The sequence below is a fragment of the Pseudomonas sp. R1-7 genome (genome assembly GCF_051132105.1).
GTDB lineage: Bacteria > Pseudomonadota > Gammaproteobacteria > Pseudomonadales > Pseudomonadaceae > Aquipseudomonas.
The window spans coordinates 2,867,857-2,924,913 of the sequence record NZ_CP071661.1; the positions used below are offsets into that span (position 1 = coordinate 2,867,857).

General features: G+C 63.4%; 50 protein-coding genes (2 of these 50 cut by a window edge). 35 read left to right on the forward strand and 15 right to left on the reverse strand.

Annotated elements, in window-relative coordinates:
* Positions 1-652: the 3' end of a L,D-transpeptidase family protein gene (locus tag J3P79_RS12900; protein WP_434611111.1), read on the forward strand. It extends 911 nt beyond the left edge of the window; the window shows 652 of its 1,563 coding nt (coding positions 912-1,563); its start codon lies beyond the left edge, outside the window; its stop codon occupies positions 650-652.
* 5 nt (positions 653-657) lie between these two features.
* On the opposite strand, the gene J3P79_RS12905 is transcribed toward J3P79_RS12900, so the two are convergent.
* Complete coding sequence (locus tag J3P79_RS12905) at positions 658-1,290, reverse strand: NAD(P)H-dependent oxidoreductase (protein WP_434611114.1); 633 nt, start codon at positions 1,288-1,290, stop codon at positions 658-660.
* Positions 1,291-1,374: 84 nt separating this feature from the next.
* On the opposite strand from J3P79_RS12905, the gene J3P79_RS12910 reads away from it, so the two are divergent.
* The 3 genes from J3P79_RS12910 to J3P79_RS12920 all read left to right on the forward strand — a co-directional run bounded on the left by J3P79_RS12910 (position 1,375) and on the right by J3P79_RS12920 (position 5,283).
* Positions 1,375-2,004, forward strand: a complete 630-nt coding sequence (locus tag J3P79_RS12910; RefSeq protein WP_434611115.1) for a TetR/AcrR family transcriptional regulator — start codon at positions 1,375-1,377, stop codon at positions 2,002-2,004.
* A 134-nt stretch (positions 2,005-2,138) separates the two neighbouring features.
* Positions 2,139-3,665: an alpha-amylase family glycosyl hydrolase gene (locus J3P79_RS12915; protein WP_434611117.1), complete on the forward strand. Its 1,527-nt coding sequence runs from the start codon at positions 2,139-2,141 to the stop codon at positions 3,663-3,665.
* A gap of 10 nt (positions 3,666-3,675) precedes the next feature.
* Positions 3,676-5,283, forward strand: coding sequence for an alpha-amylase family protein (locus tag J3P79_RS12920; RefSeq protein ID WP_434611119.1), 1,608 nt, complete (start codon positions 3,676-3,678; stop codon positions 5,281-5,283).
* Here the strand turns inward: J3P79_RS12920 and J3P79_RS12925 are convergent.
* Together J3P79_RS12925 and J3P79_RS12930 are read right to left on the reverse strand one after the other, a co-directional pair.
* Positions 5,272-6,255: an SDR family oxidoreductase gene (locus J3P79_RS12925; RefSeq protein ID WP_434611120.1), complete on the reverse strand. Its 984-nt coding sequence runs from the start codon at positions 6,253-6,255 to the stop codon at positions 5,272-5,274. The two genes, J3P79_RS12920 and J3P79_RS12925, sit on opposite strands and share 12 nt — an antisense overlap.
* A gap of 29 nt (positions 6,256-6,284) precedes the next feature.
* The gene (locus tag J3P79_RS12930; RefSeq protein WP_249874660.1) at positions 6,285-6,698 is read right to left on the reverse strand and encodes a CBS domain-containing protein; all 414 of its coding nucleotides are present in this window, start codon (positions 6,696-6,698) and stop codon (positions 6,285-6,287) included.
* 560 nt (positions 6,699-7,258) lie between these two features.
* Here J3P79_RS12930 and nirB point away from each other — a divergent pair.
* The 3 genes from nirB to J3P79_RS12945 all read left to right on the forward strand — a co-directional run bounded on the left by nirB (position 7,259) and on the right by J3P79_RS12945 (position 10,807).
* Positions 7,259-9,820 (forward strand): nitrite reductase large subunit NirB, encoded by a 2,562-nt coding sequence (gene nirB, locus J3P79_RS12935; RefSeq protein WP_434611123.1) that lies wholly within the window; start codon positions 7,259-7,261, stop codon positions 9,818-9,820.
* Positions 9,820-10,191, forward strand: coding sequence for a nitrite reductase small subunit NirD (gene nirD / locus J3P79_RS12940; protein WP_434611126.1), 372 nt, complete (start codon positions 9,820-9,822; stop codon positions 10,189-10,191). The genes nirB and nirD overlap by 1 nt, the downstream gene beginning before the upstream one ends.
* A gap of 175 nt (positions 10,192-10,366) precedes the next feature.
* Complete coding sequence (locus J3P79_RS12945; RefSeq protein WP_434611128.1) at positions 10,367-10,807, forward strand: CBS domain-containing protein; 441 nt, start codon at positions 10,367-10,369, stop codon at positions 10,805-10,807.
* Positions 10,808-10,819: 12 nt separating this feature from the next.
* On the opposite strand, the gene J3P79_RS12950 is transcribed toward J3P79_RS12945, so the two are convergent.
* Both J3P79_RS12950 and J3P79_RS12955 read right to left on the reverse strand, forming a co-directional pair.
* Positions 10,820-11,857 carry an AraC family transcriptional regulator ligand-binding domain-containing protein gene (locus tag J3P79_RS12950; protein WP_434611131.1) on the reverse strand — a complete coding sequence of 346 codons (1,038 nt, stop codon included), beginning with the start codon at positions 11,855-11,857 and terminating at the stop codon, positions 10,820-10,822.
* A gap of 9 nt (positions 11,858-11,866) precedes the next feature.
* On the reverse strand, positions 11,867-12,781 hold the full coding sequence (locus J3P79_RS12955) for a GGDEF domain-containing protein (protein ID WP_434611133.1): 915 nt from the start codon (positions 12,779-12,781) through the stop codon (positions 11,867-11,869).
* A 358-nt stretch (positions 12,782-13,139) separates the two neighbouring features.
* On the opposite strand from J3P79_RS12955, the gene J3P79_RS12960 reads away from it, so the two are divergent.
* The 5 genes from J3P79_RS12960 (at position 13,140) to J3P79_RS12980 (ending at position 19,687) form a co-directional block, all read left to right on the forward strand.
* Positions 13,140-15,662, forward strand: coding sequence for a TonB-dependent receptor (locus tag J3P79_RS12960; protein ID WP_434611135.1), 2,523 nt, complete (start codon positions 13,140-13,142; stop codon positions 15,660-15,662).
* A gap of 103 nt (positions 15,663-15,765) precedes the next feature.
* Positions 15,766-17,634 (forward strand): phytase, encoded by a 1,869-nt coding sequence (locus tag J3P79_RS12965; RefSeq protein WP_434611452.1) that lies wholly within the window; start codon positions 15,766-15,768, stop codon positions 17,632-17,634.
* 64 nt (positions 17,635-17,698) lie between these two features.
* Positions 17,699-18,406 carry a protein TolQ gene (gene tolQ, locus J3P79_RS12970; RefSeq protein WP_434611137.1) on the forward strand — a complete coding sequence of 236 codons (708 nt, stop codon included), beginning with the start codon at positions 17,699-17,701 and terminating at the stop codon, positions 18,404-18,406.
* Positions 18,407-18,419: 13 nt separating this feature from the next.
* Positions 18,420-18,866 carry a protein TolR gene (gene tolR / locus J3P79_RS12975; protein WP_434611140.1) on the forward strand — a complete coding sequence of 149 codons (447 nt, stop codon included), beginning with the start codon at positions 18,420-18,422 and terminating at the stop codon, positions 18,864-18,866.
* Positions 18,863-19,687, forward strand: coding sequence for a TonB family protein (locus J3P79_RS12980; protein WP_434611142.1), 825 nt, complete (start codon positions 18,863-18,865; stop codon positions 19,685-19,687). The genes tolR and J3P79_RS12980 overlap by 4 nt, the downstream gene beginning before the upstream one ends.
* Here the strand turns inward: J3P79_RS12980 and J3P79_RS12985 are convergent.
* From J3P79_RS12985 to J3P79_RS13000, 4 genes are read right to left on the reverse strand one after another with little or no spacing between them, the layout of a single operon-like run.
* Entirely contained in the window at positions 19,680-20,156 is a 477-nt protein-coding gene (locus tag J3P79_RS12985; RefSeq protein WP_434611144.1) for a response regulator, read from the reverse strand. The genes J3P79_RS12980 and J3P79_RS12985 overlap by 8 nt on opposite strands.
* Positions 20,153-22,465, reverse strand: a complete 2,313-nt coding sequence (locus J3P79_RS12990; protein ID WP_434611146.1) for an ATP-binding protein — start codon at positions 22,463-22,465, stop codon at positions 20,153-20,155. The genes J3P79_RS12985 and J3P79_RS12990 overlap by 4 nt, the downstream gene beginning before the upstream one ends.
* Complete coding sequence (locus J3P79_RS12995) at positions 22,462-23,130, reverse strand: response regulator (RefSeq protein ID WP_434611149.1); 669 nt, start codon at positions 23,128-23,130, stop codon at positions 22,462-22,464. The genes J3P79_RS12990 and J3P79_RS12995 overlap by 4 nt, the downstream gene beginning before the upstream one ends.
* Entirely contained in the window at positions 23,127-24,311 is a 1,185-nt protein-coding gene (locus J3P79_RS13000; RefSeq protein WP_434611152.1) for a sensor histidine kinase, read from the reverse strand. The genes J3P79_RS12995 and J3P79_RS13000 overlap by 4 nt, the downstream gene beginning before the upstream one ends.
* A 174-nt stretch (positions 24,312-24,485) precedes the next feature.
* Between J3P79_RS13000 and J3P79_RS13005 the strand changes: the two genes are divergently transcribed.
* From J3P79_RS13005 to J3P79_RS13045, 9 genes are all read left to right on the forward strand, one after another.
* Positions 24,486-25,007 (forward strand): SgcJ/EcaC family oxidoreductase, encoded by a 522-nt coding sequence (locus J3P79_RS13005; RefSeq protein ID WP_434611155.1) that lies wholly within the window; start codon positions 24,486-24,488, stop codon positions 25,005-25,007.
* A 127-nt stretch (positions 25,008-25,134) separates the two neighbouring features.
* On the forward strand, positions 25,135-25,644 hold the full coding sequence (locus J3P79_RS13010) for a sigma-70 family RNA polymerase sigma factor (protein ID WP_434611158.1): 510 nt from the start codon (positions 25,135-25,137) through the stop codon (positions 25,642-25,644).
* Positions 25,641-26,588 (forward strand): FecR domain-containing protein, encoded by a 948-nt coding sequence (locus J3P79_RS13015; protein WP_434611161.1) that lies wholly within the window; start codon positions 25,641-25,643, stop codon positions 26,586-26,588. The genes J3P79_RS13010 and J3P79_RS13015 overlap by 4 nt, the downstream gene beginning before the upstream one ends.
* A gap of 68 nt (positions 26,589-26,656) precedes the next feature.
* Entirely contained in the window at positions 26,657-29,095 is a 2,439-nt protein-coding gene (locus J3P79_RS13020) for a TonB-dependent receptor (protein WP_434611163.1), read from the forward strand.
* Between the two features lie 172 nt (positions 29,096-29,267).
* Positions 29,268-29,528, forward strand: coding sequence for a DUF2790 domain-containing protein (locus J3P79_RS13025; RefSeq protein ID WP_434611165.1), 261 nt, complete (start codon positions 29,268-29,270; stop codon positions 29,526-29,528).
* 42 nt (positions 29,529-29,570) lie between these two features.
* Positions 29,571-30,626, forward strand: a complete 1,056-nt coding sequence (locus J3P79_RS13030; RefSeq protein ID WP_434611167.1) for an oxidoreductase — start codon at positions 29,571-29,573, stop codon at positions 30,624-30,626.
* Between the two features lie 68 nt (positions 30,627-30,694).
* A complete protein-coding gene (locus J3P79_RS13035; RefSeq protein WP_434611169.1) occupies positions 30,695-32,017 on the forward strand; it encodes an NTP/NDP exchange transporter in 1,323 nt (440 codons plus the stop codon).
* Positions 32,018-32,137: 120 nt separating this feature from the next.
* Entirely contained in the window at positions 32,138-32,830 is a 693-nt protein-coding gene (locus J3P79_RS13040) for a type 1 glutamine amidotransferase domain-containing protein (protein ID WP_434611172.1), read from the forward strand.
* A 54-nt stretch (positions 32,831-32,884) separates the two neighbouring features.
* Entirely contained in the window at positions 32,885-33,316 is a 432-nt protein-coding gene (locus J3P79_RS13045; RefSeq protein ID WP_434611175.1) for a DUF1810 domain-containing protein, read from the forward strand.
* 33 nt (positions 33,317-33,349) lie between these two features.
* On the opposite strand, the gene J3P79_RS13050 is transcribed toward J3P79_RS13045, so the two are convergent.
* Positions 33,350-33,955: a TetR/AcrR family transcriptional regulator gene (locus J3P79_RS13050; RefSeq protein ID WP_434611178.1), complete on the reverse strand. Its 606-nt coding sequence runs from the start codon at positions 33,953-33,955 to the stop codon at positions 33,350-33,352.
* A 111-nt stretch (positions 33,956-34,066) separates the two neighbouring features.
* Between J3P79_RS13050 and J3P79_RS13055 the strand changes: the two genes are divergently transcribed.
* Positions 34,067-35,074 carry an NAD(P)-dependent oxidoreductase gene (locus tag J3P79_RS13055; RefSeq protein ID WP_434611180.1) on the forward strand — a complete coding sequence of 336 codons (1,008 nt, stop codon included), beginning with the start codon at positions 34,067-34,069 and terminating at the stop codon, positions 35,072-35,074.
* 9 nt (positions 35,075-35,083) lie between these two features.
* On the opposite strand, the gene J3P79_RS13060 is transcribed toward J3P79_RS13055, so the two are convergent.
* Together J3P79_RS13060 and J3P79_RS13065 are read right to left on the reverse strand one after the other, a co-directional pair.
* On the reverse strand, positions 35,084-35,608 hold the full coding sequence (locus J3P79_RS13060) for a hypothetical protein (protein ID WP_434611182.1): 525 nt from the start codon (positions 35,606-35,608) through the stop codon (positions 35,084-35,086).
* Positions 35,609-35,894: 286 nt separating this feature from the next.
* Complete coding sequence (locus tag J3P79_RS13065) at positions 35,895-36,236, reverse strand: hypothetical protein (protein ID WP_434611185.1); 342 nt, start codon at positions 36,234-36,236, stop codon at positions 35,895-35,897.
* 204 nt (positions 36,237-36,440) lie between these two features.
* Here J3P79_RS13065 and J3P79_RS13070 point away from each other — a divergent pair, with 204 nt between their 5' ends.
* Genes J3P79_RS13070 through J3P79_RS13080 form a run of 3 tightly spaced genes read left to right on the forward strand, consistent with a single transcriptional unit; the run spans position 36,441 to position 38,594 of the window.
* On the forward strand, positions 36,441-37,073 hold the full coding sequence (locus J3P79_RS13070) for a TonB-dependent outer membrane receptor (RefSeq protein WP_434611455.1): 633 nt from the start codon (positions 36,441-36,443) through the stop codon (positions 37,071-37,073).
* A complete protein-coding gene (locus tag J3P79_RS13075; protein WP_039588430.1) occupies positions 37,070-37,615 on the forward strand; it encodes a sigma-70 family RNA polymerase sigma factor in 546 nt (181 codons plus the stop codon). The genes J3P79_RS13070 and J3P79_RS13075 overlap by 4 nt, the downstream gene beginning before the upstream one ends.
* A 37-nt stretch (positions 37,616-37,652) precedes the next feature.
* Positions 37,653-38,594, forward strand: a complete 942-nt coding sequence (locus J3P79_RS13080; RefSeq protein WP_434611187.1) for a FecR family protein — start codon at positions 37,653-37,655, stop codon at positions 38,592-38,594.
* Between the two features lie 127 nt (positions 38,595-38,721).
* Here J3P79_RS13080 and J3P79_RS13085 read toward each other — a convergent pair whose 3' ends face one another.
* Positions 38,722-39,330 carry a type II secretion system protein GspJ gene (locus J3P79_RS13085; RefSeq protein ID WP_434611190.1) on the reverse strand — a complete coding sequence of 203 codons (609 nt, stop codon included), beginning with the start codon at positions 39,328-39,330 and terminating at the stop codon, positions 38,722-38,724.
* Entirely contained in the window at positions 39,327-39,776 is a 450-nt protein-coding gene (gspH, locus tag J3P79_RS13090; protein ID WP_434611192.1) for a type II secretion system minor pseudopilin GspH, read from the reverse strand. Before gspH ends, J3P79_RS13085 begins: the two co-directional genes overlap by 4 nt.
* A 122-nt stretch (positions 39,777-39,898) precedes the next feature.
* Here gspH and J3P79_RS13095 point away from each other — a divergent pair, with 122 nt between their 5' ends.
* Positions 39,899-40,327 (forward strand): type II secretion system protein N, encoded by a 429-nt coding sequence (locus J3P79_RS13095; RefSeq protein ID WP_434611194.1) that lies wholly within the window; start codon positions 39,899-39,901, stop codon positions 40,325-40,327.
* A gap of 132 nt (positions 40,328-40,459) precedes the next feature.
* Here J3P79_RS13095 and gspI read toward each other — a convergent pair whose 3' ends face one another.
* Positions 40,460-40,834 carry a type II secretion system minor pseudopilin GspI gene (gspI, locus tag J3P79_RS13100; protein WP_434611197.1) on the reverse strand — a complete coding sequence of 125 codons (375 nt, stop codon included), beginning with the start codon at positions 40,832-40,834 and terminating at the stop codon, positions 40,460-40,462.
* Between the two features lie 147 nt (positions 40,835-40,981).
* Between gspI and gspG the strand changes: the two genes are divergently transcribed.
* The 9 genes from gspG to J3P79_RS13145 all read left to right on the forward strand — a co-directional run.
* Positions 40,982-41,431, forward strand: coding sequence for a type II secretion system major pseudopilin GspG (gene gspG / locus J3P79_RS13105; protein WP_434611199.1), 450 nt, complete (start codon positions 40,982-40,984; stop codon positions 41,429-41,431).
* A gap of 8 nt (positions 41,432-41,439) precedes the next feature.
* The gene (gene gspK, locus J3P79_RS13110; RefSeq protein ID WP_434611201.1) at positions 41,440-42,426 is read left to right on the forward strand and encodes a type II secretion system minor pseudopilin GspK; all 987 of its coding nucleotides are present in this window, start codon (positions 41,440-41,442) and stop codon (positions 42,424-42,426) included.
* A complete protein-coding gene (gspL, locus tag J3P79_RS13115) occupies positions 42,423-43,601 on the forward strand; it encodes a type II secretion system protein GspL (RefSeq protein ID WP_434611202.1) in 1,179 nt (392 codons plus the stop codon). The genes gspK and gspL overlap by 4 nt, the downstream gene beginning before the upstream one ends.
* Complete coding sequence (gene gspM, locus J3P79_RS13120) at positions 43,594-44,151, forward strand: type II secretion system protein GspM (protein ID WP_434611203.1); 558 nt, start codon at positions 43,594-43,596, stop codon at positions 44,149-44,151. The genes gspL and gspM overlap by 8 nt, the downstream gene beginning before the upstream one ends.
* Entirely contained in the window at positions 44,148-46,502 is a 2,355-nt protein-coding gene (gene gspD / locus J3P79_RS13125) for a type II secretion system secretin GspD (RefSeq protein ID WP_434611206.1), read from the forward strand. The genes gspM and gspD overlap by 4 nt, the downstream gene beginning before the upstream one ends.
* 25 nt (positions 46,503-46,527) lie before the next feature.
* On the forward strand, positions 46,528-47,946 hold the full coding sequence (gene gspE / locus J3P79_RS13130; protein WP_434611208.1) for a type II secretion system ATPase GspE: 1,419 nt from the start codon (positions 46,528-46,530) through the stop codon (positions 47,944-47,946).
* On the forward strand, positions 47,946-49,157 hold the full coding sequence (gene gspF, locus J3P79_RS13135; RefSeq protein ID WP_434611210.1) for a type II secretion system inner membrane protein GspF: 1,212 nt from the start codon (positions 47,946-47,948) through the stop codon (positions 49,155-49,157). Before gspE ends, gspF begins: the two co-directional genes overlap by 1 nt.
* Positions 49,158-49,549: 392 nt before the next feature.
* Positions 49,550-50,737: a substrate-binding domain-containing protein gene (locus tag J3P79_RS13140; protein WP_434611211.1), complete on the forward strand. Its 1,188-nt coding sequence runs from the start codon at positions 49,550-49,552 to the stop codon at positions 50,735-50,737.
* 214 nt (positions 50,738-50,951) lie between these two features.
* A protein-coding gene (locus J3P79_RS13145; protein WP_434611213.1) for a filamentous haemagglutinin family protein crosses the window boundary here: on the forward strand, positions 50,952-57,057 show its beginning. The gene runs 6,467 nt beyond the window's last position; 6,106 of the gene's 12,573 nt are visible here — the first part of the coding sequence; its start codon is at positions 50,952-50,954; its stop codon lies off the right edge, out of view.

The window sequence follows — 57,057 nt, forward strand, 5'->3', positions numbered from 1 at the left end:
GCAACTGACGGTTTACCAGGGCGGCGCTCCCGTGTGGCAAACCCGCACCCAGGTAGGGCGTGCCGAACGCCAGACGCCGTTGATCAAATCGCGCATCACCCGGCTGACGCTGAACCCCACCTGGACGATCCCGCCGACCATCATGCGCGAGGACAAACTGCCCGAAATCCGTCGCGATCCGGAATTTCTCAGCCGGCATAACCTCAGGGTCATCGATCGGGATGGCTTGCCGCTGGCAGTGGAGAATATCGACTGGGAACACCCCGGCGATCTCATGCTGCGCCAGGACCCCGGTTCGAAGAATCCCTTGGGCAAAATGGCGATCCGCTTTCCCAATCCGTTTTCTGTCTACTTGCATGACACCCCCAGCCAGGCGCTGTTCAGCAAGGGGCCGCGGGCGTTCAGTTCGGGCTGCGTGCGCATCGAACAAGTCATGCATTTGCGCGATTTGCTGGTGACGCCGGCCGAACGCACGCGGACCGACACGTTGCTAGCCAGCGAATTGACCCATGAGTTCAGGCTGTCCAGGTCCGTGCCGATCCTGCTCGGTTACTGGACGGTGCAAGCCGACAGCCAGGGGCGGGCAGTGTACATCCCGGATATTTATCAACGCGATGGCGCCCTGTCTGCCGCTGATCGCCGTGCGCTTTGACGGGGTCAGGCGCACTCGACTTCGGCTTTCCCACGGGCAGTCTCGCCGGTGGTCGAGAACAACCGCTTACCAAGGGCATTTGCCGTTTGCAAATGTAGGTTTGGATCGAGGCTTTCCGATTCGAGCAATCTGTCGGAGCTCACCACGCGGGCACCGCAATACTCGAAAATGCCATGTTCGATTTGCGTGACCATCGCCTGGTCGTAGCCATGGCGTTCGAAACTGCCAGCATCGGCGCCGCCGACGGCTACCAGATGAACCCGCAGGTGCTGGAGCTTCTGGACAAATGGTTGATCGGGGATGAAATCGAACGCCCAGCCGTTGGAAAATACCCGGTCGATCCAGCCTTTGAGGAGCGCGGGCATCGACCACCAGTAGATCGGGTACACCACCACCAGCGCGTCGGCGCGGTCAATCCGGGCCTGCTCGGCCAGGACATCGGCGGCCGGCGCTGCTTCGCGGTGATGAACTGCCGCGTCGGCGAAGTCAAAGCGCGGGTCGAACCCCTCGGCAGCGATGTCGGCTATCTCGAAGGTATGCGCCGGATTGGCTTGAATGACCCCGTTGCCAATGGCTTGGGCCAGGGAATGGGTCAGAGAACCGGGGTTATGGTGAGCAACGACGATAAGGGCATGCATGTTGATTTCCTCTGGTATCGCACAAGGGTAAGCGCGTATGATCGGTTAAGTTACTGAACGTAAGTTACCGTTGGTAAAGTTAATATGTCAACCCATCAAGAACAGATGCCGCTCGACGCTGCGCCTCGTCGACGTCTATCGCGCGTCGACCGGCATCGGCAACTGCTGGAAGTCGCCTGGCGCATGGTGCGCGAAGAAGGCAGCGAAGCGCTGACCCTGGCTCGCCTGGCGGATCAGGCTGGCGTGACCAAACCCATCGTCTACAACCATTTCATTACCCGGTCAGGGCTCTTGGCCGCGCTTTATCAAGATTTTGATGTTCGCCAGACTGCCTTGATAGAGGCCGCAATCGACGCCAGTGAACCGGATCTGCAAAGCCGCGCGCAGGTGATTGCCTCCTCCTTCGTGGAGTGCGTCCTGCTCCAGGGAAGGGAGATCCCAGGTGTCATCGCGGCCTTGAGCGGTTCACCTGAACTTGATTGCATAAAAAGGGAATGCGAGCGAAGTTTCCTGGACAAATGCCGATCGGTGCTTGAACCCTTCGCCGGGACCGGGCGCCTTTCACAAGCGAGCCTGCGGGCGATGCTGGGGGCGGCAGAGGCCTTGTCCGATGCGGCGGCCAATGGGGAAATCAGCGCCCAGGAGGCCAAGCGGGAGTTGTTCGTGACCATCGTTTCGATGGTTGAGCGGGCTGCTGAGATCTCTTCAAGCTGAACCAACGCCATCGCGAGCAAGAAAAAACGAACCCCAGGCACCTTTTCCGGTTCTTAACTGATGTCCCTCGATAACAGGGACATCAGGCGGGGCCGCGGTCTTGCCCACCAAACATTGCGATCAGAGGAGGCGACATGCCCAACTCCTTCCATTCGCCCTGGTGGAAGAACGCTGTGATCTACCAGGTTTATCCTCGCTCCTTTGCCGATGCCAATGGCGATGGCATCGGCGATCTTCCCGGTTTGACCGCACGCCTGGACCATCTGCAACACCTGGGCGTCGACGCGTTATGGCTGTCGCCGGTGTACCGCTCGCCGATGTGCGACGCCGGCTATGACATTTGTGACTACACCGATGTCGATCCGCTGTTCGGCAACCTGTCTGACCTCGACACGTTGATTGCCAAGGCCCATGAACGCGGCTTGAAGGTGCTGCTCGATTTCGTGCCGAACCACACGTCCGACCAGCATCCCTGGTTCATCGAGTCGCGTTCCAGCCGCGACAACCCCAAGCGAAACTGGTACATCTGGCGCGACCAGCCCAACAATTGGCGGGCGTCGATTGATGGCGGTAGCGCCTGGACCTGGGACGAAGACAGCCAGCAGTACTACCTGCACTTTTTCCTGCCGCAACAACCGGATCTCAATTGGCACAACCCCGAAGTGGTGGCGGCCATGCATGAGGTCCTGCATTTCTGGCTGGAGCGTGGCGTGGACGGGTTTCGCGTCGACGTGGTGCATTGCGTCGGCAAGGACCAGAGCTTCGCCGACGACCCGCGCTGCATGGCCGGCGAAACCATGGTGAAGATCAATGACCAGCCCTACAGCCACGAAGTGCTGCGCGGATTACGCCGCCTCGTTGACAGTTATCCCGGCGAGCGGGTGCTGATCGGTGAAGTGAACATTCGCTCCACGGCGCAGGTCGCGGCTTACTATGGCGCCAGCGACGAGTTGCACATGTCGTTCAATTTCCCTCCGCTGGATGCCCCTTGGGACCCGGTGGTGTTTCGCATGTGCATCCGCGAAGTGGAAAACGACCTCGGCCCCTTGCAGGCCTGGCCGACCTGGGTGCTGTCCAACCACGACAACAGCCGCCACCGCAGTCGCTACGGCGGCTCGCTGCGCCGGGCCCGGGCGGCGGCGGTGATGTTGCTGACGCTGCGCGGCACGCCTTTTATCTATCAAGGCGAAGAACTGGGGTTGGAAGATACCCAAGTGACCGCCCAGACTCGCGTCGATCCTGGCGGGCGGGATGGCAGCCGGGCGCCGTTGCCGTGGACTGCCCAAGCGCCGCACGGTTGGTCGGGACAGGCGCCTTGGTTGCCGTTCGCCGTGGACGCCGACGTACTGTCGGTGGAGGCGCAAGAGGGGGCCGACGATTCGGTATTGGCGCTCTACCGACGTTTGCTGGCCTGCCGTCGCAACAGCCTGGCGCTGCGCCTGGGCGGCTGGGAAGAACTGCCGTCGCATCCGCAAGTGCTGGCTTATCGTCGCCATTGCGAGGGTGACGAGCGCTTGGTCTGCATCAACTTTGCCGACAGCGAACACACTTTTCCCCTGGCCGACCCTTGGCGCGTGGAAGTCGCCAGCGACGGGGCGGATGAAGGCCGGTCGTTCAGCGGTCGACTGGCCGCCGAGCAGGCCGTGATCCTGTGTCGATAAGGAGTCACTGATGAACGCCAACTGGCACCGAAATACCTTGATCTATCAGATCGATCCTTCCTTGTTCTACGACAGCAACGGCGATGGCCGTGGCGATCTCAAGGGCGTCATTCGCCAACTCGATTACCTCCAGGCATTGGGCGTCGGTGCGCTCTGGCTGATGCCGCTGTATCGGTCACCGTTCAAGGACGCCGGTTATGACGTCAGCGATTTCATGGCGCTGGACCCGCGCTTTGGCAGCGAAGAAGACTTGCGCCAGTTGATCGTGCAGGCCGGTCAGCGCGGCATTCGCGTCATCCTTGAACTGGTCGTGCAGCACACCAGTGACCAGCATCCCTGGTTCCTCCGGGCGCGGCGGGACAAGGACAGCGTCTATCGCGATTACTACCTGTGGTCCGACACGCCGGTGGACGACGGCAACCAGCCGATTTTTCCCTCAGTGGAAGACAGCATCTGGCGCTGGGATGAACAGGCCGGCCAGTACTATCGTCATCTGTTCTACCGGCATGAGCCGGACCTCAACCTGGCGAACCCACGCGTGGTCGAGGAGATCGAGCGCATCATGGTCCATTGGCTCGAACTGGGCATCGCCGGCTTTCGCCTCGATGCGGCCTCGCATTTGGTGGAGCAGGCGGGCGGCGGCGATGAAGAGCAGGGCGTCTGGGTGCTCGACCGTTTCTACCAATGCATGACCCGCATCAACCCCGAAGGCGTCTTGATGGGCGAAGTTGATGTCGAGCCCGAGCGCTACAGCCATTACTTCGGTACGGGCGAGCGCTTGGGCCTGGTGCTGGATTTCTGGGTCAACAATCATCTGTTCCTGGCGTTGGCCCGTGGCGAAGCCGAGCCGTTGCAGCGGGCCATCACCCGCCGGCCCGCGCCACCGGACGGCGCGAACTATGCCGTGTGGCTGCGCAACCACGATGAGCTCGACCTGGAGCGCTTGACTGAGCAGGAGCGCGAGGAAGTCATGCAGGCGTTCGCCCCGGAGCCGGACATGCGCCTGTACGGCCGAGGCATCCGTCGGCGCCTGGCGCCGATGCTCAATGGCGACGTGCGGCGCCAGGCACTTGCCCAGGCATTGTTGTTGTCGCTGCCTGGGACGCCGATCGTGCGCTACGGCGAAGAAATCGGCATGGGCGACGACCTGTCCCGCCCAGAGCGCCTGTCGGTGCGCACGCCCATGCAGTGGAGCGACGAAGCCAATGCCGGGTTTTCTTCGGCCCAACGCCTGGCCGCCCCGGTGATCGATGAAGGGCCTTTTGCCTACACGCGATTGAATGTGGAAGGGCAGCAGGATGACCCCGATTCGCTGTTGGCTCGCACCCGTCGCTTGTTGTTGGCACGGACCCGGTTGAACGAAGTCGGCGATGGCAAGGCGCGGCTGTTGACGGTCGATCATCCGGCGGTGTTCGCCATCGCGCATGAGTGCGAAGCTACCTCGGTGATGCTGGCGAACCTTGGCACCGACGAGGTCAGCGTGCAGTTGCGCGAACTGGATCTGCAGGGTTACGACGAAGTGCTGTCGGACAGCCCGTACCCAGCCACGGCCCGATCGAGGCTGACGTTGAATGGATACGGTTATCGCTGGTTTCGGCGCACAGGCTCAAAACAATAGCAGCACGACCGCCAGCAACCCGCCGGTGGCCAACAGCAAGGCCGACACCTGTGTCGAGCTGAGCGCCAGGGCAGAGTCCCGCGAGCGGCCGTTGAACCGCCCACGGGTGCGGTGCGCAGATTCCTGCGGCTCGAACAGATTGTCCGGGCACTGACTGTTGTCATCCTCATTGGTCATCTGCCCCGGCCAGGCGTTACGGGCCAATAGCCGGTCGAGCAGACCAGGCATCAGGCATGTGCCGACAATGGCCTTCAGCGTGGCCGCACCCAGCCATAATTCCCGGGGCGTGCGCTTGACCACGCTGAGAATCGCCCGTGCGGCCACGTCCGGATCATGAATCGGCGGCACCGGTTGCGGGCGCTTGCCCAGCTTGTTACGCGCCCAATCGAACTGCGGCGTGTTGATCGCCGGCAGTTGCACCATGCAGACCTTGATGTTGCTGTGCTCGTGGAGCAGTTCGCAGCGCAATGAATCGGTGAACCCACGCACCGCGAACTTGGCCCCGCAATAGGCGGCTTGCAGCGGAATCGCGCGATAGGCCAGTGCTGAACCGACTTGGATGATGACGCCGCGATTGCGTCGTCCCATCAGGTCCAGCGCTGCGAGCGTGCCGTGCACGGTGCCCAGGTATGTCACCTTCGTAACCCGGTGGACTTCCTCGGCGGTCAACTGGCGAATCGGCGAAAATACCGTGACCATCGCGCAATTGATCCACACGTCGACAGGTCCCAGTTCGCGTTCCATCCGCTGCGCCGCTTCGAAGACCGCATCGGCGTCGGCGACATCGACGCTGATCGCCAGGCACGTCGTACCCAATTGCTCCAGTTCTTGCGCCGTGTCCGCCAAGGCCTGTTCGCTCCGGGCCAGCAACCCGACGCGGTAGCCAGCGGCGGCAAATCGGTGCGCGGTCGCACGCCCAACGCCGGCGCTGGAACCGCTGATCACAACAACCGGTGGGGTTCGCTCTTCCATTGCGCTCGCTCCGCAGCTCCTTTGGCGAATCAGTGAGGTTGCGCGACACCGCGCAGCAAGTTGGCGCTCACTTTGTCGGCGTTGCAGCTGGCAACGTTGGCCAGGGATACCATGCCAACCAGTCGTTTATCGCGGTTGACCACGGGCAGGCGGCGTTTTTCGATCTGGGCCATGTTCTTGGCAACGTGGTCGATTTCTTCGTCATCGAAGCAATAGCGCACCTCATCGCTCATGATCCGGCTGACCGGGGTATCCATGTTCATGCCCTCGGCCATGGCTCGAACCACCAGGTCGCGGTCGGTCACCATCCCCGCCATGCGGTCATTCTGATTGATCACCAGCGCGCCGATATCGGCCTGGCGCATGATCAGGGCAACCTCGCGCAGGGGGGTATCAGGAGAGATCGTGCGAACTTCCCGACTCATGATTTCATTGATTTTCATCGTTGAATCTCCTTCGTTTCGGGTTGAGCAGCGAGCCACTGTCCGGGTGTCGCGAGTCGCTTGGGCGACCATCGGACTGGCTCCTCACTTATTGTGAAAATCGGGGTTGGCGATGGTTCAGGATTTTTGCCGGCGGGTTTGAAGGGTTGCACTTTTATGAAGCCGGCGGGGTGGGATCGCACCATCGCAAGGCAGATGACGGTGCTCGCGAAACGGTAGCCGGCGCCGGTCCGCTTGTGGTGACAGGGCAGGCCTCTTCGCAGGCAAGCCCGCTCCCACAGGGGGTTGCGGGATGCCTATGAGGTTGTCGCGGCAGATCAAGTGAGGGTTGGCACGCTCGCTGCAAGACGTTGTCCAGGCCCACCGTGAACACAATCGAGTGGGCAGCCCCGTCGGTCAACGAAGATCGAGCGCCAGCAGGCCGGGGGATAACGGTAGATCAGGGCGCAGTCGCCGGGTCGATACCGCACAGAACAGGCAAAGACGCCTGGAACCGCAAGGTTTCAGGCGTCTTTTTTTTGCTTTCAAAAAACCGTGATGGGCTTTTGTCGGGTGCTTTTATGAATTCCAACGTTGCTTCCCTGAACAAGCTGCAAACGCTGATCGTGATCGGCAATGGCATGGTCGGCCACCACTGCGTCGAACAACTGATCGAGCGCGGTGCCCTCAACCATTACCGTGTGCATGTCTTCAGCGAAGAGCCAGTGCGGGCCTACGACCGTGTGCACCTGTCCGAGTATTTCTCCGGTCGGGACGCCGAATCGCTGGCCTTGGGCGAAGCCTCGTTGTACCAGACCTCGGGTGTCACGCTGCACCTGGGCGTACCGGTACTGGAAATCGACCGCCAGGCGCGCGAAGTGGTTACCGCCCGGGAGCGCATCCACTATGACAAGCTGGTGCTCGCCACCGGTTCCTACCCGTTCGTGCCGCCTATCCAGGGTGCCGAGGGCGATTCGTGCCTGGTCTACCGCACCCTCGAAGACCTTGATTCCATTCGCGCTGCGGCGAGCAATGCCCGTCGTGGCGTAGTCGTCGGTGGCGGCCTGCTGGGCCTGGAAGCGGCCAATGCCCTCAAGACGCTGGGCCTGGAAGCCCACGTGGTGGAATTCGCTCCACGGCTGATGCCGGTGCAACTGGATGAGCAGGGCGGCCTGGCCCTAAAGGCGCGCATCGAGAAGCTGGGTGTCGGCGTGCATTTGTCCAAGGGCACTCAATCCATCAGCGCAGGCGAGCAGTACCGTTATCGGATGAACTTCGGCAACGATGACTTTCTCGAAACCGACCTGATCGTGTTTTCCGCCGGTATCCGCGCCCAGGATGCCTTGGCCCGTCAATGCGAGTTGCAGATCGGCCCGCGCGGCGGCGTGGTGATCGACGATCATTGCCAGAGCAGCGACCCGGACATCTACGCCATCGGCGAATGCGCGGCGTGGAATGGCAGCATCTTCGGCCTGGTCGCGCCGGGCTACCAGATGGCCCGCAACGTTGCGGCGCGCCTGTGCGGCGAAACCGGCGAGGCCTTCACCGGCGCCGACATGTCCACCAAGCTCAAGCTGCTGGGCGTGGACGTCGGCTCCATCGGCGACGCGCACGGCAACACGCCGGGCTCGCGCAGCTTCCAGTTCATCGACGAAACCAGCGCCAGCTACCGGCGCCTGGTGATCGACGCCGACGGCAAGCGCGTGATTGGCGCCGTACTGGTTGGCGACAATAGCTACTACGACACCCTCTTGCAGTACATGCAGAACGGCATCGCCTTGCCCAAGGACGCGGCCAGCCTGATTCTGCCGTCGTCCGAAGGCGCTCCGACCCTGGGCCCGGCGGCTTTGCCGGAGGCGGCGACCATTTGCTCGTGCCACAACGTCACCAAGGGCTCGATCTGCTCGGCCATCGACGGCGGCTGCACCGATCTCGGCCAGCTCAAGTGCGACACCAAGGCCGGCACCGGCTGCGGCGGCTGCGCTGCGTTGGTCAAGCAAGTCTTCGAGCACGAACTGATTGCCCGCGGCGTCAGTGTCGACAAAAGCCTGTGCGAACACTTCGCCTACACCCGCCAGGAGCTGTATGCCCTGGTGCGGGTAGAAGGCATCATCAGTTTCGAAGAGTTGCTCGCCAAACACGGTCGCGGCCACACCGGTTGCGACTTGTGCAAGCCGGCGGTGGGGTCGATCCTGGCATCGTGCTGGAACCAGCCGATCATGGACCCGCACTTGGTGCCATTGCAGGACACCAATGACACCTTCATGGCGAACATGCAGAAAAACGGTACCTATTCGGTGGTGCCGCGCATCGCCGGTGGGGAAATCACCGCCGACAAGTTGATCGCCATCGGCGTCGTCGCGAAGAAATACGACCTCTACACCAAGATCACCGGCGGCCAGCGCATCGACTTGTTCGGCGCACAGTTGCACCAGTTGCCGGACATCTGGGCCGAGCTGATCGAAGCCGGGTTCGAAACCGGCCACGCCTACGGCAAATCCACGCGCACGGTGAAGTCCTGCGTCGGCAGCACCTGGTGCCGCTACGGCGTGCAGGACAGCGTGCAAATGGCCCTGACCATCGAGGACCGCTACAAAGGCCTGCGCTCGCCGCACAAGCTCAAGTTCGCGGTGTCGGGTTGCACCCGCGAGTGCGCGGAGGCCCAGAGCAAGGACGTGGGCGTGATCGCCACCGAAAAGGGCTGGAACCTCTACGTGGCCGGCAACGGCGGCATGCGTCCGCGCCACGCCGAGCTGTTCGCCACCGACCTGGACGATGCGACGCTGATTCGCTACATCGACCGCTTCCTGATGTTCTACATCCGCACCGCCGACAAACTGCAACGCACCTCGGTGTGGCGCGAAAGCCTGGAAGGTGGCCTGGATTACCTCAAGGACGTGATCATTCACGACAGCCTTGGCCTGGGCGCCGAGCTCGAAGCGCAAATGCAGCTGGTGGTCGACCGCTACGAATGCGAATGGGCCAACGCCCTGAAGGACCCGGAGAAACTCAAGCGCTTCCGGACCTTCGTCAACGACAAGCGCGGCGATCCGGACGTCCATTTCGTCCGCGAACGCGGCCAGCGTCGCCCGGTTCATGCCCATGAACTTCACCTGATTCCCGTTACCGAGGAGGTGCTCTGATGAGCCAGTCAAACGTCGTTCGTATCGCTCAACAACCGTTGCAATGGCGCGCCCTGTGCAGCCGCGAAGACCTGGTGCCCAACTCCGGCGTGGTTGCCTGGCACGACGGCAGCCAAGTGGCATTGTTGTACCTGCCGGAGCATGCGGAAAAGCCCTTGTACGCCGTCGACAACCGCGACCCGAAGTCCGGCGCCAATGTCATCGGTCGCGGTTTGCTGGGCAACATCAAGGGTGAACTGGTGATTGCCTCGCCCATGTACAAGCAGCATTTCCGCCTGGAAGACGGCCATTGCCTGGAATACCCCGAGCAGCGCCTGCGGGTCTGGCCGGTGCGTTTGAATGGGGATGTGGTGGAGATTGGCGAGGACTGACCGTTCGCAATTGTGGTCTTTCGGTGCTCTTGTGGCGAGGGAGCTTGCTCCCGCTCGGCCGGGCTGGCGCTCCAGTGCGCAGCGACCGCAGGTTTTTGGGCCCGCTGCGCGGTCCAGCGGGAGCAAGCTCCCTCGCCACGACAGCGGTCACTTTTGTTTGAGATGGGGATTATCAATGAAAACCGCCGCCCAACTGGTAAGACTCAAGAGCGTGCAGAACCAGCAGGTCCATAGCATTGCACCGGACCAGACCGTACTCGAAGCGCTGCAGATCATGGCCGAGAAAAATGTCGGTGCGCTGCCGGTCATCGAAGGCGGGCAGGTGGTGGGGGTGTTCAGCGAACGGGACTATGCGCGCAAGATGGTGCTCAAGGGCCGCTCATCGGTGGGCACTACGGTGCGCGCCATCATGAGTACGCCAGTGATCACCGCCGACAGCCAGCAGAGCATCGACCGCTGCATGGAAGTCATGACCGACAGCCACCTGCGACACTTGCCTGTGCTGGATAACGGAGAACTGATTGGCCTGTTGTCCATTGGCGACCTGGTCAAGGAATCGCTCGTGGAGCAGGCGGACCTGATCCGGCAACTGGAGCATTACATTCGCGGGCATTGAGCCCCGCGAATCCTATCCCAACGCCAGCAACTGCCGGATCAGCTTCGGCGTACTACCGGTCCAGCGCTTGAATGACCGGCGGAAGTTCGCCGTGTCGTTGAAGCTCAGGTATTGCGCCACTTCCTCGTTGCTGAACCCCTTGACCTGATACAGATACAACGCGACGTGCGTGTGCACCCGGTCCACCTGTTGCTGGAAGCCGGTGTGGTGCTTGTGCAACTTGCGCTTGAGGGTCGCCGGGCTCATGGCGAAGGCCTGTGCGGTCTGCTCCAGGCTCGGCGTCTGTTGCACGTGGGCATGCAGATAGTCGTAGAGGCAGTCGAGGAAGCTCGACGCGAAACCCAACTGGTCGATCTGCTCCCGGGCTTCGATCCGCGCGACTTGGCCGGCGGTTGCCGAGGTGTTTGGCCAGGGTTGGGCCAGGCAATGGCGGGGGAGGCGCATCATATCCAGCGGTCGATTGAACTGGCTGTGTTCACCCAGGTGCACCCAATATTGTTCGACGTAACGCGGTTCGTCGTGGCGAAAGCTGCATTGCCAGGGCAAGCGTTCACCGCTGAGCCAGGCGCTCATTGCCACCATCGACGTCATGCTGGCTTCCAGCACGAAGCGCCATTGCTCATCGGCGCCGCAGCTGTCCAGCCAATGGATGTAAGCGTAATGCTCGTCCAGCAGCAAACGAGGCGCGGCCAACGGGCTGAGCAGCAGCTGATAGTCGATCAGCGTGTCCAGCGCCTGATGCAGATTCTGGGCGTGACGCAGGGCATGACTGGCCGGCCCGTAGTGGCCGGGCAAGAGGCGCTGGCCGAACAGGAAACTGCTGTCGCTGGCATCCAGCAGGCGCCGGCTGTTATCGATCAGGCCGAGAAACTGTTGCGGGCTGATGCGGCTTCGGCCGGCGAGGATATCGTCGTGGAACAGGCCGGTGCCGCGCAGAAGGCGATGACTGTCAATGTCTCGCGACAAGGCCAGGTCGATCAGCGCCGCCGGTTGATAGTGCCCCGCAATGAAGCGGTGATCGGATTCGCACCAATGGGTCTTCAAGGTCATCGGTCGGCCTCAGGCGCTTTTCGCCAGCGTGTGCCGGGTTCGGGCCAGCGTCAGGTTCAGGCGTTTGAGCAAGGCTTCCGGGGATTCGTCGAACGCCATCACCACCGCCGTGCTGGCCGCCAGTTGCAAGCGCTCGCCGTGTTGCCGGGTCTTGTGGGCCAGGCTGCGCACCGCCTGTTCCAGCTCCTCGGCCTGGCGCAGGGCCTGGCTTTCACCGGTGTCGGGCAGCAGCACCACGAAACGGTCACCGGCGAGGCGGCATACCAGGTCCTGGCGGCGCAGATTCATCACCAGCAATTGACTGACCGCTTGCAGCACGGCGTCGCCTTCGCCGTGCCCGAAACGCTGGTTGATGGCGGCGAAGTTATCGAGGTCCAGGGCCAGCATCGACAGGGGCTGCTGGCGGCGCCGGCTTTCATCCAGGCTGGCGGTCAGCTCGTGCTTGAGAAAATCCGCGCCGCCCAACGGCGTGAGCTTGTCGAACAGGCGGTGCTCGCGGAACAGTCGCTCGCGCTTTTCCATCTGCCCATTGATCGCCAGTTGCTCGCGGTGCCAATGGTAAATGCCCAGTGTCAGCAGAATCATGCCCACCGGCATCGGTCCTGATTCGAGCCAATGGTCCCAGGTAATGGTGTCGGGCAGGTGGATGAACTCATCGAGGCTGTCGATCCACCAGGAAAAGAAAATGCAGCCCAGGCCCAGGACGAGGTAGTTGGTCACTCGGCCGGCGGGGCGGCTTTTCAGGACCAGGCCCAGCCACACCAAGGCCAGCAGCGCCGAGCCACCCTCGCCGAGAATGTCCAGCCAGATCCATTGTTCTACAGGTTTGATCGAGCCGTTGGCCAGGTGCAGGATCAGCCCGAGGTTGGCCGCCAGCAGGAGCAGGGCGAGTTTGACGCGATGCGGGCGGAGCATGGAAAACATGGCCGGAATCCTTTGCCAGAAGCGGAATGCGGCCCAGCACAGCAGATGAATGTGACAGGGCGGTGACGGCGGGCGGTGGAGCGGGGGAGGTCGAATCAGCTCACCGTGTCTTCGTTTTTTCTTGGAATACACCCATTTCCCGTGGCGAGGGGACAAGCTCCCTCGCCACGTGGGATGTATCAGCTCCTTCAAAACGGGTCACATCAGCTCATTGTGTCCCGCTGAGCGGCTCAAAACCGCCGATTCCGGCCTCCCGGGCCAAGCCCTGTCACAGAACCGTCATTCACCACCCCTAGCGTGCCCTCCCAGTTGCCGGGCCGTTGCCTGGCGGATTTTCTGATTCCTGGGGAGGACCACCATGCAGCACCGTACCAGCACCGCCGGGCTCGTCGGTTTTACGCTCACCGCCTTGGCGATCGCCGTGGCCAGCGAGCGTTTGAGCGCTGCCGAGCCATCGGCCACCGAGCACGTCGAGGTAGTCGGCCAGGCCGCCAGTATCGATCAGGCCCTCAAGGAGCAACGCAGCGCCGACAGCATCAAGAGTGTGGTGCACGCCGACGGCGTGGCACAGCTGCCGGATGAGAACGTCGCCGAAGCGGTACAGCGCCTTCCGGGCATCAGCGTCGAACGCGACCAGGGCGAAGGCCGCTTCGTCAGCGTGCGCGGGCTGGGGCCGGACCTCAACAGCGTGACCATCAATGGCACGCTGGTGCCCGCCCCGGAAAGTGAGCGCCGCGCGGTTGCCCTCGACGTGTTGCCCTCGGAACTGGTGCAGTCGCTGTCGGTGATCAAGACCCTGACGCCGGACATGGACGCCAACTCACTGGGCGGTACGGTGGACGTCAAGAGCCTCTCGGCTTTCGATCATGAGGGCCTGTTCTACACCGGCAGCAGCGAAGCCAGCTATGACAAGAACACGGCCCAGACCAGCCCGAAATTCTCCGGTGCCATCAGCGATCGTTTCAGCCTGGGCGACGGCATCGACAACTTCGGCGTCGCCGCCGCGCTGAGCTGGCAGAAGCGTGACTTCGGTTCGGACAACGTCGAAACCGGCGGCGCCTGGGACTTCGAGCAAGGCTCACGACTCGAAGAGTTCGAGCAGCGCGACTATGACATCCGCCGCGAGCGTGCCGGTGGCGGGCTGAATTTCGACTACAAGCCTGATGACTTCAGTAGCTATTACCTGCGCACGCTGTACAGCCGCTACAAGGACAGCGAAACCCGCAACGCCGCCAGTATTGCCTTCGACGACCCGCAAGCACCGGGCGAGATCGGGCCTGCGGAGGCTGAGCGCAAACTCAAGCAGCGCGAAGAGACCCAGGAAATCCAATCCTATGTCCTGGGTGGCGAGCGCCTGTTCGGTCTCTGGACTCTAAGTGGCCAGGCCGGCTACAGCGAGTCCAGCGAGGACAGTCCCGGCCACATCGCCGGCGCTACGTTCCAGGGCATCGATGGCATTGACGGTGGTTTCTACGACAGTGACAAGCCGCGGCCGATCGTTGGCCCAGGCTTCTACGATCCGGCCAACTTCAGCCTCGACAAGGTGGACTGGGAACGGCAGAAAACCACCGACACCGAGAAGAACCTGCGCTTGGACCTGGCCCGCGACTACGACGTGAAAGGCTATGCATCCCAAGTGAAATTCGGCGGCAAGATCAGCCGGCGCGACAAGGACAACGATCTGGACGCCTGGGTGTACGAGGATTTCGATGACCTTGGCTTCACCGACGAGCAACTCAATCTTGGCCAGTTCCAGAAGGGCAACGTCGACTACCGCCTGGGCCGGTTCGGCCCTGGAATCAGCGCCAGTGCCATCAAGCAATTGCTGGGAGGCCTCGATCGCGACGAGTTTTTCGACGAGCAGGAGTCGCGGGTCAACGACTTCAAGATGAGCGAAGACATCAACGCCGCGTACGTGATGAACACTGTCGACATCGACGACTGGCGCTTCATTGCCGGCATGCGCTACGAAGGCACCGAGTTCGAGGCCAAGGGCACCGGCGCCACCGACGGAGTCTTCACCGACACCGATACCCGACGCCAATACCACCATTGGCTGCCCGGCCTGCACGCACGTTATCAGTTGGACAAGAATACCCAGGTGCGTGCGGCCTGGACCAAGTCCGTGGTGCGGCCAACCTTTGGCCAACTGGCGCCGGGTTTTGTCATCGACGATGACGAGGCCACCTTCGGCAACCCGGACCTCAAGCCCCTGGAATCGAGCAACCTGGACCTGGGCATCGAACACTTCATGGGCCGCGCCGGCACCGTCTCGGCTTTCGTGTTCTACAAGGACATCCAGAACTTCGTCTACAACACCGACCTGGCCGGCACCGGTGCCTGGACCGATTTCGCCGAAGCCCACAGCTTCGCCAACGGCGACAGCGCCAAGCTGTATGGCCTGGAATTGGCTTATTCGCAAAAATTCGATTGGCTGCCGGCGCCGTGGAACGGCCTGCTGCTGGGTGGCAACGCGACGTTCAGCCGATCCGATGCGCAAATCGAAGGGTTCGACCAGGCCAGTGGCACCCAGCGCAAGCGCAGCATCGACCTGCCAAACCAGTCGGACACGGTCGGCAACCTCATGTTGGGTTGGGAAAACGACAAGCTCAGCCTGCGCCTGTCGGCCAACTACAAATCGGCCTACTTGTACGAATTGGCCTCCATCAGCGACCGCGACCATGACCTGTATGTCGACGCCCAGACGTTCGTCGACTTCAGCGCGCGCTATTCGCTGACCAAGAACCTGCAAGTCAGCCTGGAAGCCCAGAACCTCACTGACGAGCCTTACTTCGTCTACACCGGCCACCGTTCCTACAACGGCCAATACGAGGAATACGGTCCGACCTACAAACTGGGGCTGACGTTTACCCATTTCTGAATAGACCCCGATCCCCTGTGGCGAGCATTTCGATTCTGGTTCCATGACAAGGATTTTTCCGTTGAACACAAAGCTGTCTTTACCCAAGCATTACTTGCTGGCAATGATCGCCTGCCTGCTGGCCAGCCACGCACAGGCCGCTCCGAGCCTGAAGTTGCAACCCTGGGCACAGAACCTGTCGGCGAACGCGGTGGCGTTCCTGCCTGGCGAGGCCGCCACCGGGCGGTTGTTGTCCGGACGTGATGGATTGCTGTTGCTCGATGACCAAGGGCGCGAACTGGCGCGTTTCAACGGCGCATTCGATGGCCTGGATACCCGCGCCCTTGGCGCAAATGTGCTGGTGACCAGCCTCGACAGCAGTCGTCAACAAGCGTTGCTGGTCAGCCTGGATCCGCAGAAGCGCCAGTGGGGCACACCGCTGTATCTGCCGACGCGGGATTTTCCGGTGAACGGCCTGTGCCTGTACCGGGACGAGGCGAGCAATCTGTTCGTCTTCCTGGTGGGTGAAGAAGGCCGGGGCGAGCAGTGGCTGGTGGGCCGTGGCGAGCAACTCAGCGAGACCGCGCAACGGGTGCGTGGCCTGCCGCTGCCGCCGGATGCCACGACGTGCCAGGTCCAGGACGACGCCAACCAATTGTTCGTCAATGAAGAAGGGGTGGGTTGGTGGGCCTATCCGGCCTCATCCGAGGCCGAGTCCGTGCGGGTGCCCGTGGCGATGCGGGCACCGTTCGGTGACATCCGCCACGTGGCCGGCGCGATGGCTGTGTTGCCTGGGGGCTTGCTCGGGTTGGACCCGCAAGCGGGGCAGTTGAATGTGTACCAGCAGCAAGGCCAGGCCTGGGTTGCCAAGGGCGGCCTGCCGCTAACAGGCCTGAAGGAGCCGGAAAGCCTCGCCGTGCGCCTGACCAAAACCGGCGCCCAGCTGCTGCTGCGTGACGATGACAACGGCCGTCTCTACCAAGGCGACATCAATTGGCAGCCCACGCCGGTGCCGTTGGCGCCGAGGTTGCCCAACGTCGCCGCCATCGCCCAAAGCGAGCCGGTGGCCCGCCAAGGCGATGCGGCGGATGACCCGGCCATTTGGGTCCACCCGACCGCGCCCGCCATGAGCCGGGTACTGGGCACCAACAAGAAACAAGGCCTGCTGGTTTACGACCTGCAGGGCAAGTTGCTGCAAGAGCTGCCGGTGGGGCGCCTCAACAATGTCGATGTGCGCAGCGGCGTCAAGCTGGGTTCGCAAACCGTCGACCTGGCCGTCGCCAGCAACCGGGACCGCAACAGCCTGAGCCTGTTCAGCATCGATCGCGCCAGCGGTGAGTTGCGCGAAGCCGGGGAGATCCCAGCGTCGCTCAAGGAAATCTACGGGATCTGCCTGTTCCATCCTGACAGCGGCGAGTTGTATGCCTTCGCCAACGGCAAGGATGGGCAATACCTGCAGTATCGCTTGCACGATGCGGACGGCTCGATCAAGGGCGAGTTGGTGCGTCAGTTCAGTGTCGACAGCCAACCTGAAGGCTGTGTGGCCGACGATCAGCGCCAACGCTTGTTTCTCGGCGAAGAAGACGTCGGCGTCTGGACCGTCGATGCCCGTGCCGACCAACCGGCCACGTTGGGCAGCGTGATCAAGGTCGGTGCGCAACTGCACGCTGACGTCGAAGGCATCGCCTTGTACCAAAGCGCCGACAACGATTACCTGGTGATCTCCAGCCAGGGCAACGACAGCTACGTGGTGCTCGATGCCCAGGCGCCTTACGCCGTGCGCGGAGCCTTCAGGGTCGGGTTGAACGCGGCGGCGAACATCGACGGGGCTTCGGAAACCGACGGCCTGGAAGTGGTTTCGGCCAATCTCGGGGGGGCTTGGAACCGAGGCATGCTGGTGGTCCAGGACGGGCGCAAGCGCATGCCCGAGCAAGCCCAGAATTTCAAGTTCGTGCCCTGGGCCGACGTGGCGAAAGCGCTAGGCCTGCCTTGAGGGGCGCCGTCATCAACCGGTCACGAACATTTCATGCAATAGCAGCCCGACAGGAGTTCAACCCATGCAAGCCACACTGGAACACATGACGATCTGGGGCTTGATCAGCGACGCGAGCCTGCTGGTCAAGGGGGTCATGCTCACGCTGTTATTGGCCTCGTTGCTGAGCTGGTACCTGATCATCCAGCGCAGCACTGTGCTGCAGCGCAGCGAGCGCCAATTCAACGGTTTCCTCCAGCGCTTTCGCAGCAGCGCTGATTTGCTGCCGCTGTACCGCGAAACCGCCCAGGCGCGCGCGGAGGACGGCGGCGTGCTGCCGGTTTTCCACGCCGGTTACCAGGCGTTCATCCAACTGAACCTGCCTTCGGGCAGCCCAGCGGTGGTGCTAGAAGGCGTCGAACGCTCGCTTTACGTGGCTATCAGCGAACAAGAGATCCAGCTGGAAAAGGGCCTGCAGTTCCTGGCCACTGTCGGCTCGGTCAGCCCTTACATCGGCCTGTTCGGCACCGTCTGGGGAATCATGAACGCCTTCCTGGGATTGTCCCAGGTGCAACAGGCCAGCCTTTCCACCGTGGCACCGGGCATCGCCGAAGCCTTGATCGCCACGGCCATCGGTCTGTTTGCCGCGATCCCGGCGGTGGTTGCCTATAACCGCCTGGCTGCGCGCGGGCAGACGCTGCTGACCCGTTATTACGCCTTTGGCAACGAGTTGCAGGCGCGCTTGCATCACAAGCTGCACGGCGCCTCGGTGAATCTGGCGACGGCCGCGTGAAGGGAGAGGGCAGATGTTAGTCAAGCCGCAACGCAAGCACGGGCCCAAGGCCGAAATGAATGTGGTGCCTTACATCGACGTCATGCTCGTGTTGCTGGTGATCTTCATGGTCACGGCGCCGATGCTGACTCAAGGCGTGAAAATCGAGCTGCCCAAGGTCGCCAGCGAAGCCTTGGCCAACGACAGCCGGCAGCGGATCCTCACTTTGTCGGTGAAAGCCGAGGGCGGTTACTACTGGAACCTCGGCGGTGAGCTGGACACTCGCCAGCAGACCGACAGCGCGGTGGACCTGGAGGAGCTGCGCGTGAAGGTGGCGCAGGTCGTCGCCGAGCACCACGATACCCAGGTCTACATCCGGGCCGATGGTCACGCCGATTACGCCCGGGTCGTCGCCGCCATGGCGGCCTTGCAGCAGGGCGGGGTGAGTAACCTGGGATTGGTGACCGAGGCTGAACGATGACGGCGATGATCATGCACGGTTCGTCCATGGGGTGGCCGGTGCCGGGCCGCGAGGGCTTCTGGAGAAATGGCCTGGCGGCGGGCGGTGCCGTGGCGTTGCACGCCGCCGTTATCGTCATGCTGGCCGCGGGTTGGACAGTGGAGAAACCGGCCGTCGAGGCGCCTCGGGTATTGCGTACGCAACTGGTCATCCTGCCTCCGGCCCCGGCTCCTCAGGCGCCCGCACCCGTGGCGGCTGTCACGCCGCAACCGGTCGAAGCGCCTGCGCCGCGGGTCGAGGCTCCACGCCCCAAGCCGGTCGAGACAACGCCTGATCCGCAGCTCCAGGCAAAGAAGCTGGAGCAGGCAGCCGTAGCTCGCAAACGGGTCGAGGAACGCAAGCGCGAGCAACAGGCCGATGAGCAACGGCAGCGCCAGGAAAGTGAACGTCGTCGGCGCGAAGCCGAGCAGCAGGCTGTCGAACAGCAGGCTGCGGAACAACAGCGCCAGGCCCAACAGGCCGAAGCGCTCGCCCAGCAACGTCGTGCCGAACAGGCGCGCCTGGCCGCCGAAAGCCGCAGTTATCTGCCCCTGAGCAAAGAGGCACCGGACTATCCGCAACGGGCGTTGGACAAAGGGCTGGAAGGTGATTGCACCGTGGAATACAGCGTGACGCCGGATGGACGGATCGAGAACCCGAAGGTACTCGATGGCTGCCACCCCTTATTCATCCGGCCGTCGCTGGCGGCCGCCCAGACATTCCGTTACCAGCCGCGGATCGTCGACGGCAGGGCGGTTACGGTGCCGGCGGTAAGGAATACATTCCACTACCGAATCAAATAGTCTGGCGGGCATCGGCGGTGGGCCGGTGCTGGCGCAACAACTCGATTTGTTGGGCGGGAACCAAGGTGCGCAACGATTTATAAAGCGCCCGGGTCTCCAGCAGGTTCCAGACGCGCAACATGGTTTCCAGCGCATCGAGGGGCTTGCTGATGAAGTCCCTTGCGCCGAGCGCCAGGGCCCGCAGCCGGGTGTCGCGGGTGGCGTCGGCGGTCAAGACCAGGATCGGCAGGTAGTCATTGGCCGGGATCCGCCGGTTGAGTTGCTCCAGCACCGCGAAGCCGTCGAACGCAGGCATGTGCAGGTCCAGGATGACCAGGTCCGGCTCGAAACTGTTGAACAGGTCCAGGGTGCGCAGCGGTTCGGTGCTGCTCAGCACATTGTGCAGCCCTTCGCGGGCCAGCAGTTGTTCCATCAGGTCCAGGTTGGGGCGCTGATCGTCAATGATCAGGATGCGCAAATCGCGATTCATGCAGGCTCCGGTAAATAACGTTCCAGGTGCCCAAGAAAGGCCTGGATATGAATGGGTTTGGTCAGGATCGCCGTGGCGCCTGCGTCGCGCAGGGCGCGGTGGGTCAGGTCGCTGGCATCGGCGGTGATCATCAGCACCGGTGTCGACGCCGTGGCTGGGGATTGGCGCAGGCGGCGAAGAACTTCCAGGCCTTCCAGGTCAGGCAAGGTCACGTCCAGCAAGATCAACTGTGGCGTGTGCTGGCGAGCCAGGTCGAGGCCCATCTGGCCTTGCATGCTCGACAACAGCTGAATGCCCGGACGGCGCTGCATCAGGGTTTCGATCAGGGCCAGGCTCGACAGGTTGTCTTCGATGCACAGCACCTTGGCGTCGAACTCGGTGCGTGGACGCGCCACTTCCAGTGCAACCATCGGCGGCAAATGAGACCCGGACACGTGGGCGCAGGGCAGTTGGAGGGTGAAGCAACAGCCTTGTCCCGGATCACTGCGCACTTGCAGGTGGCCTTGCATCATCTCCAGCAGGCTCTTGCTCAGGGAAAGTCCGAGTCCGGTGCCTTCGACCTGGGGATCGGCGCCAAGGCGTTCAAATGGTTTGAACAGTTGGCCCAACAGCTCGGGGGCGATGCCGTGCCCGGTGTCGCTGATGGCGATGCTGACGTGGGGAGTTTCGACGGTAACCTCGATGCGCACCTCGCCGCCCGGTTGGTTGTATTTGATGGCGTTGGACAGCAGGTTCAACAATACCTGGACCAGGCGTTGGCGGTCGGCAAGCACGCCGCTGCCGTCGGGCAGCAAGGGAAGCTCGGCCAAGTGGATACCGGCGTCGGCGGCCATTGGCGATACCAGGGTCAAGGCTTCGTGCAGCACCGCCGGCAGTCCGATCGGTTCGATGTTCAGCGGCAGGCGGCCTGCTTCGATCCGGGCGATGTCGAGCACCTCGTTGATCAACGCCAGCAAGTGCTGGCCCGCCCGAAGGATGTGACTGACCTGCGGGCGCTGGCCGGCGATGGAATCCATGTCCAGCAGTTGCGCGAAGCCCAGGATGGAGTTCAACGGTGTACGCAGTTCGTGGCTCATGCGTGACAGGAACTCACTCTTGGCGCGACTGGCGCTTTCGGCTTCCTCGCGGGCCGTGCGAAGGGCTATCTCGGCGGCACGCCGGTCGGTAATGTCGCGGGTGATCTTCGAGAAGCCGCGCAGGGCGCCGGTGCCGTCGTATTGGGCGGTGATCACCACGCTGGCCCAGAAGCGACTGCCGTCCTTGCGGCATCGCCAGCCTTCTTCCATGTAGTGACCGTCGCGGGTGGCCTCGAGCAGGGCCATGTCCGGGTGCGCGGGGCATTCTTCAGGAAGGTAGAAAAGCGAGAAATGGCGGCCAAGCACTTCCTGTTCGGTATAGCCCTTGATCCGTTCGGCGCCGACATTCCATGTGATGATGTGGCCTTGGGCGTCCAGGGCGAAAATCCCATAGTCCTTCACGCCGTCGATGATCAGTCGCAGGCGTTCTTCGTTATCGCGCAAGGCTCGCTCGCGCTCGGCCAGCAACTGCCCGGCCTCCACCAGGCGCGTGCCCAGTTGGCCGATTTCATCGCGCTCCGGCGGTTGTGGCAGCAACGGTTGGCCCAACGCCAGGCGCTGGGCGTTGCCTTGCACCTTCTGGACCCGGGCAACGATGCCCTTGGACAGGAACAGCACCGCGACGATGGCGCCAAACAGCCCGCACACCGCCGCCAGCAGGGTCGCGAACAACAGGCGCATGCGGGTGGCCGAGGCGGCGGCGCTGCGCTCGGCGAGCAGGGCGTCTTCGCGGATGCGCATGGCGCTGATCTGTTCGCGCAACACATCCAGCACCTGTTTGTTTTCGATCAGGATGGCGGTGATGGCCGCGGTGTCATCGCCCTTGCCCGTGCGCAGGGCGACCAGCCCCTTGAGTTTCTCGCCGATCAGCGGCGTGATGGTCTTGAGGCGCTCGCGCATCCTGGCGTCGCGGATGTTGTGATCCAGGCGTTGCAGTGCGGCCTGGATCCTGGGTGTGGCCTGTTCATAGCCAGGCAGGAAATCTTCACGACGGGTCAACAGATAGCCGCGCACGCTGGCGGCCGCTTCGGCCAGCAAGGTGTGCACCGCCTGGATGTCGCCCTGCACCAGCAACACCCGGCGAACATCTTCCTCGGCGCGGGCGGTCTGGCGCTCAGTGATATAGATCAACACCAAGGACAGCAACAGGACCACCAATGGCAGGGAGATCACTACCAATGCCTTGCCGCGCAAGGGCAGGTTGGCCCAACGTCGGGCGGCGAGAAACCTCATGGCCATTGTCCGGAGGGTTGCGCGACCAGCCCCAGGGCGACGCCTCGCACGGCGGCCTGGGTTCGGTCGGCGGCGCCAAGCTTGCCGATGACCCGTTCCACGTGGGCCTTCGCTGTGCCGGGGGCGATGCCGAGTTTTTCGCCGATCTCACGGTTGCTGAACCCACTCGCCACCAGGCCGAGCACCTGGCGTTCGCGGGTTGTCAGCGCCTGGACCTGCGTCGCACCGCTTGCGCCGCGCTCGGCCATGCGCCGCAAGAGGCGGGCGCTGACCGCGCTGTTGAGCGCTTCTTCGCCCTGGGCGACCCGTTTCAGCGCATCGAGCATCTCGGCACGGCTGGCATCCTTGAGCAAATAACCGACGGCACCTGCTCCAATGGCGGCTTCGAGGTGGTCGGGACTGTCGTCCATGGTGAAGATCATCACTTTGATCTGTGGCTGGCGCTGCTTGAGGATGCGCGCAGCACCGAGGCCGTTCAGCACCGGCATGCGAATATCGAGGATGGCGATGTCCGGCTGCAACCGCTCACACAAATCGAGAGCCTCCTGGCCGTCGCACGCCTGGCCGACCACTTCGAACCCCTCGATGCCGGCAAGCATGGAAATGAAACCGGTACGGGTGACTTCGTGGTCATCGGCCAGCAGTAGGCGCACGGGACGGTTCATGAATGTTCTCCTGGGATTGGCAGCGGTACGCTGGCCAACAAGCGGGTGCCACCACCGGGTTCGCTGCGACAGTCCAGATGGCCACCCAGCAGGCTGGCGCGTTCCTGCATGGCTGCCAGGCCCAGGTGGCTGGAGCCATGGCTTTCGATGGGCGGTTCGAGGGCAAATCCACGGCCATCGTCCTCGACCCGCAACGTGGCCCGCCCGTCAGCCACCGCCAAGCCCAGGCACACGTGCCGGGCCTGGGCATGCTTGAGGATATTGTTGATGCCTTCCTGGGCGATGCGGAACAGGGCAATCTCGGCGTTTGCCGACAGCCGCGCGGCACTGTGCCCGGTCCAGTCCACCACCAGCCCGGCGCCGCGCAGGCGATCGGCTTCCTTGTCGATGGCGCTGTACAGGCCGAAGTCGTCCAGTACATGAGGGCGAAGGCCGCCAATCAATTGCCGACTCTCGCCGACGCAGCGCTGGGCCAGGTCGAGGATAGCCTGGAGTTCATTATCCAATGTCGATGGCATTGGCGAGCTGCGTCCGGCAAACCCTTGCAGACGCTGGTGCAGCCCCGCGAGGTTCTGCGCCAGGCCATCATGCAGGTCATACGCCACGCGCTTGCGTTCGTCTTCCTGGGCAGTGAACAGGCGATGGACCAGCTCGGACATCGTCCGCTCCCGTGCTTGCAACGCCTGGAGCAGCCGGCTGTTCTCCAGGTGCGCCGCCAGCAGCGTCGCGAGCAATTGCAGTGACTCGATGTCTTCGTTGTCGGGGGCGCCCAAGGGCACGCTGTTGCCCAGCAGCAGGGCGCCGAACACGATGCCGTCCGCGCCTCGCAACGGCATGCGCAACACCTGCGCGAGGGCTTTCCCCGGGCAGTCCAACCACTGCGGTTCGGGCGCCGAAGGCTGCGCGAGACTGGCCAGCAGGTCGAGTCCATCGCCGCTGCCGTGGCTGGCAACGGTTTGCAGCGTGGTGTCCGGCGTCCACTCCAGCAACAGGCCATGGTCCATGGCGACGAAGGCGCACGCTCGCTGCACCGCACGCTGGCGCATCTGCGTCAATGGAAGGCGGGTCAGCTCATGCCCGGTGCCCAGCAAAAGCCCCAGGCGTGCCGCCCGGCTTTGCGACTGGCGATATTGGCTGCGCATCGCCAGGGCGCTGCCTGGGTCATGGGGTGGGCTTTGCATGGGGAAACTCCAGCGTGGAAGGGCACCGGCCCGTAAGTGATTGGCTTCATTAGACCTTGCGATCGGCACCCAGCCTATCTGCCGAATGGCATAGGCGATCGGCACCGGTTGGCCGATGGCGGGGGCTGAGTGGACCGGCAAAGTGGGGCCATTGAAACCCAAAGGAACGCAACGATGAAAATGAAAACCTGTGCCATTGCCGCTTTTTTCCTGCTGGCCGCGCCATTTGTCCAGGCCGTGGAAACCGTGCCGTTCGTATACCGCACTGTCGCCGAGCAACCGCAAAAGCAGACCGACCGGGAAATTGCGGGGCTGTTCGACCGTTGGAACGCGGCACTGCAAACCGGTAGCGCCAGCGCGGTGACCGCCCTCTACGCGCCGGATGCGATATTGCAACCGACTGTTTCCAACAAGGTGCGCAGCACTCCAGAACAGATCCAGGACTACTTCGTGCACTTCCTGGCAGGCAAGCCGGTCGGCGTGATCAACTACCGGGAGATCCGTCACCTGGGCGCCGACGCGGCGATGGACAGTGGCGTCTACACCTTCACGCTGACCCAGGCCGACGGCTCCAAGCGCGACGTCCAGGCGCGCTACACCTTCCTCTACGAGCGACTCGACGGGCAGTGGAAGATCATCAACCATCACTCGTCGGCCATGCCCGAGGTGCCGAAGACACTTCACGCAAGCCACTGAGATACGCGGCGCCTTGGTGATCCAGGGCGCCGATTTCATACGTAGCTGTATTAAAGCCTTGGAATAGCCTGCGGATATTAATTAGAATCAGTCTCATTAACGACATTCTTGCCCAGGGCTTCTTCACATGCTTGATGCAGCAAAGCCGGCGGAGCACGCCCTCCATGCGTTATACCGCGACCACGGCGGTTGGCTGGAAGGTTGGCTGAGGCGTCGCATGGGCAACGCCTGGGATGCCGCCGACCTGCGCCAGGATACGTTTCTACGGGTGTTGTCCAGCGCCCAGCCGCTGGCTGATTTGCAAGAACCGCGCGCTTATCTGCTGACAGTGGGGAAGCGGCTGTTGAGCAACTTCTATACCCGCCGCAACCTGGAACAAGCCTATCTCGACGCATTGGCGAACCTGCCTGAAGCCTGCATACCGTCTCCGGAGCAGCGTTGGCTGCTGCTGGAAACCCTGCATGCCTTGGATGAGTTGCTCGATGGCCTGCCGCCGCTGGTGCGCAGGGCGTTCTTGTGGAGCCAGCTCGAAGGGCTGGGGTACCGGGAGATCGCCGAGCGCTTGCAGGTGTCCGAGCGCACCGTCAAACGCTACATGGCCCAGGCTTATGAACATTGTCTGTTGGTGGACCTTTGACTCGCCAGGCGCCGACACCCGAGGCCCGCGAAGTCGCCCGCACGGCGGCACGGTGGCTGGCGATGATCGAGTCCGGCGAGGAGGGGGTAGACCACGCTGCGCTGCAACGCTGGCGCGACAGCCACGCCGAGCACGAAGCCGCGTGGCAGAAAGCCCAGCTACTGCGCCAACGATTTGCCGGGGTGCCGCCTTCCTTGGGCATGGCCACCCTCGATCGTCCGCCGCTGGCCCGCCGCGCCGTGCTCAAGCGTGCAGTGGGTGTTGCCGCCCTGGTGCCCACGGCCTGGCTGTTGAGCCACGAATTGCCGCTGGACGTCTGGCGCGCCGACCTGCACACCGCCACCGGCGAGCAGCGCCGCTGGACCTTGGCCGATGGCAGCACCTTGCAATTGAACACCGACAGCGCCGTGGACCTGGATCTCAAGGCCCGCCGCCTGGTACTTGTGCGCGGTGAGATGTCCCTTAAGGTCGCCGGAACCGTGCCTTTGGCAGTGCAAGGCCCGTACGGCGTCATCACGATCAATCGAGGCGAAGCGTGCATTCGCCTGGATGAGCGCACCTGCCATGCTTCGGTGCTGAGCGGCGAGGCGCAGCTAACACCGTTGCGCGGTCCATTGGTGACGTTGGAAGCCGGGCAGCAAATCGATCTGTACGCCACCGGCGCCGGGCCGGTCAGCGGCTTCGATGTCGCACAATTGAGCTGGCGTGACGGCGTGCTCGTCGCGCAGAACCAACCCCTTGGGGATTTCCTGCGTGAGCTGGACCGTTATCGTCCGGGCGTGTTGCGCTGGGACCAAGCCCTGGAATCGCTTCGCGTCACCGGTAGCTTCCGCCTGGACAACACCGATCGCATCCTTGCGCTGCTTTCGGCCAGCCTGCCTTTGGAGGTGCAGATGCGTACTCGCTACTGGGTCACGTTGACGCTACGCAAAAATATCGCCTGAAGCCTGTCCCCTTTTTTTGTCTCGCTTGTCATTCCTGGCAACTGAACAAAAAACGAGAGCGTTCTCCAATGTCCGCAGTCACACCGTTGCATCTACGCCCGGCCATCGCCGGTCGGCGTCCGCTGTTGCGCCATCCCTTGTTGAAGCTGGGCTTGCTGCTGAGCCTGAGCGCCAGTCCGTTTTTGGTAACGCCCAGCCAGGCTGAAGAAAGCGCCCGGCGCAGCTATCAAGTGCCGGCCGGCAGCCTGGGTTCGGCGCTGACCCGCTTCGCCGGGCAGGCGGGGGTCAATCTGTCGGTGGACCCGGCCCTGGTCAGCGGTCGCGACAGCGCCGGGCTCTCCGGCGAGTACGGTGTGCAGGACGGCTTTGCGCGGTTGCTGCAAGGGTCCGGCCTGCTATTGCAGCCCGTCGGGGAGCAGGCGTACATCCTGGTGCCGGCGCCCGAAGGCAGCAGCCTGCAATTGGCCCCTACTTCGATCCTCGGCACCACCGGTTCGGCGGGTGGCGAACCCTATGCGGGTGGCCAGGTCGCCCGGCGTGGCTCCCAGGGGTTGCTCGGTTCGCGGGACTTCATGGAAACGCCGTTCAGCATGACGACCTACACCGGCGAGACGGTGAGGAACCTGCAGGCGCGGACCTTGGGCGACCTGATCGCCAGCGACCCTTCGGTGCGCGCCACCAACCCGGCGGGCGGCCGCTATGAACAATTCACCATCCGGGGGTTGAGCCTGTTCAACAGTGACGTCGCCTATAACGGCCTCTACGGTATCTTGCCGACCTACACGATCGACATGGAAATGGCCGATCGCGTCGATATCCTCAAGGGACCGACCCAGCTCATCAACGGGATTTCGCCGCGTGGCAGCGTCGGCGGGGGGATCAACGTGGTGCCCAAGCGCGCCACCGACCAGCCGATCACGTCGGTGACGGGCAGCTACGCCTCCGACAGCCAACCCGGCGCTGCCGTGGACGTGGGCCGCCGCTTCGGCGAGGACAACCAGTTCGGTGTCCGTTTCAACGGCGTGAAACAGTCCGGCGATACCGATTGGGATCACCAAAGCGTCGACCGCGAGATGGCGGTGCTGGGCCTGGACTTTCGTGGCGAGCGCCTGCGTCTTTCCACCGATATCGGCCACACCGAGCGTGATACCGATGCGCCCCAGGAGCGCGTCCAGGTGGCGGCCGCGGCACCGATTCCCCACGCCAGCGACGTGCGTCGCAACTACGCGCAGCATTGGAGCAAGGCGCGAACCGAAGACACCTTCGGCGCGGTGAACGCCGAGTACGATGTCAGCGACTCCGTCATGCTTTATGGCGGGGCGGGAGCCCGCAAGAGCAATCACGATTTTCTTCGGCACAACGTGTCGGTCAGCAACGCCGCTGGCGACTTCACCGTGTCGCCCCGGGACTTTACCCGGGATGAAAATGTCCGCACCGCCAACGCCGGCGTGCGCAACTGGTTCCACACAGGGCCGGTGAGCCACGAGGTCAACCTGGCCGCCAGCTACTTCTATATGGATTTCGAAAACGGCGGTGCCCGTTACGCCAACGGCCGCAGCAACCTGTACAACCCCGTGCAGACGCCGACGCCGAACGTGCCGACGCGCGCGGATCCGAAGGTCTACACGGAGAACCACTTCAGTGGCGTCGCGCTGTCCGACACCCTGGGTTTTTTCGATGACCGGCTGCTGCTGACCCTAGGCGCCCGTTGGCAGCGTGTGGAGGTGGACGATTGGTCCGATGGCATCAAGGGCCCCACGGCCTATGACGAAGAAAAGGTCTCGCCGTCGGGCGGCATCCTGTTCAAGGCGACCGACAGGCTGTCGCTTTATGCCAACTACATGGAGGGCTTGAGCCAGGGCAAGATCGCGCCAACGTCTGCCGATAACAGTGACGAAATCTTCCCGCCGTTCATCAGTCGCCAGGTCGAAGTCGGCGCCAAGTATGACGCCGGTGCGCTCGCGGTGACCGCCGCGGTGTTCCGGATCAAACAGCCGGCCTATGCCACCGACGCCACGACAAATGTGTTCGGTCCGAACGGCAAACGTGAAAATACCGGTGTGGAATTGAGTGTATTCGGCGAACCGCTCAAAGGCGTGCGCCTGCTCGGTGGCTTGATGTACATCGACAGCGAATTGACCGACACCACCAACCCAGCCTTCGACGGTAACCGGGCGCCGGCGACGCCGGAGTACAACGTCAACCTGGGCGCCGAGTGGGACGTGCCGACGGTGAAGGGGCTGACGCTGACCAGCCGGGGCATTTATTCCAGCTCTCAGTATCTGGATCCGTCCAATACCAAGGAGATCGATTCCTGGGAGCGCTTCGACGTTGGCGCGCGATATGCCTTCAAGGTGGATGACAAGAACATCACGTTGCGCGCCAATATCGAGAACGTTGCGGACAAGCGTTATTGGAGCTCGGCGGGGGCTTCGGATGACAGTGAGCCGGGCCTGACCTTGGCGACCCCTCGCACCTATCTCGTTTCCGCCACTGTCGATTTCTGAGCAGGGTCCAAATACTCCCCGGCTTGGTATTTCCCTCCCTCCGGCATTGCTCCGCGGGCTCACCGCGCAATGCCGGATTTTGACATGTTCCTGTCAGTCACCGGTCACCTTGACGTCAGCGTCCTCCTCCTAGAGTGCAACCACCATCCCGGTCAGGACAGTGGAGTCCACCATGAACATTCAAAACTTCTCGATCGCCAGCTTGCTGGCGGTGATCACGTTGAGCGGTTCGCCCCTGTTCGCCAAAGAACAGACCCAAGCCCCGGCTTACGAATACGGCATGCCACTGGACATCGCCCAGGCCATTCGTATCGAGGAACCGAAATCGACCGTATGCGAGGTCGGGCAAGCAACGATGACCTACGTCGACACGCAGGGGCAACTCCGTAACGTCAGCTTCCTTCAACAGACAGACGCCTGCGCCATTCAATAAGCCCGATCGGGCTGGTGTGCCATCCAAACAAGGAACTCAACCATGTGGAATAGAACAATCACCCCCGCAGGCGGCCTTCTGAAGACTATCAGCCAGCTCATGAGGCTGACCCGAACATTGACGGCCGGTGTCGCGCTGCTCAGTGCAATGAGTATCGAGGCGTCGGGTCGTGTCGCGCCGAAACCCGACTGGTCGGCCAACGACATGCCCTCCCAGAAGGGCCGGATTGTCCTGGTAACCGGCGGCACCAGCGGCATGGGCTATGAGGACGCGCTGGCCTTGGCGCGTGCAGGGGCCGAGGTCATCATCGCCGCGCGCAACCCGGAGCGGGGTGCGGAGGCCATCAAGCGTATTCGCGAGGTCGTTCCCGACGCCAAGTTGCAGTTCGAATCGGTGGACCTGGCCAACCTGTCATCGGTGCGCGGCCTGGCCGAGCGGCTCAACCAGCGGCTGCCGCGCCTGGATGTGCTGATCAACAATGCAGCCATCATGGCACCGCCCGAGCGGGGCACATCCGCCGATGGCTTCGAGCTTCAGCTGGCAACCAACTACCTCGGACACTTCGCGCTGACCGGCCTGCTGGTTCCGCTCCTGCGGCAAAGTGACGATCCTCGGGTGGTGAGCCTTTCCAGCATCGCGGCCACCCGCGGCGCGGTGAATTTCGATGATTTGCAAGCCGAGCAAAAGTACGACCCTTATGCGGCCTACGCCCAATCGAAACTGGCCATCCTGCAATGGTCGTTCGCGCTGCAACGGCGCAGTGACGCGCAGAAGTGGGGTATCCGCAGCATCGCCGCGCATCCCGGCGTGGCCGTCACCGAACTGATCGCCCGCGGGCCGGGGGTCAACAGTGAGTTCGGCCAGCGCTGGGCGAAGGATCGCGATGCCTACCATTCCGCGGCACAAGGGGCACTGCCCACGCTGTATGCGGCCACCGCCGAGCAGGCCGTTGGCGGTGCGTACTACGGCCCGACCGGCGATGACGAAAAACGCGGTCCGCTGGGGTTCGCCAAGACGCCAGCGGCCGCGACCAACGAAGCGGATGCCGAACGGCTCTGGGCCACCTCCGAGCGCTTGACCGGCGTGACCTATCGCTGATCCGAATACGGCGCGGGCTTTCGTCCCGCGCCTATCCTCTGGCCTGTCGCCGTCCCCCTGGAGTTTCCATGAGTACGATTTCCTACTTGCACCGGCTGAGCCTCGCCCTCAACGCCCGCGACGGTGAGCTGCGTCCGGCGCTGTGCGGGTTCCTGCTGTTCCTTTGCCTGTTTACCGGTTACTTCATGCTGCGTCCGATCCGCGAATCGATGGGCATCGCGGCGGGCGTGGAAAACCTGCAATGGCTGTTCACCGCGACCTTCCTGGTCATGCTGGCGGCTGTTCCGTTGTTCGCCTGGCTCAGTTCCCGGGTGCCGCGACTGCGCCTGATCGACTGGGTCTACGGCTTCTTCGGCATCAATTTGCTGATGTTCGTCGAGGTCTTCCAGTTCCTGCCGGACAACGTCTGGCTGGCCCGGGTGTTCTACGTCTGGATATCGGTGTACAACCTGTTCGTCGTGTCAGTGGCCTGGAGCTTGATGGCGGATGTGTTCGACAGTGAGCAGGCCAAGCGCTTGTTTGCGTTCATCGCCGCCGGCGCCAGCGTCGGCGGCCTGCTGGGGCCGGCGCTGAGCGCGCTGTTGATCGATACCTTGGGCGCGTCAGGCTTGATGCTGCTGGCGGCTGTATTGCTCGGCGCCACGCTGGTGTTGAAACGGACCTTGATGAGCTGGCGTGGGCAGGGCGGGGCCGGTCGCCCCGGTGCTGCGCCCACGCAAAGCCCGCGCCAACCCCTGGCCGGCAACCCGTTCAGTGGGATGGTTGCGGTGCTCCGCTCGCCTTATTTGTTGGGAATCGCCGGTTTCGTGGTGTTGTTGGCGACGGTCAGCACCTTTCTCTATTTCGAGCAGGCGCGCCTGGTGGCCGAGCTCTATCCGGACCGCGCATCACAAGTACGCATCTTCAGCACCATCGACATCATCGTGCAGGCCGGAGCGTTGCTGTCCCAGTTATTCATCACCGGCCGGATCGCACCCAGGCTCGGCGTGCGGGCATTGCTGGCCGTCGTCCCGTTGCTGATGTGCATCGGCTTTCTGGGGCTCGCCCTGGCGCCTGGCTTTGCGCTGCTGGCGACGTTGATGATTGTGCGACGGATCGGTGAATACGCGTTCGTGAGGCCGGGCAGGGAAATGCTGTTCGCACCACTGGACGCCGAAAGTAAATACAAGGCCAAGAACTTCATCGACACCGTTGTCTATCGCGCTGGCGACGCCATGAGCGGCTGGGCCAAGAGCCTGCTCGACCAGCTGGGCCAGGGTGCTGGCGTGGCGGCGATAGTGGGGGCGTGCTGCGCGTTGCTCTGGGGTTACCTGGGTTGGCAGCTCGGGCGGCAGGCAGATTATGCCGCTTCACGGGAGCTACGCTTGGCGGCTATCTCGGCCAGGGCATGAAGCACATTCGTTTTCGTCCCGGCGTTGCGCCAGCGACTTGAACGTCTGCCTCGATGCAACCTCTGACAGTAATGCAGGGCGAATGCACTTCGCTCATTTCCGCTCGGAGGATAGGCTTACATGAACATTCTAATGGTCCTTACATCCCACGATCAGTTGGGCGATACCGGCAAGAAAACCGGTTTCTGGCTGGAGGAATTCGCCGCCCCTTACTACGTATTCGTCGACGCCAACGCCGCAGTGACGCTGGCTTCGCCGAAGGGCGGACAGCCGCCCCTGGACCCCAAGAGCGATGAAGAACAGGCCCAGACCGACGCAACGCGGCGCTTCGCCACGGATACCCAGGCCCAGGCGGCACTCGCCAACACCGTGCCGCTGGGCGAAGTCGATCCGTACGATTTCGATGCGGTGTTCTTCCCCGGCGGTCACGGCCCGCTGTGGGACCTTGCCGAAGACACCGATTCCAAGACCCTCATCGAAGCCTTCTATGCCTCGAACAAACCCATCGCCGCAGTCTGCCACGCGCCTGGGGTGTTCAAGAACGTCAACGCACCGGATGGCCAACCGGTGGTGAAGGGTAAAAAGGTGACCGGATTCACCAACTCGGAGGAAGAGGCGGTCGGCTTGACGCAAGTGGTCCCCTTTCTCGTTGAGGACATGCTCAAGGCAAAAGGGGGCGAGTATTCCAAAGGCGCGGACTGGGGAAGTTATATCGTCGAGGATGGGCACCTGATCACCGGTCAGAACCCGGCTTCATCCGAAGCCGCCGCCAATGCGCTGCTCAAGCGGCTGAGGCAGGAACAGAGCATTTGAATCGGGCTTCGTGGGGGCGACCCATGCGTCGCTCCCGGTGGAGGAGAATCAATCATGCAAGACCCTTTCAATCTGGCACGTTTCGTCGAGGCACAGCGCCCGGTATTCAGTCGCGTCATGGACGAATTGCGTGCCGGTCGGAAGCGGAACCACTGGATGTGGTTCATCTTTCCCCAATTGCAGGGGCTTGGCCGTTCCGAAATGGCCAGTCTCTTCGCGATTTCCGGCCTTGCCGAGGCCCGCGCATACCTGCAACACGAGGTGCTCGGGCCCCGGCTCGAGGAAGCCGTGAAAACGGTCTTGCAACACAGCGGTATCAGTGCCGAGCGGATATTCGGCTCGCCCGATGATCTGAAGTTTCGTTCCTGCCTGACGCTATTCAACAGCGCCCAGTCGGGCTCTGCCTTGTATCAACAGGCCCTCGATCAGTTTTATTCGGGGGAGCCGGATCGCAAGACGCTCGATCTGCTTGGCCAGCAGGTGTGAAGCGGCATCCGGTCGGTAAATGAAGCTGCGCCATCATTGGTTCAGGACGCCCTGTATCAATGCCGCGAATGCTTCAATCACTTCGACCTCGCCATGTCGCCCCCTCACCAGCGCGCCGGACAGCGCTTCTCCCGCGCCAACCAGGCCTATGCAGCATCGTTCAAGCTCGGCGGCCGGCAAATTGGTGTGAGGCTCCAGAACAGTCACGAACATCTGTACGCAATTGTCGAGCAGTTCCTGGAAAGCCGCTTTTTCGTCACCGCCGGCCAAGGCCGCGCCCACTGCATGGAATTCATCGGTATGGTCTGCCGCGCACTGGATATAGGCGCTGGCCAGGACCCGGGCGGTTTCCTCCTGGCTCCGGGTCGTGCTGGACATCGCGTCCCGGAAAGCGTTGACCCGTTCGGTATCGATCCACTTGTAGAGCTCGATCAACAGCCCTGAACGGGTGCTGAAATGATCGTAGACGACGGGTTTGGATACTCCGGCGCGAACGGCCAGATGGCCCAGGGTCAGCCGGTCGGCGTTTTCCTCGCGCACGATCAACAAGGCGGTATCCAACAGCTGGCGGCGCCGTTCGGCTTTGGCAAGCCGGCGGGACGACGGGCCGGCAAGGGGCTGGTCGATTTCTTTTTGCACGTTGTCGTTTCCAAATCCATAAAACCTACCAATGGTAGGTAAAGGTTGCTGATGTTGTGCTAGGTTACCTACTAACAGTAGGTTGAAACCCGGAAACAAGGAGAATAGACGATGACACACAATCCTATCCTGTTAATGGGCGGTTCTGGCGCTATCGGCCACCACACTGCCCGGGCGCTGCGCGCCGCCTATCCCGACGTACCGTTGCTGATCGGGGGACGTGACCTTGAGAAGGCCCAACGGGCCGCTGAGCAAGTGGGCGGGGCGCAGGCCGTGGTGATCGATTCAAGCACCGACGACCTGGGCCTTGGCGATCGCGCGGTGGGCGCCGTGGTGGTTTTCTACATGGATCACGCCCTCGCCGGATTGCGCTATGCGCAGCAGCGTGGGGTGCCGCACCTGAGCATATCCTCCGGCATTTTCGAGATCGCCCCGGAGATTGCGCTGTACATGCACACACCAGGCGCCTCGCCGATTGTACTTGGCTACGAGTGGATGGCTGGCGCAACGACGGTGGCGGCGTTGAGCATTGCCCGGGAGTTCGGCCGGATCGACGCTATCCGGATCGATGCGCTGGTCGATGAGCAGGACACGGGCGGCCCGACCGTTGCCAGCGACTTCGAACACCTGAGCAAGATGCTTCCCGCCGCGCTGACACGACGCGATCGATCGTATGTCTGGCGCGAAGGCGACGATTCCAAGACGCTGTTCCATGCGCTCGACGGCACCGCAATCGAAGCCTCCGGTTTCTCATCCATCGATGTCGTCGGCCTGGCGGCTGCGACGGGGGCGCCGAATGTCCAGTTCAACATTGGCATCGGGGTGAGTTCCAGCCGGCGCCAAGGACACCCGATGTCCACCGAGATCATCATCGAACTCGCTGGCGAAAGCCTGGACGGCAAGCCGTTGCGAACCCGTCATGCCGTCGTCCACCCGGCAGGCACTGCGCCGCTGACTGGCCTGAGCGTCGCGATGCTCCTTGAGCGCCTCCTCGGCTTGGACGGTCAGCCTGCGACGCCACCTGGGCTCTACTTTCCCTATCAACTGCTGGATGCCCAAGCGTATCGTGAGCGTCTGGAAGGAGAGGGCGGCGAGTGGCGCCGGTTGCCGGTGGAGTAAGCGCGTCCTTCAGGGATAAACCTGCTTTTTGGTGTCCCGATCAAGCACATAGGACGTCACGCTGATCTGCACTTGCTCGTAGCCGGACACGCCGATCACTGAGGTCGATGATGACCATGTGGCGAGATAGTGCTTGCCAGCTTCCAGGTTAAGGTTCGGCGCACCGAGGCCGCACTTGCCGCCACCGGTGCCCAGTTTATTCATCGAGACCCAGCACCACTGGAGTGAATGCGGGCCAGGCTTTAGCCGAATGGCTTGGTAGCCGAAATAATCCAGGATGGAATGCTTGCCCGCGAAAGGCAGCGGCTGCCCATCGACGCCAATGGCGAGAAGCAAACGGTGGAACGGTATGCCCAGATCTCGGTACTGAATGGTGTCGAAGTAGATAACCGGGGCATTGGCCATGCCTTCGGATAGGTCCAGCACACGGATTGCTGGGTCATCTACGCTGCCGACAAAAGTTTTGTATTGATAGTTGGAGCAAGCGGATAACAGTAATAGGGCCGCCGCGCTTCCCAATAGGCGAAACGTCATCGATTCCTTCCTGGAGGTCATATCAGAGGGCGCGCAGTTTAACTGCATCCACATTCAAAGTGGATGGTGATAGGTGATTGCCATCACGACTTCCAAACGGTGCAGATCGAGGTGCAGAGGGACGCTCTCCTTCGCAGCGGCGCGCAAGTCATGGTCAAAGCGAGTACGTAAAAATCCGTTTACATGCAGATAGCGTCTGGCGTTGGTAATAGCAGCCATTCCTGGAAAATGCATGTCGGCCGCATGTCCTAGGCGTTCTGCGCCAGCGGCACCGTTTACGAAACGCCTACCTGGGCAGCGGCGGATTCGGCACGGGGGCAGGCGGGCGCTGGGGCTTGACGGAGGTGCCGAAGGTATTGCCCATGCGCACGCCGGTTGCCGCCGGGGTTGCCAGGCCGATGCTGTTCGGCGCGCGTTCGTTGACCGGCACTTCCAGCCCTTGCCGGGCCTGTTGTGCCGCGGCCGCCGCCTCGGGGTCGTTACCCATTTGCCGGCTCAGGCAATTGTAGTCGGGCGTCTTGTAGCCGCCGACGGTCACTTCGATACAGGCTGGGGCTTCGTCGCCCTGGGCGCTGTTCACGGCTATCAGCAAGCCAATAGCGGCTGTCACGCCAATCCACTGTTTCATCACCGACCTCCTGGTCCGCCACGGGGGCGCTTTGTCATCAGGACATCAGTCTAGTGCGGCCCCAAGGATTTGTATCAGTTGTCATACGACATTCATAAACTCCCATCAGGATGACGGTTTTCAACGGATACGTCAGTCGTGCAGCAGGGCATAACCGGGGGCGGGCGCAGGCGTGGATTGGCCAGGGCGCCCTTGGGGTGGCTGATGGCGGCGTTGTGCCTGTTGGCCGGGCCGGTCCAGGCTGCAGGCCTGGTGGACCTGGATATAGCACCCCAGGAACTGGCCACGGCGCTGGAGCAGTTCAGTCGTGCGACGGGCATGGCGGTGTTGGTGGATCACTCGCTGTCGAGCCGCCGCCATACGTTGGGCGTCCAAGGCCTGTTCTCGCCCGCCCAGGGGTTGAACGTGCTGCTCAGCGGCACCGGGCTCGCGGCGCATTATGCCCGGGCGGATGCGTTCACCTTGCAACCGGTGCAGGTCCGCGAGGTGCCGCTGCCGCCTGGCACGGCCCCTGGCTTGAGTGACAGCAACTATGCCGCGGCGATCCAGGCCGTCATCCAGCGCAACCTGTGCCAATCGCCGCTGACCCGGCCCGGCGGTTATCGCGCTGTGTTGCAAGTCTGGATCGGGCGCGATGGCGTGGCGCAACATGGCCGGCTGGTCAGTTCCACGGGCGATGTGGTGCGCGACAGGGCCCTGGTCAACAGTTTGCAAAACCTCAGGATCGACCGCACTGCGCCCAGTTCGCTGCGCCAGCCGGTGACCCTGCTTTTGTTACCCGACTCATCAGGAAAAAGCATGGAATGCACAGCAGGGGAAGAGGTGCTCGGGCAATGAAAGACACTGGCCGCAGCCCCATGGTCAAGCTGTTCCTCACTTCCTATGAGGATTTCAAGGTGCGCCTTCGCAGGCGACTGGGCTCCGAGGAACTGGCCAACGACGTGCTGCACGAAACCTACCTGCGGGTCGATCGCATGGTCGACACGCAGGACATCGCGCAGCCCAATGCCTACCTGTACCGCATGGCCCTGAACATCGCCGCCGACCGTCGCCAATCCGATGCCCGGCTGCTCACCGGCAGCGAAATCGAAGAACTGCTGCAGGTCTCGGACGAAGCACAGGACCCGGCCCGCGTCGTGGGCGGACAAAAAGAATTGCAGGTCCTGCTCAAGGCCTTGTACGAGCTGCCTGCGCGGCGGCGCAGGATTTTCATCGCCGCACGCCTGGAAGAGGCGCCCCACCTGGAAATCTCCCAGCGTTTTGGCATTTCCACGCGCATGGTGGAGAAGGAGATCAAGGCAGCTTTGGGGCACTGCGCGCTGCGCCTGGAAAGAAAAGTCATTCAGCGGTTCGGTCCCGGCGCGGGAAAACCGTCTTGAGAGTAGAGACCCGACCCATTCGTGAGTGTGTGTACGCTTGAATATCTTCAGCATCGCTTCCCCTGACGCCACGCCCGAGGCCCGATTGGCCAGCGAGGCCCGTGACTGGCTGATCCTGCTGACCTCGGGACGCGCCACCGTCGCCGATGCCCGCGCGTTGCGCCAGTGGTGTGGGCAAAGCCCCGAACACGCGCGGGCCTTCGAGCAGGCCAAGGCGCTGTGGCACGGTTTGCAGCCAGCCGCCGAAGCGTTGCAGGCTCCCCGGCATTTTGGTCGTCGCGCCTTGCTCGGCGGGGCACTCGCGGCGTCGGCGGCGTTCCTGTTGATCCGCGCTACGGTGCCGGGCGGTGTTTCCGGGCTCGGCGCGGATTACATCACCGAAGTGGGCGAACAGCGCCGGATCGAACTGGGTGATGGCGTGAGCCTGGAGCTCAACACCCAGACCCGCCTTAGCCGTCGCCCGCTGGCTGAGGGTGGGCAGGCGTTGGAATTGCTGGCCGGCGAGGTTGAAGTGTCCGGCAACAGCAGCGCGACGATCAGCGTCCAGGCCGGTGCCGGCTGGATCAGCGCCGCCCAGGCCCGGTTCAATCTTCGCTATATCGACCAGAGCGTGTGTGCGACCTGCCTGGAGGGCGTGGTGCAAGTCCAGGTGCAAGGCCAGCAGTTTCGCCTCGAGCCGGGCATGCAATTGACCTACGACACCCATCACGTCGAGAGCCCACGTACCGCCGATGTCTCGGCTGCCGTGGCCTGGCGCGAGCAGGTGTTGGTGTTCAACGACGCGACCTTGGCCAGTGTGATCGACGAGATCAACCGCTACCGTCCAGGCATGTTGCTGTTGCTCAACCGCGAGCTGGGCCTGCGCAAGGTCCAGGCGCGTTTTCGTCTGGACCAGTTGGCCGGCGTGGCGCTGTTGATTCGCGATGCCTATGGCGCCAAATGCACTGAGTTGCCGGGTGGGGTGGTGGTGCTCAGCTGAGTTCGAAGGTGCTCGGGCGGACGCCTTCGCGAGCAAGCTCGCTTCCACAGGTACTCGGATAACTTTGGATTATGGACGCACGCATCCTTTATGGGAGCGAGCTTGCTCGCGATGGGGCCGCAACGGTTTACTCCAGCGGCCCGAGCACCTGACGATATTTTTCGACCCCTTGGCGCGTCTGCCGGGTCAGGCTGATTTCGATGCCGGCCGGGTTTTCCTGGCGATTGCCGCTGAGTTTGCGCCAGCCTTTTTCCTTGTCCCAATAACGCAAACCCGCGTCGCTGACTTCGGCGAGCACCGCAACGCCTGCGCCCGGCGCCGGCAAAGGATAACGGCTACGGGCCCGGCCTTGGGCGCGATAAAGCGTGTCGCCCTTGAGCCACCAGCGCACCCGTTGCAGGCTGCCTGGCTGGTCGGCCGCTTCGCGAATCACGTCCAGTCGAAAGCCCCGGCCTTCGGTGCTGCGCACGGTGAGTGCGGGTGGTGCCGTGGTGGGCGCGTCATCGGCGGCGTCTGTCGGTTCGCTCAATTGGATGCTGGCGCGCAAGGCCACGTCGCGTTCCAGTTGGTTCAACACCCGCAACAATACTTCGGTTTGCTCGGTGCTGGCCTGCAAGTGACTGTCGGCCCGCGTCACGCTGTCCAGCCCGCGCCAGGCGATCAGGCTGACCACCGCCATCAGCAAGATCGCGACCATCACTTCGAGCAAGGTGAAACCGGCCTGTCGGGCGCTCATTGCAGTTGCACCCGGCCGGCGGCACTGCGTTGCACGGTGAGGCTGTTCTGGCCGTCGGACAAGCGGATCTGCACGGGCTCGCCGATCCATTCGGCGTTCATCACCACCCGCTGCCTGGGCTCCACGCGAACCGCCATCGAGGGGCTTTGCCAGCGACGTGGATGCAGTTGCGGGTCGTTTTCGAAGCGATCGAGCCCGGCGCCTTGATCGGCGCGGCGAGTGAAACCAAAGCCCTTGGCGTCCCAGCGCCAGGTGATGGGGCGTCCGTCGCTGCGCGCTTCGGCCTGGGCCAGTTGCAACAGCTGCACCAGCCGCTCACCGTCCTCGCGCAGCACCTTCAACGGATCCGGCTTGATGCTCAGGCTCACGGCCGCACTGGCGATGCCGACGATCACCAGCACCACCATCAATTCGATCAGGGTGAAACCGCGTTGCTTGCCAACCATCCGGGCGCGCTCCTTTGCGTCGACAATCATCCTGCACGGTGAAGATGATAAGCATGTGAAATAAAACGGTGAGAATTGACGGGTACGCTGGGCACAGGACTCACACAAAAGGAGATCAGGCCATGGCATTCACCGAACGGGTGTCCCCGGCGCAAATCGTGCAGGCGCTGGGGTTGGCGGCGGCGTTGGCCGGCGTGGCGACCTGGTCTTCCTTGCTGCTGACCTCTGCCGAGTCGCGTACCCCGGACGTGACGCCGCAGCGCATGGCCGAGCGTTCCGATAACCCGGCGTTGCAATGGTTCTCCAGCCAACCGGCCGCGGTGGACATCAAGGTCACCGGCGTGCTGGCCGGCGCCCGTGGGGCCGTGGCGATCCTGAGCCTCAACGACGGGCCGCCGCGCAGTTTCCTGGTCGGCGAGCGCGTGGCTCAAGGCGTACGGTTGGTCTCGATCGAAGCGCAGGCCGTGGTGATCGAGCAGGGCGACGAGCAAACCCGGCTGGCGATTGCGCGGTTGCCGGATTCGGTGAGTTTGCCTTCCCTGACGCGCTGAAAATCCTGTGGCGAGGGAGCTTGCTCCCGCTGGGTCGGTCCGACGCTTCGGGCGAAGCGGCCCCAAAATCCTGCGGTCGCTGCGCAACCGAGCGGGAGCAAGCTCCCTCGCCACATAAAACCGCGTGTCCTTCTAGGGTTCCCGGCTGATCAACGTCTCCAACCGCGCCAACGGCGGTGCCTCGCGGCTGCGGTCCGACACGCTCAGTTCAACTCGCAGCAGCCGGCCGTTTTCCGCCGGGCGAAGGTTCTGTTCGCAGCGCAGCAGCAACCGGCCCTGGTCGCATTCGAAGACTTTCAGGCCTGGCGTCGAACGTCCCTCAAGGCGCAATTGCGCAAGTTGGCTGCGCGCCGCCAGCAGGGCGATGGACTTGTCCCGCAGCAATCCGTTGCTCTGGGTCATCACCGCGGCCACGCGCACCGCCGCCGACATGGCCACGGCAATGATCGCCAGCGCCACCAGCACTTCAATCAAGGTGAAACCGGCTTGTGGGGCAGGGCGTGGCATCGGTCGGCTCGGTCGGCGAGGGCAGCCTCCAAGCCTGACCGCTGTTCTTGACAGAATGACGACGCAAGCTCCGGAGCAATTTCAATATCACTGACATATTTTCTTGTAACACTGCGCCTCGAATCGAATCCAGGAAGGACCGTCGAGATGCCGTTTGCCCTCTGTAGTCCCCGTTCCCCAGGCCCTCGCGGGCAACGGGGTTTCACGCTGATCGAGATCATGGTCGTGGTGGTCATCCTCGGCATTCTCGCGGCGATGGTCGTGCCCAAGGTCCTTGATCGGCCGGACCAGGCCCGGGCCACGGCGGCCAAGCAGGACATTGGCGGCTTGATGCAGGCCTTGAAGCTGTATCGCCTCGACCACGGCAGCTACCCGAGCATGAACCAGGGCCTGAAGGTGCTGGTCGAGCGGCCCGCCGATGCGAAGAACAGCACTTGGCGTTCCTACCTGGAGCGTCTGCCCAACGACCCTTGGGGCCGTCCCTACAACTATCTCAACCCCGGCGCGAACGGCGAAGTCGATATCTTTTCCCTCGGCGCCGACGGCCAGCCCGACGGCGACGGCGTGAATGCCGATATCGGCTCCTGGCAGTTATAAGGACCGTGATGCGAACGGATTCGCCCCCAGCGGCGAAGCAGCGCGGCATGGCCGTCATCAGTGCCTTGCTGATTGCCGCCGTGGTGGCTGTCATCGCCGGCGGCATGCTCACCCGCCAAACCTTGTTCACCCGCAGCCTGGAAGCGGAGCAACTGCGCATCCAGGGTACGGCGCGATTGCAAGGCGGCCTGCAAATCAGCCGACAGTTGTTGTGGGACGCCCGCCAGCGAGATCCCCTGACGCGCTTCGGCCAGCCCTGGGCGAAACCGATCGTAATGCCTGGCACCAACGGGGCCGACACGCCATTCGAGGGGCAACTGGAAGATGAGCAGGGCAAATTCAACCTGCGCAACCTGGTGGCCCATGACCAAGTGGACCAGGAACAGCTGCATGCCTTCGAGCGACTGTGCGAACAACTCGGCGTCGCCGCCACGGTACGCGCGCGCATCGTCGAGCGCGTGCTGGCCGCTTACCCGCGCCAGATGAATCCTGAAGCAGCGCACCAAGCCTCAATGGGCAGCACGTTCGACAGCGGCCGCAGCACCTCTCCGGATGCAGCCGGCACACCGTCACCGCCGACCCGTCCCATGCTCCGCACGTTGCAAGACCTGGGCAGTGTCAAGGGCGTCACGCCAGCGCTGCTGGATACATTGACGCCTTACGTCACGATCCTGCCGGCCAATACCTGGCTCAACGGCAATACCGCCAGTGCTACGGTGCTGGCCGCCTACGTGCCGGGATTGTCCTTGCAGCGGGCCCAGGCGCTGGTCAAGGAACGCGATGGCGGCCACTGGTTCATCAATCGTGGGGATTTCGTCAATCGGCTGCGCATGCCGGAACTGGAAACCAGCGCGGTCAAGGTCGGCATTACCAGCGACTGGTTCCGCCTGCGGGGCCAGGCGCGCAGCGGCCAGCGACGGGTCGAGCTGACGGCCTTGCTGCAACGTAGCGAGGATCGGTTACCCCAGGTGATTTGGACAAGGGTGGGCGTATGAGCCGCTTGCGCGTTGCCCTGGCGCCGCTGGACGGCCTGGACGCGGACACGCCGCTGGCGTTTGCCTGGCTGGATCGCCAGGGCCAAGTGCGTGACGCTGGGCGTAGCAGCCTGAGGGCGCTCGGCCAGGGCGCGAAGAACCAGGCCGTCGAATGTTACCTGCACCCGCGCGACAGTTTGCTGACCAACCTGGAGCTTCCGCCGTTGTCCGCCGCGAAGATCACCGCCGCGGTGACCTGTGCGGCCCAGGCCTTGATGCTCGGTGCGAGCGAGCACATGCAGGTGGCCCACGGCCCGCGCAGTGCCGACGGACAGGTGCCGGTCGCCTGGCTGGACCGTGACTCGCTGAGCCACCTTGGCCGGATCCTGCATTCGGCCGGCCTGAAACCGCGCGGCCTGTACCCGGCCGCCTACGCCTTGCCGGTGTTGGCTGGGCCGGTGGCCTGCATTGAAGACGGGCACTTGCTGGTGCGCCATGGTCTGCAGCACGCCGTGGTCCAACCGCTGCTGGACGAAGCGCTGGATGAATGGTTGCTGGAAATGGGCGCGGGGTTGCATTGGCTGGGCGAGCCACCTCAAGCGTCGATCGAGGGCTTGCCCGTCACGGACCGCTGGACCGGTGCCGCGCCAGGTTGGGGCCTGCACACCGGCCTGGCGCAGGGCAGGGCCGGACAGGGCGGCTGGGGGCGAGCGGCGGGAATCTGCGCCGTGGCGGTGGCGGTGTGGGTGGTTGGGCTCAACCTTTATGCAGCCCGTGAAGCCGCCCAAGGCCAGCGGCTCAAGGCGCAGATGAGCCTGCGGGTCAAGCAGGCATTTCCTGAGCTGCCGATGGTGCTCAACCCCTTGCAGCAGGCGCGCCAGCAGATCGCCGCGCGCCAGAGCGGTTCAGTGACGGATCCGGCGCAGCGCTTCGCCAGCCTCGTGCAGCAGGCAGGCAGCGCCATGCCGTTCATGAGCGGCAACGTACAGGAGCTGCTGTTCGAGAACGGTGAGTTGCGCCTGAAGGCGACGCCCGATTCACAAAAAAACACCACGGCAGGCGATTGGAAAATGCCCCTGGCCGAAGCCGGCATCGAAGTGGCCGCCGTCGATCAGGGCTGGACGCTGCGCGTGGCGCCCGCCGGGCAGCTGGCGCCGGGACCTTCCAGCGAAACCCCGGAGACGGACGATGAGTAGGTTCTCGACGGGACCGCTCCAGGCGCGCTGGCAGGAGCTGCGCACCCGTTGGCGTGCAAGCTGGCAAGGCTTGGCCGCCCGGGAACGCCGCGCCGTGGCCCTGGCGGCGTTGGTGCTGGGCGGCGGGCTGACCTGGCTGACGCTGGTCGAGCCGCCGCTGAAAACCATCGCGTACTGGCAAGCCGAGACCCCGAAGCTGCGCTCGCAGACCGAAGCCCTCGAAGTGCTGCTGCGGGACGTCGGCGGCCCGGCGCGCGGCCAGTCATTGGAAGTCTCCCTGCGCCAGGCCCTGGATGCCGGCGGCCTGGGCGACCGCTACGCATTACAGCCGCCCAGCGCCGATGCGCCGGGCACCTGGCAGCTCACCTTCACCGACGCACCCGCCGACGGTGTGATCGATTGGTTGCTCGGCAACCCACGGCAGTTTTCCCTGGAAGTGATCGAGGCCCGTTTGCAGCGCACGGCCCCGGTCAATTCCGACCCAACCCCCGGCACTCTGTCCGGAACCGTTCGCATGAATCAGGCGTCAAGCGCTAAGGAAGCTTCATGAAGGGGTGCAGATACCCGCGTCATTGGCGCAAGGCCGCGCCGCTGCTGTTGCTTGCATTGAGCGCGTGCAACAGCACGCCGCCGGCATCGCAGCCACCCTTGCTGGTGGACAGCGAACTGGGCATGCCGCTGGGCAGTACCCAACGCAGCGGCGACGTGCTGCTGGACCGCCAGCGGGCCCAGGCGTCCCGCGAACAGAAACCGCCGGTGCGACATCAAGTAGACCTGACGGCCCGCGCTCGCGAGCCGCGCAGCAGCCCGGCGCCCAATCCGTTGGGCGATCAACCGGTGACCCTGAATTTCGTCGAGGCCGATATCCAAGCGGTGGTGCGCGCCTTGTCCCGTTCCACCGGGCAACAGTTCCTGGTCGACCCGCGGGTCAAAGGCAACCTGACCCTGGTTTCCGAAGGCCAGGTCCCGGCGCGCCAAGCCTACGAGATGCTGCTCGCCGCGTTGCGCATGCAGGGTTTCAGCGTGGTGGACGTCGGCGGCGTTGCCCAGGTAGTGCCGGAAGCCGATGCCAAGCTGCTTGGCGGGCCGATCTACAGCGCCGACAAACCGGCCGGCAACGGCATGCTCACCCGCACGTTCCGCCTGCAATATGAAAACGCGGTGAACCTGATTCCGGTGCTGCGGCCGATCGTCTCGCCGAACAACCCGATCAACGCCTATCCCGGCAACAACACCATCGTCGTCACCGACTACGCGGAAAACCTGTCCCGCGTCGCCCAGCTCATCGAGGGTATCGATACCCCGAGCGCCATCGACACCGACGTGGTGCCGATCCAGAACGGCATCGCCGTGGACATCGCGCAGATGGTTTCCGATTTGCTGGAGACCCAGGGGGGCGACCAGACCCAGAAGATCAACGTGATCGGCGACCCGCGCTCCAATTCGATCATCATCCGCGCCGGCAGCCCGGAGCGGACCGAGCTGGCGCGCAACCTGATCTACAAGCTCGACAACGCCCAGAACAACCCGAGCAACCTGCACGTGGTGTACCTGCGCAACGCCCAGGCCGGCAAGCTGGCCCAGGCCCTGCGCGGCTTGCTCACCGGGGAAAGCGAAAGCGAGGCAAGCGACAATTCGCGTTCGGTGCTCAGCGGCATGGGCGCCAGCACCAGCGGCCAGAGCAGCCAGGGCAACGAAAGCGGCACCAGCCCCGTGAGTGGCACTGCTACGAGCAGCGGCAACGGCTACGGCCAGGGCAGCAGCGGGCAGACGTCCTCCACGACACAGAATGAGCAAAGCACGGCCTTCAGCGCCGGTGGCGTGACCATCCAGGCCGACGCTACCACCAACACCTTGCTGATTTCCGCGCCGGACCCGCTGTACCGCAACCTGCGGGAAGTCATCGACCTGCTGGACCAGCGCCGCGCCCAAGTGGTCATCGAAAGCCTGATCGTCGAAGTCGGCGAGGACGATGCCAGCGAGTTCGGCGTGCAATGGCAGACCGGCGACCTTGGCGGCAGCGGGGTGATTGGCGGGGTCAACCTGGGTGGCACGGGCCTTAATCTCAACGGCAAGACCAGCATCGACGTACTGCCCCAAGGCCTGAACCTGGGCTTGGTCAACGGCACCGTCGACATCCCCGGTATCGGCAAGATCCTCGACCTCAAGGTCCTGGCACGAGCGTTGAAGAGCAAGGGCGGGACCAACGTGCTGTCGACGCCGAACCTGCTGACCCTGGACAACGAAGCGGCGAGCATTTTTGTAGGCCAGACCATCCCGTTCGTCAGCGGCAGCTACGTCACTGGTGGCGGCGGCACCAGCAACAACCCGTTCCAGACCGTGACCCGGGAAGAAGTCGGCCTGAAACTCAATGTCCGACCGCAGATCTCCGAAGGCGGTACGGTCAAGCTCGACATTTACCAGGAGGTCAGCAGCGTCGACAACCGCGCCTCCAGCACCACGGGCATCGTCACCAACAAGCGTGCCATCGACACCAGCATCCTGCTGGACGACGGGCAGATCATGGTCCTCGGCGGACTGCTGCAGGACGGCTACAGCCAGAGCAACGACGCCGTGCCGTGGCTGTCGACCATTCCCGGCATCGGTGCGCTGTTTCGCAACGAGCGGCGCCAGGTCACCAAGACCAATCTGATGGTCTTTCTGCGCCCTTACATCATCCGCGACACGGCGGCGGGGCGCGGCATTACGCTGAACCGCTACGACTTCATGCGCCGCGCCCAGGGCCTGCTGCAACCTGAGCGCAGTTGGGCACTCCCGGACGTGCAGGCGCCGCAGCTGCCGGCGTCGGCCCGGGCGATTCCGGGGGCCGCGCCGATCAGCCCGCAGGCGCCGCGGGCGGTAATCAAGGCGGTGCCTGCAACGGAGCCGGTCGAACGATGAAAACCGTGGCGATAGGGGGAGGCTCATGAAAACCCTCCCATACGCCTGGGCCAAGGCCCAGCGCCTGGTATTGCGTCAGTGCGAAGAGGGCGCGGTGCTGATGGTGTGCCCGTCCACGCCGGGCTGGTCCATCAGTGAAGTGCGCCGTCAGTTCGGCGAGGTGCGGCTGGAGCGGGTGCGTGACGAGGAACTCGATGGCTTGCTCAACACGGCCTACGCCGACACCGGCAATGCCGCCGCTGTGGTCGGCGCGGCGGAGAATGAGGTGGACCTCGACCGGTTGATGCAGGACATCCCGGAAATCACCGACCTGCTGGACACCCAGGACGGCGCGCCCGTGATCCGCATGATCAACGCCTTGCTGACCCAGGCGGCGCGGGATGAGGCCAGCGACATCCACATCGAGCCCTACGAAAGCCATTCAGTGGTGCGCTACCGCGTCGACGGCACCCTGCGCGACGTGGTCTCGCCGCGCAAGGCGTTGCACGGCGCGCTGGTGTCGCGGATTAAGATCATGGCCCAGCTCGACATCGCCGAAAAACGCCTGCCCCAGGACGGCCGGATTGCCTTGCGCGTGGCCGGGCGACCGATCGACATCCGCGTTTCTACCGTGCCGACCGGCCATGGCGAGCGGGTGGTGATGCGCCTGCTGGACAAGCAGGCCGGACGCCTGCAATTGGAAACCCTGGGCATGGACCCCGGCGTGCTGGGCAAGCTCGATCACCTGATCCGCCAGCCCCACGGCATCGTCCTGGTTACCGGCCCCACCGGCAGCGGCAAGACCACCAGCCTCTACGCGGCCCTGACCCGGCTGGACGCCAGCGTGCACAACATCCTCACCGTGGAAGACCCGGTGGAATACGACCTGCCGGGCATCAGCCAGATCCAGGTCAACGCCAAGATCGACATGACCTTCGCCCTGGCGTTGCGGGCGATCCTGCGCCAGGACCCGGACATCATCATGATCGGTGAGATCCGTGACCTGGAGACCGCGCAAATCGCCGTGCAGGCCTCGCTCACCGGTCACTTGGTGCTGGCGACGTTGCACACCAACGACGCGGTGTCGGCCATCAACCGCCTGATCGACATGGGCGTCGAACCGTTCCTGCTGGCCTCGTCGATGCTCGGCGTGCTGGCCCAGCGATTGGTGCGCCGCTTATGTCCGCAGTGCAAACAACCCGACCCAGCCACGCCCGGCACCTGGCGGCCGGTGGGCTGCCCAAGCTGCAACCAGACCGGCTACAGCGGGCGCACCGGTATTCATGAATTGTTCTGCATCGACGATGACATCCGCACGCTGATCCACCAGGGGGCAGGGGAGCAGGCACTGCGCGCCGCCGCCCGCCAGGCCGGTATGTTCAGCATGCGCGAGGACGGTGAACGCTGGGTGCGCAGTGGCACCACGGCCCCGGAAGAAATCCTGCGCGTGACACGGGACGCCTGATGAATCGCTATCGCTTCGAAGCCGCCGACGCCCAGGGCAAGATCGAGTCCGGACACTTGGAAGCCGACAGCCAGGGCGCCGCTTTCGGCTTGTTGCGCAGTCGCGGGCTGACGGCGTTGCAGGTCCAGCTCGAGCGCAACACCGAGCAAGCCACGGGCGGTGGATTGTTCAGCGCCAAGCTCTCGGACAACGACCTGGCCTGGGCCACCCGGCAACTGGCGAGCCTGCTCGGGGCAAGCCTGCCACTGGAGGCGGCGTTGAGTGCGACGGTGGAACAGGCCGAGCGCAAGCACATCGCCCACACCCTGAGCGCGGTACGCGCCGATGTGCGCAGCGGTATGCGCCTGGCCGAAGCCTTGGCGGCGCGGCCCCGGGATTTTCCGGAGATATACCGGGCGCTGATTGCGGCCGGTGAAGAGTCCGGCGACCTGGCCCAGGTCATGGAGCGGCTGGCTGACTACATCGAAGAGCGCAACAACCTGCGGGGCAAGATCCTCACGGCGTTCATCTATCCCGGCGTGGTGGGGCTGGTGTCGGTCGCCATCGTGATTTTCCTGCTCAGCTACGTGGTGCCGCAGGTGGTCAGCGCATTTTCCCAGGCACGCCAGGATTTGCCTGGGCTGACCTTGGCGATGCTCACCGCCAGTGACTTCATTCGGGCGTGGGGCTGGTTGTGCTTTGCCGTTCTGGCCGGTGGCTTCTGGAGTTGGCGTCTGTACCTGCGTAAACCGGCGGCACGCTTGAATTGGCATGCGAGGGTATTGCGCCTGCCGCTGATCGGGCGATTCGTGTTGGGCCTCAATACCGCGCGTTTCGCCTCCACACTGGCGATTCTCGGCGGCGCCGGAGTGCCCTTGTTGCGAGCGCTGGAAGCGGCGCGCCAAACGCTGTCCAACGACCGCTTGAGCCTCAGCGTCAGCGATGCCACCGCCAAAGTCCGCGAAGGCGTCAACCTGGCGGCGGCGTTGCGGGTGGAAAAAGTCTTCCCGCCGGTGCTGATCCACCTGATCGCCAGCGGCGAAAAAACCGGCTGCCTGCCGCCAATGCTCGAACGCGCCGCGCAAACCCTGTCCCGCGACATCGAACGCCGAGCCATGGGCATGACCGCGCTGCTGGAGCCGCTGATGATCGTGGTCATGGGCGGGGTGGTGCTGGTGATCGTCATGGCGGTGCTGCTGCCGATCATCGAGATCAATCAGCTAGTCCAATGACCCATGGCGAGGGAGCAAGCTCCCTCGCCACGAAAGCTGCAAATATTTTTCCAGCGCCACAACACCTCCCGAGCCTCGCCCACCCCAAACTCGGGTTCCTCGTTCTGTCATGTTTGCTCGCCGCATGACCGCCTACCGCCGACTTCGTTGACCACCCTTGCCGTATCCCCGCAAAACCGGCCTGAAACCACAGCCCAGAGCCCTCGAACACCCGAGAAAAAAACCTGCAAAACAGCCCTCAGCTCCCGAGGTTTTTTCCTTTATCTGTCACTGGAAACTGCGAATTTCTAACCCATGGCCTCACCCCATCGCCACCGGCACAGGACCGAGCGCCATGACGGCAAGCACGCGTAACCCAACCTACGTACGAACACGATGAAAGGAGATTCTTCATGTTTAAGCGCAACGTTCTCGCGGTATCCCTGACCCTCGCTGGCCTCTGCGCCGCTCAGGCCGCCATGGCTGATGTCAACGGCGGTGGTGCTACCTTGCCTCAGCCTCTGTACCAGACTTCCGGCGTACTGACTGCCGGTTTCGCTCCCTACATCGGCGTAGGCAGCGGTGCCGGCAAGGCCGCTTTCCTGAACAACGACTACACCCGTTTCGTTGCTGGTAACACCAGCAAGAACGTGCACTGGGCTGGCAGCGATTCGAAGCTCTCCCAGGCTGAACTGGATGGCTACGTTACCAACCACGGTGCCGCTTGGGGTCCACTGATCCAGGTGCCTTCGGTCGCCACTTCGGTTGCCATTCCGTTCAACAAGACCGGCACTGCCAACGTTGACCTCAGCGTCGCTCAGCTGTGCGGCGTATTCGCCGGCACGCTGACTGACTGGAACCAAATCACCGGTTCCGGCCGTTCCGGCCCGATCACTGTGACTTATCGTGCTGAGAGCAGCGGTACTACCGAACTGTTCACCCGCTTTCTGAACGCCAAGTGCCCTACAGCTGTACCCGCTGTGCCCGGCACTTTCGCCATCACCACCAACTTCGCCTCCAGCTATAGCCTTGGCCTGCCAGCCGGCGCCGTAGCCGCCACTGGCAGCCAGGCTGTGATGGATGCGGTGAACGCTGTCCAAGGTCGCATCACCTACATGAGTCCGGATTACGCCGCTACCACCCTGGCCGGTCTGGATGACGCCACCAAGGTTGCCCGCGTCGCTGGTGTTTCCCCAGCTCCTGCCAACGTATCGGCGGCCATCGCTGCTGTTCCAGTACCAGCCGCCGCCAACCGCGCCAACCCGAACGCCTGGGTGCCAGTGTTCGCCGCAACCACTAACCCTAACGATCCAAGCGTCGTGGTTTACCCAACCACCGGCTACCCGATCCTGGGTTTCACCAACGTGATCTTCAGCCAGTGCTACGCCAACGCTGCACAAACCACTCAGGTGCGTGATTTCTTCACCCGTCATTACAACGCAACTGTGGCTAACAGCAACGATGCCGCTATCACCGCCAACCGTTTTGTGCCGTTGCCAGCTGCCTGGAAGCAAGCTGTTCGCAGCAGCTTCCTGACCGCTACCAACGCCCTTAGCATCGGCCACGCCAACACTTGCAACGCCATCGGTCGTCCGCTGTAAGCCCACGCTTGAACGACCCGCAATACCCGATCAGCAACGGCGCAAGCCGTTGCTGATTTTTTGCGTCACAGCCGTACCAACACAGCCACATGAAATTTTCATGACATCCGTTCGGTCCCGAGCGGTTGTAACCGCCTATCCCCTATAACCAACGCTGGCAGCTTGATAGCACTGCGTTGCGACCCCTTAGAGCGAACCCGGAAGGATGAGTAGGATGCTGCGCTGCAAACCCCAGACGAACCTGAATGCACCCCGTCGCGATGGCGAGTTGTCGATGTTGCGGCTCAAGCCGCTGGCCCAGGCCATTGCGTTGTTGATGGTGGCCGGCAATGCCCATGCGGCGACGGCGTTCAGTTCGGCCTGGTTTGCCGCCAAGGGCGCGTCCCAGGCCGGTGGCGCGGGGCGGCCCACGACGGCGCAGCCCGGCATGCCGCCGCCCTTGGCGCAGCAGCAACGGGCCAATGCGCAGTTGCAGCGCTCGCTGACCCATTTGAATAACACCGTGGCCGCCATCGCCGCCCAGCAGGCGGCTCAGGCGGCGGGCAGGCAAGCCGCGCTCGGCCAGGTGCAGATGGTGCCCGACGGTTTGGGCGAGGGCGGGCTCAAGGTCGACAACAGCCTGACCCAGGGCTGGCTCAACGCCAAGGGACCGCAGCAGACCCAGGCCGGCGGCAAGACCACGGTGAAGATCGAGCAGACCGCCGACAAAGCGATTCTCAACTGGGAAACCTTCAACGTCGGGCGCAATACCACGGTGGATTTCCAGCAGCAGTCGGACTGGGCCGTGCTCAACCGGGTCAATGACCCCCAGGCGCGAGCGAGCCAGATCCAGGGTCAGATCAAGGGCAACGGCACGGTGATGCTGGTCAACCGCAACGGCATCGTGTTCAGCGGCAGCAGCCAGGTCAACGTGCGCAACCTGGCGGCGGTGGCGGCGAACATCAGCGATGAGCAGTTCAGCCAGCGCGGCTTGTACGTCGATGCCACCGGCAGCCAACCGACCTTCACCGACGCGGCCGGCAAAATCCACGTGCAGCAGGGCGCGTTGATCGAAACCCACCGCGCAGCCACTTCCACCGCCGGGGGCGGGTATGCCTTGTTGTTGGGCTCGGAAGTGGAAAACGCCGGCTCCATCATCACCGCCAAGGGCCAGACCACCCTGGCGGCGGGCGACAGCTTCTACATCCGCCGGGGCCAGGGCACCAGCGGCAACCTGCGCTCCACCACCCGTGGCAACGAGGTCGCGACCTCCCTCAAGTCGGGCAGCAGCGCCGGCACGGTGATCAACAGCGGCCTGATCCAGGCCAGCACCGGCGACATCACCCTCACTGGGCATCGCGTGCAGCAGAACGGCGTGGCGGTGGCGAGCAGTTCGGTGGACACCCGCGGCACCGTGCACCTGCTCAACGCTTTCAGCGACAGCACCGGCAGCGTGACCCTGGGGCAGGGCAGCGCCACGGCGGTGCTGCTCGATGCGGCGGGCGGCAGCGCCCTGGACAGCCAACGCAATGCCGGACCGGCCGGCCTGGACGGCACGCCGAACAACCTGATTAGCGGTCGGTTCAACAACCTCAGCAGTGTGGTCGACCGCAGCGATCAGTCGCGGGTCGAGATCGTCAGCGGCGGCAGCGTCGACTTCCAGGACGGCTCCATCACCCTGGCCACCGGCGGCCAGGTCGCGGTCAGCGCGGCCGGTCGCAGCCTGGTGCGCGATGGCGCGGTGATCGATGTGTCCGGCGCCATCGGCGTCAAGGTGGCGATGGAGTCCAATTCCATCAAGGTTAACGTCCAGGGCAACGAACAGCGCGACGCCTCGGTCAACCGCGAAGGCGGCAAGTTGACCAACAACGACGTGTGGGTGGATGTGCGGGATCTGGTCTACGTCCCGGCGGGCACCAATGGCTACGCCACCGACCGTTGGTACACGGCGGGTGGCTTGCTCGAAGTCGGCGGTTATCTTGGCACCCGGGGGCACAGTGTCGGCGAATGGGCGGCCCAGGGCGGTACGCTGACGTTCACCGGCAACGACGTCGTGACCCAGCAAGCGGCGCAACTGAACCTGTCCGGCGGCACCCTGGATGTGCAGAGTGGCTACCTGCGCCAATCCTGGCTCAAGGGCGCCAATGGCCGCTTGTATGAGGTGTCCAGGGCGCCGGGAGACATCCTTTACACCGGCGTCTACAAGGGCTACGAAGACCACAGCCAACGCTGGGGCCAGACCGATTATTACTACAACCCGCTGATCGCTCCGCGCCAGCGTTTCGAAGCCGGTTACACCGTCGGCCGCGACGCCGGCAAGCTGGTGGTGTCGACCCGCAACGCGGTGCTGGAAGGTCAGATCGTCGGCGAGGTCTACCAGGGTGAACGCCAGACCCAGGCACCGAACCTCAACCTCGACGGCTACCAGCAATCGCAAAATGCAGTGGCCCGACGGGCGCAGTTGTGGGTCGGCAGTTACACGCCGATTTATGACAAGGCCAGCGGCGTGATCAACAGTGGCCTGAACCCGACCTTCGATCAGGTCACGGTGGGCGAGGTGGCCGACAAGATTGCCGCAGGCCTGGACCTGACCTCCGTGGTCGGAACTGATCGGCAAGGCAAGTTGGTGCTGGATAACGGGTTGCTCAACGACTTCCAGCTCGGCGCGCTCAAGGTGGCAGCCCGTGAAAGCATCCAGGTCGATGGCGCGCTCAAGGTGGCCGACGGCGGCGATATCACGCTTTTCGCGCCGCAGATTGAAGTGGATGCCAACCTGACTGCCCGTGGTGGTCGTATTGCATTGGGTAACGTGCTTGAACAGGTCAGGACCGATAATTTCAAGATTGAGGACGTTACACTTTCGCCGGTCGCCGGGCAGCGGGCAAAAGTCGCATTGGCCGATGGCGTGACGCTGAACACCGCCGGCCTGTGGAGCAATCTGCTGCTGGATGGCGGCGATCGCCAGGGACTACCGTTTATCAACGGCGGTAGGGTGTCCGTCCGCAGCGGCGGCGATATCGACTTGGGCCAGGGCAGCCTCATCGACGTCAGCTCCGGCGCCGCCGTCATGGCCGATGGCAAGACGCGGGGCGGCAAGGGCGGTGACTTGACCCTGACCGCCGGCCTCAGCGCATTGTTCGACAACGGTGCCTTGAACCTGGACGGAGAGCTGCGCGGCACCGGTGTGACGGGCGGCGGGACCTTGAAGCTGGCGGCCAATAAAGTGCTGATCGGCAACAGCGGTTCGCCACTGGAGCCCGGAACGTTACAACTGGGCGGCGATTTCTTCGACAAGGGTTTCTCCGCCTATGACATCGCCGGCAACCATGGCTTGACGGTAGCCGACGGGACCCGGGTCGATGTGACGATGCCGGTGTACCGCTTCGGCGAGCAGGCGTTGAGCACCGGCAGCGATGCGGAACCGGCTGATGCGTTGCAGCGCTGGACGCCGCAGCTGTATCAGGAAGATGCGATCAAAGGCGTTCTCACCCAGCGCCGGGGTGCGAGCCTGAGCCTCAATGCCGGCACCGCGAACTCCAGCGCGGCAGACATGGTCAGCACAGTATTGAACCTGGGCAAGGGCAGCGTGATTAGCGTCGATCCGGGCCAAGGCATCGATGTGCGCAGCATCGGTCAACTGACTGCCAACGGTACGCTCAACGCCTGGGGCGGGCGGGTCAGCCTCAGCGGATTGAGCATCAATGATGTGAACGGTGAACGTGTCAATGCCCAGGGCCATGGTCGTTCCATCTGGCTGGGCGAGCAGGCGCTGATCGACGTCTCCAGTCGCGCCGTGACCGCCCAGGACGTGCGCGGCCGGACCTACGGCCTGGTGCGCGACGGCGGCCAGATTGTCATTGGTGGTCAGATTGATGTCGCGAAAGGATCGGCTTCGGCGCCGGAATTGTTCGTGGTGATGCGCGAGGGGTCACGCCTGCAAGCTGATGGCAGCCAGGCGATGCTGGATGTTCCTGGCCAGGGACGCACATCGGTGACGAGCAACGGTGGCAGTATTTCCCTGGCGTCGGCGAATGGTTTGTACTTGGACGGTGAGTTCAGCGCTCGTTCGGGTGGCGCGGGTGCGGCAGGGGGCAGTCTGTCGGTGGCGCTGGAGACACCGTATTACCTGAAAAGCGCGGTCAATGACCGGGTCTTGCAGGTGCGTGAACTGGTGCTGGGACAAACCGCCCAGGCGAGCCCGCTAAGCGACACCGCCGAGGCCTCGGCGGATTCGTTGATCTATGGGCATGGGAGTTTGGGTGTGGACCAGGTCCAGGCGGGCGGCTTCGACAGCCTGTCTCTGCTGAGTAACGGCATTATTAGTATCGGTGGCGACGTGTCGCTGTCCCTCGGCCAAAGCCTGAGCCTATATGCGCGTAGCTTCGGGTTGAGCACAGCCGCGCCAGCCGACACCCGTGTTCAACTTAATGCAGCTCATCTGCTGCTGGCGGGGCCGGCGGCCAGTCTACCGAATATGGATGCCTATACCCGACCGCTGATCGAAGGCGACGTATCGCCACTTGCGAACAAGGCGGTGCTTTCCGTCAACGCCGACTTGTTGGATGTACAGGGCAATGTGAGTTTCAGCAGCAAAGGCACGTTGAGACAGGCCAATGGCACCACGGTCGAGTTGGAGCGCGCCGGGTTCGACCTGGTCCAGTTAAGCAGCCGTGGTGATTTGCGCTTCCTGGCGGGATTCTCCAGCGCTGGATTGCCTACGGGCTTTACCACGCAATTAATGACTCCTTCGGACATGATCCTGCAAGCGGCGCAACTGTATCCGGCGACCGGGGTCGGGGCCCGGGTATTGGCGGGGTATAGCTTGAATGGCACCTCTGCCTACGACCCGGCGCGCAGCTTGGTCATCGGGCGGACTACCCAGGTCACGCCTCAGGTACCTTATTCGGCATTCGGTCACTTACAACTGGGCAGTGCGAATATCGAGCAGGGCGGGGTGGTGCGGGCTCCGCTAGGGTTGATTGAGGTCGGCACCAACGACGGCACTAGCATCACTAGCCAAGTGGACTTGCTGCCGAACAGCCTCACTTCAGTCAGTGGCCTCGGTCTGGTACTGCCTTACGGCGGTACCGTCGATGGTCAGAGTTATGAGTACGCGGGCAAGAAGGTGGTGCTTCTGGGGCAAGGGGCCATCTCCTATGGCAACGGGGATCTGAATATTGGTGTGATTCTGGGCGGAAAGTCTGTTGCGGCCCAGGAAGGCTCGGTACTCGATCTTTCGGGTGGCGGTGATCTGCTGGGTGCCGGTTTCATTTCCGGCCGTGGCGGCTCCACCGACGCGCGCTTCAACCCGCTGGTGCAAATCGGTGCCAACGGCGGCTTTACTTTACCGGGCCTGTCCAGCAACCCGGTCTACGCCATTGTGCCGGGCAACCAGAGTGCATACGCGCCAGTGGCGCCCGAGGGCGGCGCAGTGGACCCCAGGATCGGACAACAAATCACCATTGGCGCCGGTGTACCGGGGCTGGCCGCCGGTACCTATACGCTGATGCCGTCCACCTATGCCTTGCTGCCGGGGGCGTTCCGGGTCGAGGTCAACGGTCTGGCGGGTCAGGGTTCCACGGCGGGTGCGTTGCAGATGCGCAACGGCTCCTGGACCACCGCCGGGGTGCTGTCGGTGGTCAATACCGGGCAGCGCAACAGTCTGTCCAGCCAGGTCATCCTGACTTCGGGCGATGTGCTGCGCCGCTATTCGCAGTACAACGAAACCAGCTACGCCCAGTTCGCTGTAGCCGATGCCGCACGCCTGGGCGTGCCACGAGCCCTGTTGCCGGTGGACGCCAAGACTTTGAAGTTGAAGCTCGTGCCAGGAGCGGGAGATCAGGCGTTCTCCTTTAAAGGCATCGGCAAGTTCGCGCCTCAAAAAGGTGGCTACGGCGGTACCGTCACGGTGGTTGGAGGTAATGGGGCGTTGGAGGTCGTTGCCGATGGGCGCGGGGCCACGGCCGGCTTCGAGGGCGTGACCCTCAATGCCGAAAGCCTGAATGCCTTGAATGCATCGCGTCAGGTTATTGGCGGCCAGTTCTTGACGCTCTATGGTCAGAGCGGAAACTACATCACGCCCTCGAGCAGTGGAGGTAGAACCTCGTCCAGAGTGATCTTGCGTGAAGGCGTTACGTTGGCGGCACCGGAGGTTTTCCTGCTGGCCAGCGGCGAGGTGTCGATGGAACAAGGCGCCGCCATCAATACCATTGGTCGTGGCGCGGCTGCCTACGATGCCCATGACGGTTTTATCTATGCCCTCAATGTGAGTGGTCAGAACTTGCTGGCCGCCTCCAACGGCTTGCTCAACGTGTTGGCGCCCTCATCGGGCAGCAGCGGCA

What these genes read in the sequence shown, in the direction of transcription:
- tolR (WP_434611140.1), top strand. Translation starts at nt 18,420, where the DNA reads ATGTTAGTCAAGCCGCAACGCAAGCACGGGCCCAAGGCCGAAATGAAT.
- J3P79_RS12930 (WP_249874660.1), bottom strand. Translation starts at nt 6,698, where the DNA reads ATGAAAATCAATGAAATCATGAGTCGGGAAGTTCGCACGATCTCTCCT.
- J3P79_RS13005 (WP_434611155.1), top strand. Translation starts at nt 24,486, where the DNA reads ATGAAAATGAAAACCTGTGCCATTGCCGCTTTTTTCCTGCTGGCCGCG.
- gspH (WP_434611192.1), bottom strand. Translation starts at nt 39,776, where the DNA reads ATGGTTGGCAAGCAACGCGGTTTCACCCTGATCGAATTGATGGTGGTG.
- J3P79_RS12915 (WP_434611117.1), top strand. Translation starts at nt 2,139, where the DNA reads ATGCCCAACTCCTTCCATTCGCCCTGGTGGAAGAACGCTGTGATCTAC.
- J3P79_RS13075 (WP_039588430.1), top strand. Translation starts at nt 37,070, where the DNA reads ATGAAAGACACTGGCCGCAGCCCCATGGTCAAGCTGTTCCTCACTTCC.
- gspE (WP_434611208.1), top strand. Translation starts at nt 46,528, where the DNA reads ATGAAAACCCTCCCATACGCCTGGGCCAAGGCCCAGCGCCTGGTATTG.
- J3P79_RS13025 (WP_434611165.1), top strand. Translation starts at nt 29,268, where the DNA reads ATGAACATTCAAAACTTCTCGATCGCCAGCTTGCTGGCGGTGATCACG.
- J3P79_RS13060 (WP_434611182.1), bottom strand. Translation starts at nt 35,608, where the DNA reads ATGACGTTTCGCCTATTGGGAAGCGCGGCGGCCCTATTACTGTTATCC.
- J3P79_RS13070 (WP_434611455.1), top strand. Translation starts at nt 36,441, where the DNA reads ATGGCGGCGTTGTGCCTGTTGGCCGGGCCGGTCCAGGCTGCAGGCCTG.
- J3P79_RS12960 (WP_434611135.1), top strand. Translation starts at nt 13,140, where the DNA reads ATGCAGCACCGTACCAGCACCGCCGGGCTCGTCGGTTTTACGCTCACC.
- nirB (WP_434611123.1), top strand. Translation starts at nt 7,259, where the DNA reads ATGAATTCCAACGTTGCTTCCCTGAACAAGCTGCAAACGCTGATCGTG.
- J3P79_RS12965 (WP_434611452.1), top strand. Translation starts at nt 15,766, where the DNA reads ATGATCGCCTGCCTGCTGGCCAGCCACGCACAGGCCGCTCCGAGCCTG.
- gspD (WP_434611206.1), top strand. Translation starts at nt 44,148, where the DNA reads ATGAAGGGGTGCAGATACCCGCGTCATTGGCGCAAGGCCGCGCCGCTG.
- J3P79_RS13085 (WP_434611190.1), bottom strand. Translation starts at nt 39,330, where the DNA reads ATGAGCGCCCGACAGGCCGGTTTCACCTTGCTCGAAGTGATGGTCGCG.
- J3P79_RS12990 (WP_434611146.1), bottom strand. Translation starts at nt 22,465, where the DNA reads ATGAGGTTTCTCGCCGCCCGACGTTGGGCCAACCTGCCCTTGCGCGGC.
- J3P79_RS13140 (WP_434611211.1), top strand. Translation starts at nt 49,550, where the DNA reads ATGTTTAAGCGCAACGTTCTCGCGGTATCCCTGACCCTCGCTGGCCTC.
- J3P79_RS12950 (WP_434611131.1), bottom strand. Translation starts at nt 11,857, where the DNA reads ATGACCTTGAAGACCCATTGGTGCGAATCCGATCACCGCTTCATTGCG.
- J3P79_RS12945 (WP_434611128.1), top strand. Translation starts at nt 10,367, where the DNA reads ATGAAAACCGCCGCCCAACTGGTAAGACTCAAGAGCGTGCAGAACCAG.
- J3P79_RS13030 (WP_434611167.1), top strand. Translation starts at nt 29,571, where the DNA reads ATGTGGAATAGAACAATCACCCCCGCAGGCGGCCTTCTGAAGACTATC.
- J3P79_RS13095 (WP_434611194.1), top strand. Translation starts at nt 39,899, where the DNA reads ATGGCATTCACCGAACGGGTGTCCCCGGCGCAAATCGTGCAGGCGCTG.
- J3P79_RS13035 (WP_434611169.1), top strand. Translation starts at nt 30,695, where the DNA reads ATGAGTACGATTTCCTACTTGCACCGGCTGAGCCTCGCCCTCAACGCC.
- tolQ (WP_434611137.1), top strand. Translation starts at nt 17,699, where the DNA reads ATGCAAGCCACACTGGAACACATGACGATCTGGGGCTTGATCAGCGAC.
- J3P79_RS12980 (WP_434611142.1), top strand. Translation starts at nt 18,863, where the DNA reads ATGACGGCGATGATCATGCACGGTTCGTCCATGGGGTGGCCGGTGCCG.
- J3P79_RS13040 (WP_434611172.1), top strand. Translation starts at nt 32,138, where the DNA reads ATGAACATTCTAATGGTCCTTACATCCCACGATCAGTTGGGCGATACC.
- J3P79_RS12910 (WP_434611115.1), top strand. Translation starts at nt 1,375, where the DNA reads ATGTCAACCCATCAAGAACAGATGCCGCTCGACGCTGCGCCTCGTCGA.
- gspM (WP_434611203.1), top strand. Translation starts at nt 43,594, where the DNA reads ATGAGTAGGTTCTCGACGGGACCGCTCCAGGCGCGCTGGCAGGAGCTG.
- nirD (WP_434611126.1), top strand. Translation starts at nt 9,820, where the DNA reads ATGAGCCAGTCAAACGTCGTTCGTATCGCTCAACAACCGTTGCAATGG.
- J3P79_RS12905 (WP_434611114.1), bottom strand. Translation starts at nt 1,290, where the DNA reads ATGCATGCCCTTATCGTCGTTGCTCACCATAACCCCGGTTCTCTGACC.
- gspG (WP_434611199.1), top strand. Translation starts at nt 40,982, where the DNA reads ATGCCGTTTGCCCTCTGTAGTCCCCGTTCCCCAGGCCCTCGCGGGCAA.
- J3P79_RS12995 (WP_434611149.1), bottom strand. Translation starts at nt 23,130, where the DNA reads ATGAACCGTCCCGTGCGCCTACTGCTGGCCGATGACCACGAAGTCACC.
- gspI (WP_434611197.1), bottom strand. Translation starts at nt 40,834, where the DNA reads ATGCCACGCCCTGCCCCACAAGCCGGTTTCACCTTGATTGAAGTGCTG.
- J3P79_RS13055 (WP_434611180.1), top strand. Translation starts at nt 34,067, where the DNA reads ATGACACACAATCCTATCCTGTTAATGGGCGGTTCTGGCGCTATCGGC.
- J3P79_RS13020 (WP_434611163.1), top strand. Translation starts at nt 26,657, where the DNA reads ATGTCCGCAGTCACACCGTTGCATCTACGCCCGGCCATCGCCGGTCGG.
- J3P79_RS12920 (WP_434611119.1), top strand. Translation starts at nt 3,676, where the DNA reads ATGAACGCCAACTGGCACCGAAATACCTTGATCTATCAGATCGATCCT.
- J3P79_RS12955 (WP_434611133.1), bottom strand. Translation starts at nt 12,781, where the DNA reads ATGTTTTCCATGCTCCGCCCGCATCGCGTCAAACTCGCCCTGCTCCTG.
- J3P79_RS12925 (WP_434611120.1), bottom strand. Translation starts at nt 6,255, where the DNA reads ATGGAAGAGCGAACCCCACCGGTTGTTGTGATCAGCGGTTCCAGCGCC.
- J3P79_RS12985 (WP_434611144.1), bottom strand. Translation starts at nt 20,156, where the DNA reads ATGAATCGCGATTTGCGCATCCTGATCATTGACGATCAGCGCCCCAAC.
- gspF (WP_434611210.1), top strand. Translation starts at nt 47,946, where the DNA reads ATGAATCGCTATCGCTTCGAAGCCGCCGACGCCCAGGGCAAGATCGAG.
- gspK (WP_434611201.1), top strand. Translation starts at nt 41,440, where the DNA reads ATGCGAACGGATTCGCCCCCAGCGGCGAAGCAGCGCGGCATGGCCGTC.
- J3P79_RS13010 (WP_434611158.1), top strand. Translation starts at nt 25,135, where the DNA reads ATGCTTGATGCAGCAAAGCCGGCGGAGCACGCCCTCCATGCGTTATAC.
- gspL (WP_434611202.1), top strand. Translation starts at nt 42,423, where the DNA reads ATGAGCCGCTTGCGCGTTGCCCTGGCGCCGCTGGACGGCCTGGACGCG.
- J3P79_RS13045 (WP_434611175.1), top strand. Translation starts at nt 32,885, where the DNA reads ATGCAAGACCCTTTCAATCTGGCACGTTTCGTCGAGGCACAGCGCCCG.
- J3P79_RS13000 (WP_434611152.1), bottom strand. Translation starts at nt 24,311, where the DNA reads ATGCAAAGCCCACCCCATGACCCAGGCAGCGCCCTGGCGATGCGCAGC.
- J3P79_RS13065 (WP_434611185.1), bottom strand. Translation starts at nt 36,236, where the DNA reads ATGAAACAGTGGATTGGCGTGACAGCCGCTATTGGCTTGCTGATAGCC.